42 protein-coding genes and 1 rRNA gene are annotated in these 49,298 nt (G+C 56.7%); 16 read left to right on the forward strand and 27 right to left on the reverse strand.

Annotated elements, in window-relative coordinates:
- Positions 1-88 precede the first annotated feature (88 nt).
- Entirely contained in the window at positions 89-865 is a 777-nt protein-coding gene (locus GTP46_RS22900; RefSeq protein WP_161008942.1) for a hypothetical protein, read from the reverse strand.
- A gap of 26 nt (positions 866-891) precedes the next feature.
- On the opposite strand from GTP46_RS22900, the gene GTP46_RS22905 reads away from it, so the two are divergent.
- Together GTP46_RS22905 and GTP46_RS22910 are read left to right on the forward strand one after the other, a co-directional pair.
- Positions 892-1,320, forward strand: a complete 429-nt coding sequence (locus tag GTP46_RS22905) for a helix-turn-helix domain-containing protein (RefSeq protein ID WP_229259061.1) — start codon at positions 892-894, stop codon at positions 1,318-1,320.
- An 8-nt stretch (positions 1,321-1,328) separates the two neighbouring features.
- The gene (locus GTP46_RS22910) at positions 1,329-2,201 is read left to right on the forward strand and encodes an HNH endonuclease (protein ID WP_202414402.1); all 873 of its coding nucleotides are present in this window, start codon (positions 1,329-1,331) and stop codon (positions 2,199-2,201) included.
- Between the two features lie 60 nt (positions 2,202-2,261).
- Here the strand turns inward: GTP46_RS22910 and GTP46_RS22915 are convergent, their stop codons facing one another.
- Both GTP46_RS22915 and GTP46_RS22920 read right to left on the reverse strand, forming a co-directional pair.
- Positions 2,262-3,176, reverse strand: a complete 915-nt coding sequence (locus tag GTP46_RS22915) for a hypothetical protein (protein ID WP_161008943.1) — start codon at positions 3,174-3,176, stop codon at positions 2,262-2,264.
- Positions 3,173-3,502 carry a hypothetical protein gene (locus GTP46_RS22920; protein ID WP_161008944.1) on the reverse strand — a complete coding sequence of 110 codons (330 nt, stop codon included), beginning with the start codon at positions 3,500-3,502 and terminating at the stop codon, positions 3,173-3,175. The genes GTP46_RS22915 and GTP46_RS22920 overlap by 4 nt, the downstream gene beginning before the upstream one ends.
- 381 nt (positions 3,503-3,883) lie before the next feature.
- On the opposite strand from GTP46_RS22920, the gene GTP46_RS22925 reads away from it, so the two are divergent.
- A complete protein-coding gene (locus GTP46_RS22925) occupies positions 3,884-4,432 on the forward strand; it encodes a hypothetical protein (protein WP_161008945.1) in 549 nt (182 codons plus the stop codon).
- A 71-nt stretch (positions 4,433-4,503) separates the two neighbouring features.
- Complete coding sequence (locus GTP46_RS22930) at positions 4,504-4,950, forward strand: UCP032817 domain-containing protein (protein ID WP_161008946.1); 447 nt, start codon at positions 4,504-4,506, stop codon at positions 4,948-4,950.
- A gap of 650 nt (positions 4,951-5,600) precedes the next feature.
- On the opposite strand, the gene GTP46_RS22935 is transcribed toward GTP46_RS22930, so the two are convergent.
- From GTP46_RS22935 to GTP46_RS22950, 4 genes are all read right to left on the reverse strand, one after another.
- Positions 5,601-5,945 (reverse strand): hypothetical protein, encoded by a 345-nt coding sequence (locus tag GTP46_RS22935; RefSeq protein ID WP_161008947.1) that lies wholly within the window; start codon positions 5,943-5,945, stop codon positions 5,601-5,603.
- 199 nt (positions 5,946-6,144) lie between these two features.
- The gene (locus tag GTP46_RS22940; protein ID WP_161008948.1) at positions 6,145-7,146 is read right to left on the reverse strand and encodes a hypothetical protein; all 1,002 of its coding nucleotides are present in this window, start codon (positions 7,144-7,146) and stop codon (positions 6,145-6,147) included.
- Positions 7,147-7,363: 217 nt separating this feature from the next.
- Positions 7,364-7,750 (reverse strand): nucleoside 2-deoxyribosyltransferase domain-containing protein, encoded by a 387-nt coding sequence (locus tag GTP46_RS22945; RefSeq protein ID WP_161008949.1) that lies wholly within the window; start codon positions 7,748-7,750, stop codon positions 7,364-7,366.
- On the reverse strand, positions 7,734-8,474 hold the full coding sequence (locus GTP46_RS22950) for a hypothetical protein (protein ID WP_161008950.1): 741 nt from the start codon (positions 8,472-8,474) through the stop codon (positions 7,734-7,736). Before GTP46_RS22950 ends, GTP46_RS22945 begins: the two co-directional genes overlap by 17 nt.
- Before the next feature lie 632 nt (positions 8,475-9,106).
- Between GTP46_RS22950 and GTP46_RS22955 the strand changes: the two genes are divergently transcribed.
- Genes GTP46_RS22955 through GTP46_RS22965 form a run of 3 tightly spaced genes read left to right on the forward strand, consistent with a single transcriptional unit; the run spans position 9,107 to position 17,915 of the window.
- A complete protein-coding gene (locus GTP46_RS22955; RefSeq protein WP_161008951.1) occupies positions 9,107-11,005 on the forward strand; it encodes an ATP-binding protein in 1,899 nt (632 codons plus the stop codon).
- Positions 11,002-12,519 (forward strand): hypothetical protein, encoded by a 1,518-nt coding sequence (locus tag GTP46_RS22960; RefSeq protein WP_161008952.1) that lies wholly within the window; start codon positions 11,002-11,004, stop codon positions 12,517-12,519. Before GTP46_RS22955 ends, GTP46_RS22960 begins: the two co-directional genes overlap by 4 nt.
- The gene (locus GTP46_RS22965; protein ID WP_161008953.1) at positions 12,519-17,915 is read left to right on the forward strand and encodes an FtsK/SpoIIIE domain-containing protein; all 5,397 of its coding nucleotides are present in this window, start codon (positions 12,519-12,521) and stop codon (positions 17,913-17,915) included. Before GTP46_RS22960 ends, GTP46_RS22965 begins: the two co-directional genes overlap by 1 nt.
- Positions 17,916-17,981: 66 nt before the next feature.
- Here GTP46_RS22965 and GTP46_RS22970 read toward each other — a convergent pair whose 3' ends face one another.
- The 6 genes from GTP46_RS22970 to dnaA all read right to left on the reverse strand — a co-directional run bounded on the left by GTP46_RS22970 (position 17,982) and on the right by dnaA (position 28,735).
- On the reverse strand, positions 17,982-18,821 hold the full coding sequence (locus GTP46_RS22970; protein ID WP_161008954.1) for a phosphoadenosine phosphosulfate reductase family protein: 840 nt from the start codon (positions 18,819-18,821) through the stop codon (positions 17,982-17,984).
- Entirely contained in the window at positions 18,814-22,152 is a 3,339-nt protein-coding gene (locus tag GTP46_RS22975; RefSeq protein ID WP_161008955.1) for an ATP-binding protein, read from the reverse strand. Before GTP46_RS22975 ends, GTP46_RS22970 begins: the two co-directional genes overlap by 8 nt.
- Positions 22,145-23,071, reverse strand: a complete 927-nt coding sequence (locus tag GTP46_RS22980; protein ID WP_161008956.1) for a DUF4007 family protein — start codon at positions 23,069-23,071, stop codon at positions 22,145-22,147. Before GTP46_RS22980 ends, GTP46_RS22975 begins: the two co-directional genes overlap by 8 nt.
- A gap of 512 nt (positions 23,072-23,583) precedes the next feature.
- A complete protein-coding gene (gyrB, locus tag GTP46_RS22985) occupies positions 23,584-26,076 on the reverse strand; it encodes a DNA topoisomerase (ATP-hydrolyzing) subunit B (protein ID WP_161008957.1) in 2,493 nt (830 codons plus the stop codon).
- 47 nt (positions 26,077-26,123) lie between these two features.
- Positions 26,124-27,230 (reverse strand): DNA polymerase III subunit beta, encoded by a 1,107-nt coding sequence (dnaN, locus tag GTP46_RS22990; protein WP_161008958.1) that lies wholly within the window; start codon positions 27,228-27,230, stop codon positions 26,124-26,126.
- 101 nt (positions 27,231-27,331) lie between these two features.
- Complete coding sequence (dnaA, locus tag GTP46_RS22995; RefSeq protein ID WP_161008959.1) at positions 27,332-28,735, reverse strand: chromosomal replication initiator protein DnaA; 1,404 nt, start codon at positions 28,733-28,735, stop codon at positions 27,332-27,334.
- 399 nt (positions 28,736-29,134) lie between these two features.
- On the opposite strand from dnaA, the gene rpmH reads away from it, so the two are divergent.
- From rpmH to mnmE, 5 genes are read left to right on the forward strand one after another with little or no spacing between them, the layout of a single operon-like run.
- The gene (gene rpmH, locus GTP46_RS23000; RefSeq protein ID WP_040378179.1) at positions 29,135-29,269 is read left to right on the forward strand and encodes a 50S ribosomal protein L34; all 135 of its coding nucleotides are present in this window, start codon (positions 29,135-29,137) and stop codon (positions 29,267-29,269) included.
- Positions 29,270-29,305: 36 nt separating this feature from the next.
- Positions 29,306-29,743 (forward strand): ribonuclease P protein component, encoded by a 438-nt coding sequence (gene rnpA / locus GTP46_RS23005; RefSeq protein ID WP_161008984.1) that lies wholly within the window; start codon positions 29,306-29,308, stop codon positions 29,741-29,743.
- A complete protein-coding gene (gene yidD, locus GTP46_RS23010; protein ID WP_161008960.1) occupies positions 29,740-29,994 on the forward strand; it encodes a membrane protein insertion efficiency factor YidD in 255 nt (84 codons plus the stop codon). Before rnpA ends, yidD begins: the two co-directional genes overlap by 4 nt.
- A gap of 8 nt (positions 29,995-30,002) precedes the next feature.
- Positions 30,003-31,754 carry a membrane protein insertase YidC gene (gene yidC / locus GTP46_RS23015; protein WP_161008961.1) on the forward strand — a complete coding sequence of 584 codons (1,752 nt, stop codon included), beginning with the start codon at positions 30,003-30,005 and terminating at the stop codon, positions 31,752-31,754.
- A 54-nt stretch (positions 31,755-31,808) separates the two neighbouring features.
- Positions 31,809-33,188 (forward strand): tRNA uridine-5-carboxymethylaminomethyl(34) synthesis GTPase MnmE, encoded by a 1,380-nt coding sequence (gene mnmE / locus GTP46_RS23020; protein ID WP_161008962.1) that lies wholly within the window; start codon positions 31,809-31,811, stop codon positions 33,186-33,188.
- Positions 33,189-33,265: 77 nt separating this feature from the next.
- Here mnmE and GTP46_RS23025 read toward each other — a convergent pair whose 3' ends face one another.
- Positions 33,266-34,201 (reverse strand): SMP-30/gluconolactonase/LRE family protein, encoded by a 936-nt coding sequence (locus GTP46_RS23025; protein ID WP_161008963.1) that lies wholly within the window; start codon positions 34,199-34,201, stop codon positions 33,266-33,268.
- Positions 34,198-35,169 (reverse strand): sensor domain-containing diguanylate cyclase, encoded by a 972-nt coding sequence (locus tag GTP46_RS23030; RefSeq protein WP_161008964.1) that lies wholly within the window; start codon positions 35,167-35,169, stop codon positions 34,198-34,200. The genes GTP46_RS23025 and GTP46_RS23030 overlap by 4 nt, the downstream gene beginning before the upstream one ends.
- 261 nt (positions 35,170-35,430) lie before the next feature.
- Between GTP46_RS23030 and GTP46_RS23035 the strand changes: the two genes are divergently transcribed.
- Positions 35,431-35,640: a hypothetical protein gene (locus GTP46_RS23035; RefSeq protein WP_161008965.1), complete on the forward strand. Its 210-nt coding sequence runs from the start codon at positions 35,431-35,433 to the stop codon at positions 35,638-35,640.
- On the opposite strand, the gene GTP46_RS23040 is transcribed toward GTP46_RS23035, so the two are convergent.
- Positions 35,637-36,266 carry an Hpt domain-containing protein gene (locus GTP46_RS23040; RefSeq protein WP_161008966.1) on the reverse strand — a complete coding sequence of 210 codons (630 nt, stop codon included), beginning with the start codon at positions 36,264-36,266 and terminating at the stop codon, positions 35,637-35,639. The genes GTP46_RS23035 and GTP46_RS23040 overlap by 4 nt on opposite strands.
- A 62-nt stretch (positions 36,267-36,328) precedes the next feature.
- A complete protein-coding gene (locus GTP46_RS23045) occupies positions 36,329-37,282 on the reverse strand; it encodes a CAP domain-containing protein (protein ID WP_161008967.1) in 954 nt (317 codons plus the stop codon).
- A gap of 109 nt (positions 37,283-37,391) precedes the next feature.
- Between GTP46_RS23045 and pssA the strand changes: the two genes are divergently transcribed.
- Positions 37,392-38,150, forward strand: a complete 759-nt coding sequence (gene pssA, locus GTP46_RS23050) for a CDP-diacylglycerol--serine O-phosphatidyltransferase (protein WP_161008985.1) — start codon at positions 37,392-37,394, stop codon at positions 38,148-38,150.
- Here pssA and GTP46_RS23055 read toward each other — a convergent pair.
- Positions 38,147-39,064 carry an aldo/keto reductase gene (locus GTP46_RS23055; RefSeq protein ID WP_202414404.1) on the reverse strand — a complete coding sequence of 306 codons (918 nt, stop codon included), beginning with the start codon at positions 39,062-39,064 and terminating at the stop codon, positions 38,147-38,149. The two genes, pssA and GTP46_RS23055, sit on opposite strands and share 4 nt — an antisense overlap.
- Before the next feature lie 73 nt (positions 39,065-39,137).
- On the opposite strand from GTP46_RS23055, the gene GTP46_RS23060 reads away from it, so the two are divergent.
- A complete protein-coding gene (locus GTP46_RS23060) occupies positions 39,138-40,439 on the forward strand; it encodes an EAL and HDOD domain-containing protein (protein WP_161008969.1) in 1,302 nt (433 codons plus the stop codon).
- Between the two features lie 21 nt (positions 40,440-40,460).
- On the opposite strand, the gene GTP46_RS23065 is transcribed toward GTP46_RS23060, so the two are convergent.
- The 9 genes from GTP46_RS23065 to GTP46_RS23105 all read right to left on the reverse strand — a co-directional run bounded on the left by GTP46_RS23065 (position 40,461) and on the right by GTP46_RS23105 (position 48,882).
- Positions 40,461-41,606: a D-alanyl-D-alanine carboxypeptidase family protein gene (locus GTP46_RS23065; RefSeq protein ID WP_161008970.1), complete on the reverse strand. Its 1,146-nt coding sequence runs from the start codon at positions 41,604-41,606 to the stop codon at positions 40,461-40,463.
- Positions 41,607-41,649: 43 nt separating this feature from the next.
- The gene (locus GTP46_RS23070; RefSeq protein ID WP_161008971.1) at positions 41,650-42,318 is read right to left on the reverse strand and encodes an alpha/beta hydrolase; all 669 of its coding nucleotides are present in this window, start codon (positions 42,316-42,318) and stop codon (positions 41,650-41,652) included.
- Positions 42,319-42,323: 5 nt separating this feature from the next.
- A complete protein-coding gene (locus GTP46_RS23075) occupies positions 42,324-42,641 on the reverse strand; it encodes a (2Fe-2S) ferredoxin domain-containing protein (RefSeq protein WP_161008972.1) in 318 nt (105 codons plus the stop codon).
- Between the two features lie 27 nt (positions 42,642-42,668).
- Entirely contained in the window at positions 42,669-43,844 is a 1,176-nt protein-coding gene (locus tag GTP46_RS23080) for a VanZ family protein (protein ID WP_371869730.1), read from the reverse strand.
- Entirely contained in the window at positions 43,841-44,455 is a 615-nt protein-coding gene (locus tag GTP46_RS23085) for an ABC-type transport auxiliary lipoprotein family protein (protein ID WP_308495443.1), read from the reverse strand. The genes GTP46_RS23080 and GTP46_RS23085 overlap by 4 nt, the downstream gene beginning before the upstream one ends.
- 11 nt (positions 44,456-44,466) lie before the next feature.
- A complete protein-coding gene (locus tag GTP46_RS23090) occupies positions 44,467-45,393 on the reverse strand; it encodes an MlaD family protein (protein ID WP_161008973.1) in 927 nt (308 codons plus the stop codon).
- Positions 45,393-46,217, reverse strand: a complete 825-nt coding sequence (locus tag GTP46_RS23095) for an ABC transporter ATP-binding protein (RefSeq protein ID WP_161008974.1) — start codon at positions 46,215-46,217, stop codon at positions 45,393-45,395. The genes GTP46_RS23090 and GTP46_RS23095 overlap by 1 nt, the downstream gene beginning before the upstream one ends.
- On the reverse strand, positions 46,214-47,332 hold the full coding sequence (locus GTP46_RS23100) for an MlaE family ABC transporter permease (protein ID WP_161008975.1): 1,119 nt from the start codon (positions 47,330-47,332) through the stop codon (positions 46,214-46,216). The genes GTP46_RS23095 and GTP46_RS23100 overlap by 4 nt, the downstream gene beginning before the upstream one ends.
- A 74-nt stretch (positions 47,333-47,406) precedes the next feature.
- Positions 47,407-48,882 carry a B12-binding domain-containing radical SAM protein gene (locus tag GTP46_RS23105; protein ID WP_161008976.1) on the reverse strand — a complete coding sequence of 492 codons (1,476 nt, stop codon included), beginning with the start codon at positions 48,880-48,882 and terminating at the stop codon, positions 47,407-47,409.
- A gap of 328 nt (positions 48,883-49,210) precedes the next feature.
- On the opposite strand from GTP46_RS23105, the gene GTP46_RS23110 reads away from it, so the two are divergent.
- Positions 49,211-49,298: ribosomal RNA gene (locus tag GTP46_RS23110) — 16S ribosomal RNA — on the forward strand; the annotation flags it as partial.

Genomic DNA, 49,298 nt, shown 5'->3' on the forward strand with positions numbered 1-49,298 from the left:
GAGGCGGGGGCATCTTCCTGTCTGCGTGGTCGTGACCGACTGGGAGAAAATGTGGATGTGGGTTGTTGTTTTTAGGGGAATCAGTCGATCAATTACACAGATCCCATTGCATCGGCGAAGCCCATATTGTCGTGGGGACGAAGCCGCCAGGGCGGAGGCTCGGGTTGCCCTTGAAATGCGCCTCGGCGATACGGATCTGCACTTTGTCTTCGGTGAGCTTCTCCACGTACCCGCTGTAAATAATGTCGCGGCCAGCTTCTTGGCACACGTGCGCGCCCACTTTGCGGATCATCGGCAAATCGCGTTGGCGCTGCGCGCTGACCTGTAGACCAGCGTCGGCCGCGGCGGCGAGTTCGTCGTTACGCATCGCCGACCATTCTTGTTGGCTGATGAATGCATGCTGCGCGGCCGGGTACAGTTCGCCCAGCGGAGATTTCTTGAATCGGTCCAGCATCACGATGGTTTGCGCCGGCCCGCGCAGTACGTATGCCACACCAGGCTGTGCCTCAAAAACGTACGTGTCCGGTGTGCAGTTCCGCGCACCGCCGCCATAGCACACATTCACCTCAATGGTATGTCGTCCCGGGAGGACGTTGACGCCCGGTCGGGTACGCACGCCAGGGAGGATGTTGCTGCCCTCTGCCGTCATCTGCAGCGCCATCCGGTTCGGACCGCGATCGATCTCGGTCACTGCGGCGCCATTCCCCGTGACGTCTTGCGGCACGAGCAGCGCATAGTGGTGCAGTTGTGCCTCGGGGATGGTGGTGGCGCATCCCGACAAGGCCAGCCCTACACCGATCATCACACACCGAAAGACCGCAGGGGAAGAGGGCATCGACAGCTCCAGAGGAAGGTTGATATGCAATATTTGTGGTCTTGCCACATATCGCGATGTTACCAGAATTTCTCCGTGGCACCACCATTCATGTGGTTACTCATCATGGAATGTGGAATATGGTCACGGCGCGGCAGGAGGGGCAGTTTGCGAAGAGGATTGGCAAGGCATTGGCCAAGCAGCGCATCGCGCGCAATCTGACCCAAGAACAAGTGGCCGCGCAACTGGGCGTCGAGCAGGAAACCATCTCGCGTTTTGAACGCGGCGCTACGTTGCCGCCGTTACTGCGCCTGATCGACCTGGCTGCGATTTTTAATGTGCCGCTGGACGCGCTGGTGCGTGCCGGCTCTGCCCGCTCCATTGATCAGGCCATTGATCTTGCGGGTGCCTTGGATACGCTGAGTGAAGAAGATCGCGTCTGGGTGCTCGGCTGGTTCACGGACATGTGCGCCAAACTTGCCGCGGCGGCGGACAGCAAGCGGTAAGCGGGCGCATGCCATCTCGTCTTGCGCACTCTAAACCGATTCCCCACTTTACGGTGGGCGAGGTCTACGACCGTCGACAGCATATACACGGTCCCTACGGCGGCAGCTTTCAAAGTGGCATCGCGCCATCGAGTGTGGTGGATGCGATTTTCATTTTTACCGGCGACACTGGTAGTCAATATGGCTACGCGGATGAAGAAGAAGTCGATGCGCAAGGCGTTCGCTCTTATTCATACACGGGCGAGGGCCAAGTCGGCGACATGGAACTCGTCCGCGGCAATCGCGCCATTCTGGACCACAGCAATGATGGGCGCGCGCTGCATTTGTTTCAGTCCTTAGGTAAAGGCAAAGGGCAGCGGTACGTCGGGGAGTTTGTGTATGCCGGTCACAAGTTCATGCCAGGACTAGATCGCAATGGAAATAGTCGGCGCCTCATCGTGTTTCGCTTAGTCGGTGTCGCCGACGCGCACGCGATTGAAGACGCCGTGGGGGAGGAGGAGGGTGTGCACACCGCCATCAGCATGACCTTAGTGGACGCGCGCCGCATGGCCTTAGCCGCTGCCGCCGGCGGCGCGATGCCCACCAAAGACTCGGCGGCCCGGACTTTGTATGTGCGCAGTAAAGCGGTGCGCGACTACGTGTTGATGCGGGCAGCAGGACGCTGCGAGTCCTGCGATCAGCCAGCACCCTTTATTCGCAAAAATGGCACGCCGTATCTGGAGCCGCATCACACTACACGGGTGTCCGATGGCGGTCCGGATCATCCACGCTTTGTCGGGGCGGTGTGCCCCGCGTGTCATCGCGAACTACATTTTGGGGTCGGCGGGGAGGCAAAAAACGCGGCATTACAAAAGCGCCTGCGTGATCTTGAGCGCGATTAAAGGCGGCGACGTCTCTGATTAAAGAATTTTGCAGTTTGGTCCCGCCTGCGCCCCAAATGTTTAGAACTCCAATGTAAAGTTTATTCCAAATTTAGCACCTGTATCAAATTCGATAGGAGATGCGCCGATTTCTCTTCTAAGGTCCATATAGGTGCCAGCTTTGACACCTGTAGGAATACGGATGACCAGCTCGTGTTTGGTATAATTTTTCGCCTCACTAAAATCTCTCCATTTCACAGATCGCATTTGAATTTTCCATCTTGAAATGTCCGCCAATATTAGTTCAGCTGCACTCTTAGATGACTCACCTGGGCTAAAGCCAAAACAGGAGAGGGGAAAATCAAGACGCCCCTCGGCCTTTACTCGTCTCAGCCCACCGGAATTTTCTCCCGGAGTTAATATATATTCTGGATCAGTAGATCTGTAGCGCTTACCAATCTGCGCACTAATACCAATAATAGGATTCACTCCAAGTTTCCAGCAAGTTTCATCTTGCGATATATATACTGGAACATAACCTACTTCGAGTAGAAGATCACGATTTTTAGTACTTCGATCCGTATCAGCACCGAAATGCGCAGTAATCACATGCATCTGCCCGTTGGACTTTCGAATAACAGTCCCATCTGGCAATGTTTTTGATTCAAGTCCAATAAGGTAGTGCTGAATGCCGTACCTGAAAGTCGCGCTTCCAAATTTCCCCTTCTCTGAAGCATCAATTTTTACTTCCCGAGAAAGGATATTAAAAGTTCCAGACGACGCATCTTGACTTGGGATTGTAGCCTGAAGCTGCTCGTTAATTGCAAAAGCATCTCCCATTTTTGCAAGCACGCGGACTGCAGATCCTTCAATCTCGTCCCTGATTGCGCCTACTGAAATCGTAGTAGGAGTTTTTTCTGTTTCGCTCGCCGTGCAGCATATCGATATAGAAAAAAAAACTCCTAGAGCAACGATCTTGTAAAGATAGGAAGTCATTTTTTCACCTTATCTTTCTTTTTTGAAGTTTTCTTTTTCAAAGCCGAATCGGTTTTGTTCTCACCGTCAATAATAGCTTGTGCCAGTGTTTTGCAATTTTGGCTAGACCAGTCCTTAGGCCAATCTTTTTTTGTTCCACCATTTATGAAGATGTCATAGCGTGAAACGTTCTTAAACATTAAGAGTGGAGATGCACCGGCAACCGCAATATCGCTCAGTGCGTCTGTAAATTGCGTATCGTGATCAACTTCCACGCCTGCACTTCGAAAATAACGTAAATTATCAAATAAAATGAATTCGACTACCTCAATCTTGATGGTCATCATTCTTCCTCTATTTAAAATATCTGCAGGAACGTATGGATGCGGCACTACTTCTGAATAGATACTATTGCCATAGGCAGTAAAAAATTAATTCCACATGGAAATTAATTTTGTAAAATGGCATGTTATTACTGTCAGCTTTATGGAAAAAAGCCTGACTTCCGAGCAAGTAGCGACTACTAGCATCAATGGAAACAAGTCACATTGTATTTTGACAATAACATATCAAGCTTTCAAGGCAATAAATTCTATTTATTTTTGATATAAAAGCGTTGCCATTATGATACATTTGTGACATTTGGTGAGAATTGCCTTTTCAAAAAAAGGCAAACTTAAAATTCGGAGAATTGACGGGTCTGCAAAAAATAACTAACAGGAGGGGAGGTGAATATGCTCTGGAGAACGGGCTTAATGCCTGCAATATTATTTTCAGGCATACTTATTGCGTGTGGAGATAACTTGCCCAAGAATTATCAACTGTTTGATACCAGCCTCGAAGCGCTACGTGCAGCTCCAACATCGTTAGTTTCCAGCACCGCGGGCTCTGTAGAACTCCTCGCTTCAGCCCAAGAGCTTTTGCAGACTGCACCAGATATAACGTCTGTTCACGTTGACCCTGTTTCTGGACAGCTTACAATTTCCGGGCGACCTAGCACAACTCAACGATCAGTTTTTTTGGGGGCAGCCCTTGTTAAACGCAAAATTGATGCAGGCTTTGATTTACAGAGTACGGAATGGGTTGCTCGAACTATTTGGGTTTTACAAGGTGAAACTTTTGCCTCTACAAGAGATCTTCAAGTAAAAAACGGGGTCATAGTTGCGTTGCTAGACGACCCTCCATTGAGGAAAACGCTCCCAACAATCATGATCGTTGAGTTTGTTTCAGCATCTAATAGTACCGCTCTAATTAAAGCGGACGTTGTTTGGATGTAAGCTATGCAATGTTAATTAATTTTTAAATCAAAATTTCAATCTCGAAGTTAATTAAATTTTACAGATTAATTATGAACAATTTGCCACTTCACATTTCAAGTGATTTTTACCAAAGTTTGAATGATGCGCAAAAGCAAACTCTTGTATTGATAGATGGTTGGCCAATGCAAAAAATTTTAGAAAAAATAGATATTAAAAATTTGGGCGGAGAAAAAGAATTAGATGCAGTTGTTTGGTATAAACAGTTCATATTTCTACGGTACTTAAGTAAAGTAGGAAAATTCGGAATTTACTCTAAGGCAATTGATGAGGTGTGGCATACTCACATTTTATTTACGCAAGATTATCTTAATTTTTGCATGAGTGTTTTTGGTGAATTTCTCCATCACGCCCCGTGCAATATAATGAAAAATACAAATGAGAGCTCAGATAAAAATTTTGAATGGCAAAAGGGTCTGGCAAGAAAATTCGATAAAATCACGGTTTCTCCCAGAATTCCGCCATATTGCCAAGGCTAGCTGCAGAGACGACCGATAGTCGTCTTTCTATACCACAATCGAGCATTCGTCATGTATGCGACCTAAAACGCCATATATTAATCGGCTTTCTTGAGGCCAAATAATTACTACTCGGATAGTGGTGAATCTGAGCACATGTTGATTGAAATACTAGCGAAGTAGTAAGTCGACAGACATGGATATGAAATGGCTTAACATTTGATGCGCGCGGCGTTATGGTTAGTGTCGCACGCGCGGAACAGTTAGCGGATACGCGCCGCATTGCCTTAGCCACCTGCGTTGCTGTGCTCGCAATAGAGTCGGCGGCACGGACCTTTATGTGCGCTGCAATGCAGTGCGTGATTACGTGTTGATGCGTGTGGCAGGGCGATTTGAACTGTGCGACGAACCTCGAAAGAACGGCGCGCATGTCTGAAGCCGCATCACACCACCTGGATGTCTGATGGCGGCCCGGATCATCCACGCTTTGTCGCGCGTCATCGCGAACTCCATTTTGGTGTTGGCGGCGAAGCAAAAAACGCGGCGTTGCAAGAACGCTTGCGTGCGCTTGAGCCCGATTAACGGCGGCGCCGGCGGTGGCCGGCGTTTTCGATCGCGACACGTAGTCCTGTCACCTGGCGCTCACGTGCCACTACCCACCCCACGCACGCTTAGTCCACGCCGTTGAGACGCGCACGGGCGGCTGCGGCATGGGCCGCTTTCATGGCGGCGGCCCGGTCTGGGCGTCGCTGCTGGTGTGCACTGTGCGGGGTGTATTGTGCGGCATCGACCATAAAGCGGGCGATGCCGACGCTGCGCAGATACAGCACTAGGGTGTCGAGTTTGCGGAACAGGCGGACTTGGTGGGAGCGCTGCGCTGCCAGGCCCCGTTCGGTCATGCCGTACTGCACGAGGATCGCCCATCCGGCCGGTTGGCCGATGACCTGGACCTGGCGTACCACCTCGGCCTCGGTGAGTTTGATAAACGTGGTGTGGTCGATGGTGGCGGTGGGCATGGTGATCTCCGCGATGGTGCGCTGCAGGTGATCAGGGCATGATACGCGCCCAATAAAACGGTGCAAGTGGCCGATTGATTGGGTGCGCCTTTAATTGGACATGACGCCTGTTCCACGAAACAGACTGTTTAGAACCAAGGCTTGTTCGAGAATTCTGATGCCACCATGAGTTCGGCCCTCCAGCTGACCGCGTTTGAGTTCACACCTCGGCGAGAGAATGGATGAATGAATGTTTGGAATGGTAGCCGACCTTCTGTGTCCCAAGTTTCCCAAATACACCCTCTAGACATAACTCTGCGACTACAGATGTATAGCCTCGTGCGATAAGTTTTTCCTTTACCTTACTGACGCTTTCGAAGTCTTGGTCGACTATCTTCTCGTTGTAGCCTTTTTCATCAAAAAAGTGTTTGATAAATGCTGCTTCGGTGATTAGGGCTTCAGATTCACGATCGATCGCCTTCTCCTTAAATTCCTCATACGTGATTAACGAACCAAATTCTCTCTTGGCAACTGATTTGCTTTCGATATCCATAAAATATACGACCACAACTTCATCCGCGGAAAGATCTGTGGTGATCGCCCCCCATTTATCATGTGTCCGCGTACGTTTGAGCACACCATTCTTACTCTTTCCGACGTAGATAACCTCGAGTGGACTCAGCACCTCCCAATCAAAGACATGAGCAAGCTGAATGGGCGACATGATGTTGCGAGATTCCATGTTTCCCTGTTTTATCGATTGCAAGAGTTTGCAATCGATATAAAGTAGTTCCTCAGTTGATAGTTTGAGGTCGATGCCGCTATATTGTCGATATGCTTGAGAAGGGGTAAGGGACGGAGATGCTTCGAACTTCCAGAGTGACATTACCTTAGCCGCCCACTCCTCCCAACTCTCGAACTTGTCCGTGACTCCCGAACGAGCAAAAAGATATTTAGCGACGTTAAATGCCACTTTTTCTCGCCGCTCGCCGACCATTACAGTTCCGTTGATCACAAAGTCAGAGCTAATTGAGAATGAGTCAGGGATAAACTTTATCCGCGCCATTTTTACCATCATGTATAGCATAGATTTCTTCCGATGGAACTCGTCGAAACTACTCTTGCAATCTTCGTTGTAAAGTAAATCTTTTTCGATGGGATGGTACTCACAAATGTGAGTCGAAAAGACAAGTGTATCGTTAATAGGCTGGAATTTGGTCATCGTTTCAGGCATTGGAAATGAGTAAGGCGATACTGATCGGGCCAAACGCGGAAGGTTATGTGGCGTAGGTAGTCAGAAAGGTATTTTTCAAAAATATTATTCAGTTGCTAGCGCAAGATCAATTAAAATGAATCCAATGAATCCAATGAATTCAAATCGGTTTTAAATTATGGGGGATTAAAAGTAAAACGAGATGCAATTTGGTATAAGCAGAAAACTAGGTAGCCGTCGCTATATAATTTAAAGCCGATGACATCGTACTAAATACTCGATCAGCTGCTTGTCGTATCATCTCAAAATGTCTTTTTCTTGAGGAATCGCTCAGCTGATCTACAAAGATAACTTGCTTACCAAGTGCCTTCGCATATCCAATCTCCAGAGCAAGTGCATATCCCCCCGGATTACTTTCTTCCATATTGGCTAGCAAAATATCGCATTCTCTGATGGCTCGAAGATCCCATTCGGTATATGCAGCTGGTTCTTCAATATTATGAATGCTCGGATCTAGTATGTCGAAGTTGCTGAGCTCTTGTGACGCAAAATTCTGCCATCCCGACTTAAAACCACCGGCAAGATAAATTCGCCTTCTAGGCCTTTCCATCATTTTTTTCTTTCTTCTCAGTAAAATATAAGGCTGCATAGGCAACACTAAAAGGAGTGGATAGCGCGCGTCTATAAAACTCAGCGCCCCGCATAAAACATAACCATGCTGATATTAATAACAACGTCGTTTGCAGCATCAAAGGAGGCGCGTTCTTATAGTTGGCAAGATTATCTGAAAAGAAGCTATTGCAAATTAGATAATCAAATAATAAAACAACAAGGGCTGACCCAACTCCTAGGCAAAGTAAACCGATAAACATAAATCGTCTAGCGACAGCAGAGGCTTCCATACTTATGGACATGGCTAAGCTACGAAGATCATTGAATTTCCATGTCGAAACTGACGATTCGGAAGATCCGCCTTGTAGTAATATCCGCTCGTCGATGGCGACTCTAAAAGTCTTATATGCAGCACCTTCCTCAACTGTCGCTTGAATTTCGTTTATAGTTTTCAGGCCAAGCTTTTTCGTATATTTGAAATTACTCAGCCAAGCCAATGGTTTTTCGAGACATTTGCTATGAAAGCTAAGCAATAAATGACCTGCAGCGAAAGTGAAAAGCAATGCTATTATCCAAAATGCATTAGAAATTTCCATTTTTTGTTTTTCAATTTCATTGACATGAATAATTAGCAAACCACTTAATAAAACTGCCCCTGGAATAATTGCACCAATGATATCGTTAAAAAATAACGTCAATGTTTGGAGTGCGCTTTCAGGTTTCATATGTTTTGGAGATTAGTTTTTAATTGTTGGCTTTTTATAATTTTTGTTTCTTCAATAGCAACACAGAATCTCATTAAAGCTTGTCGAAATGCGCGCTTGAAGTGTTGCGTTTCTTGAGTCACTTCTAAGGCAACTGTATAAAAACACAGTTGTCTGACTCTGTCAATGGCAGCTTAACGTTATCTTCGTCGTACCGTAGTTTGCCAAGTTGGTGAAAGTCGCGGGTCTTAAGCTTTGCCTCAAATGGTACTGCTGCCGAATGCCCATCAGTTTTAAGAAGTTGATACCTCCCGACCAAGGCGACTTGGGCTGCGTAAGGCTGACGAGTTGATTGCAGAGCTAGATACAGTGCCTTGTTCCTTCTTATGGAGGTTTTCACGAATCATGTGCTTCATGGTTGAGGCCGAGGGTATCGAACTGTGCCAGCGCTGTTAACTTTGTATTCCGAGGAGTTGAACTCTGGAGGGTTTACGTCCCGCATGTTATTCTTAGCTACAAGTTACCGTTTCGCAACATTCATTAGCCTTTTTGCTTCTAACATTTAAGTCACGCCAATCGCGCTGTTACGTTGCCATGTAAATTTGCTGGACTTATACGCAACGTGCTTTGGCGTGGCAATTTGAAAGCCACTCATGAGCGATTCCACCACCAGTGCGTCCGATTCAGGCGCATTCCCCTCCAGCGTTTGGGTTCGCTTTTTGCGCTCCTACGGGCCAACACCCAATAACCTAAACCTATTTGACGAATACATCACGACCGCGGTGAGGCGAGCGAAGATTCAGCCGTTGACGTTGACGAGTCCGCAGCTAGCTCAGATATTGGATCGTGTGCGCTCTGGTGAGCCTGGATCTGTTTTAGTCGCTGGTACAGCTGGCGACGGAAAGACCTATCATTGTCGTGGGGTATGGAGTGAATTGGGTGGTGATCCCAAAATTTGGGCAGACGACTCGACGATCAAGGAGTTGACTTTGCCGGACGGGCGCTTGGTCATTTTCGTCAAGGACCTGAGCGAGCTTAGCGACGAGCAGAGCGACGAGGTTCTGGCTGTACTGGAAAATTCCGCGCTCGGTGAAGAGCGAGAGCGGTTTGTTGTGATGGCAGCGAACCACGGCCAAATCCTGGAGCGTTTGCGCGACTTGGGGCGTCGGCAAGACCGAGAGCATCCGCTGCGTAAAGCTCTTCAAGATGTGTTCTTGATGACAGGGGAGGCGCCTGGCCGGCTGGCTGTGTTCGATCTGAGTAGAGTCGCGCGCCGGGAGTCGTTGGAAGAGGTCCTGTCCGCTGTGGCGGGGCATCCGGCCTGGGACAAGTGTGGCTCCTGTGTTTCTCGCTCGGAAGGGCGCGTCTGTCCTATTTATGAGAATCGAAGCCGCTTGCTGGATCCGGACGGTGGCAAAAAGTTGGCGCAACGGTTGGGGCATTTGGTTGAGATCGCTCGGCAAAACGGATGGCATTTACCCGTTCGCGACCTGCTTGCGTTGGCCTCCAACATGATTCTTGGACACCCCGACGTCAAAGAGAACCTCATGGTCTGCTCAGATGTCCCAAAGCTCCAGGATGATGGAAAGATCGAAGGCGCTAGCATCTATAACAATGTCTTTGGCGCGAATTTGCCGAAGCGCCGCGCGATGGAGCGGCCCGTCTTCAAGGCGCTGTTGGCGTTTGGAGTGGGGGATGAGACTTCCAATGGCGCCGACGGTCTGTTGGTGTATGGCGCGGACGACTCTAAACTAGTCGGCACGTTTGAGCGCTTGATCGGTAACGATCCTATTTATGGCGCGACTGATGGCTACCGTTCTGACCTTCATCAATACCTCGAAGGGGATGATTCTGCGCGCCAAGATCGGGGGGCGGATCACTTCGTTCAGCGTCTTGTTTCTCAACGGCGCCGCATGTTCTTTACGCTGCCGGACGAGGAGAGTGCCTATCCATTCTGGAACATGACCGCTTTCCGTTTTGGTGGTAATTACCTTGAACTGATGACGTCGTTGGCGGAGAAAAAGACCATCAACGAGTCCGTTCGGGCTCGGTTGGTTCGAGGGCTCAATCGAGTAATGACTGGCCTGCTGATTGAAAACACCGACCGTATCTTTGTCGCGAGCTCTGGCGGATTCTCTCAATCGCGAATCAGCGTGCTATGCGACACGGAGACACCGGCTAAGCGCGATCGAACTGGCGCTGGCATGATGATTAAACTAGACCAATCATCGGGGCTACCGAGTCTGGACATCGCGCTAGCGGCCGGCAAGAGCAACTCTTCTGCGTTACAGGTGACTCCAATTCGATTCGAGTTCCTTTGCCGTGTGGCCGAAGGTGCCTTGCCTGGAAGCTTTTCTAATGAATGTCTGGAGGACATGCTGGCGTTCAAAGCCAAACTATTGCGCAAAGCGGAAGTGCTAAACAAACAGCAGCCAGACGGCGAGGAAGATGAGCCGTTCGAAGAGGAGGGCGCGTTGATGCTTAAGTTTATTGACATTGAAAAAAATGGCCACGGTTTCTCGCGGTCTGTGACTGTGAGGGTTGATCTGTGAGCGGTTTGATTAAAGATGTAGATTTCGCGGTAGACGAGCGCATTTGGGGGCATCGGCTTTACGATGAGCAGCTCCCTCATTTGACGGTTTTGGAATTTTTGTGCGTGTTCGGCTCTAACCTGAAAAAACCTTTAGTCGATGGCGCAGCTGATGGCGTGACCTATCAGCCTCAGAGGCAGTTTAGATTGCGCGAGTTGCTGTTTAATAATCCGATTGTCGAAATGGTCCGAGGCCAGGCCATATCTGATGAAGATAAATGGAAGCGCTGGGCCGAAATCTTCAAGGAAGAGAGCTTTAATTCTCGCGATGAAGACATGTCTTACTTGCGTCATGTCTTCTCCACTTTCGAAGACTTTGCTCGCGCAATTGAGCTGCTTCGATCTTCTGCGTTTGAGGCGCGAAGCAACAAACGCTGGAGCTCGAAATTTGTGTTCCCGTTCGGCCCTGACGCCTTGTATGAGGACCTACGCGTGGACGCAAAAGGAGGAGCAAGTAATGATCGGCGTTTCTTTGCTCGAACTGGCGAACTCTTGTATCTCATGCTGAGTCGAGCGAAGAACGGCCCACTGTTGGGGCAGCAATTGGCAGAGCGCTTGTTTGATTCAAGCGCACCTATGAACCGCCTGGTTAGGGCGATGCAAGGAGAGCCTCAGTTCGCGTCGCAGCCTCGCATGATTCCTCATCACCACCTACCTTACTCGGAACTGGAAAGATTTGATCAGCTCTGCGATGATTGGCTGGCAATTCTCTCCTTGGACATGCCGGTCTATGACGCTTTGGAGCATTTGATAGCTATCACTGGGCTGAATCTGCTGCTTTACTTCTTGGAACGCGCCAAGGCTCAACTAGGCGACGAACGCCCAGCCGAATTAGTGTGTGAGATCGTTTCTCGCGAGCGAACTAAGGTGCGAGCTATTTCAGGGGAGTCCTATCACGCTAACCAATCACTTTCGCCCGCTGCAGTGCGCGCGGCGATCGAAAAAGTTCAGAAAGAACCGCGTTGGGTTGAGGCTGAGCAGTCGGATCACCGAAGTGAAAGGTGTGCTGAAATTCTCCATGAACTGTTCCAGTGGCCGCCACTTGGCGGTGCTAACGGCAAGCCGGGTAAAGCGTTGGTTGATGAGTTGATCGTGAGCACGTTATCGCGTCATGAACAACATTTTGGGAAAATTCACTCTACCTGGTCGCGTGCCATTGGTTTGAGCTCGCGGCGGTCGTCAAGGCGCTATCGGTATGCACCCAATGATGCGTTATTGAAATCGTTGGTCGTCACGATTGTGCCTGACCGTATGCAGTTTGATGAATTTTTGACTGAAGCCAAGCGTCGCTATGGCATAGTCATTGGGGATTTCGAGGGGAATCATTTGGTCACGAGCAAAAAAATCGATCAGGAAGCGCTTGGCGACAACCGCCAGAATCTAGAGGCGCGTCTCGTAGGGCTTGGACTCGTTCGCAGGTTGTCAGACTCCTGTTCGTTTGTTGAAAATCCGTTTGGCTCGAAGGAGATGATCTGATGACGCTGGCGGATCGTATTGTGGGACGTGTTGGCGCGACCATTTTGGCCCAGCGCCTGGAGGATTCCAAGCAGGACAATGAGTCTGCGTCGCTTTTCAGACTTGACAAACTTTCGGCGGGACAGATCGCCTCGGTTGTGAGGGATATCCTCGACAATCCTGCACTGGCTGCCAAAGTTGATTTGAAAATCCCGGCGGTCTTGGTCGCCGATGAAGGGTTGCGTGCTGACGCCTTGACCGATCTAAATGCGGGGGCGGTCCGAAATGGTGGTACCAGCAAAGAAGCTCTGTTGACCGCAAACGGCAACGAGCACAATCTGGCTGACACCTTGGGGCACGTTACGGCCTTGGGCGCCAAAGAGTTTAGGGCGAATGCCGACGCATGGGTTGATGCGACCTGCAGCGTTGCAGGCATCACGCTCACGGCCGATGATCGCTTGGTGTTTCGCGCGTCCTTGAAAGGGCTCATCGGGGCCTCTGAATTTTCCTTGGCACAGCTCGGCGATTTTTGCGAGACGATCAGCGAGGCTAATAGAGTGTCTGGCCACGCAATTCGCAATGCTATCGGCTGGGCTTTGCCTTGCGTTGGCTTACCGCGTGATACGCCCTTATTCGCCAACTCTAGGACATACGGGCAAAGTGTTACCCCTTGGCGCAAGGCATTCGAAAAATTGGTATTAAGTCGCGCTCCTTTGTTGTCAAAACTGAGAGCCAATGGGCAGCCTCTTGACACCGAGGAAATGACCGCCCGACTCAATGAGAGCGCCGAGATCAAAGAGCATGCACGGCCTGTCATCGCCGCGTTCATCAACGCGTCTCAGAACGAAGATACTGCGGCGGCAGCATTTGCTCAGCTGGAGTGGGAGCTCGATGGCGCGTATTTGATCTTTGACAAACCACGCGATCGACAGCTTGGACTGGCTGCTGCCACTCTGCAATTTTTTGACTATGAGTTTGACAAGCCAGATGCGCTCGATGTTCGTTGGAAGAAGCATTTAGAGGACATGGGCGCTCGCGAGAAGAAGACTGAAAGTGTTGAGGAAGAAGACGAGGAGTTTTATCAGCTCCATCGTCAATATCTCGAACATAACAAGGCGCTTCACTCTCGCTGGGAAAAGCTCATTTTCGGCAAACCGGTGGAATGCTCTGACTTCCTCGAAGGGTTCATGAGCGTGGCTCACCAGTTGGTTTTGTCAGCAGGTGAAGCTAAGCACGAGCGAATTCTGCGCTTCTCGGCGAATAAAGGCCGCAAGGAATGGCGCGAGAAATTTAACCACGACGTCGGCGCCTATTTCTCGTCGATGTATCGAGGCCTCAAAGAGCTGATGGGGGCCAAGGTTCAATGGACAGCTTGGAAAACGGAGAGCGCCAAAACCGCGGAACTCCCAGATCCGCTTTTCTCTTACCCAGCGTTCTTTGAGAATGAGCGAAATAGCTACAAAGGCAAAGCAGATATCAAAGAGGTGACCTCTCTTGCCCGCCCTGCTATGCAAATTCGGTTTGATGTGTCATTGATTGAGCGCTCGAAAGCAGGCGAAGAGGTGGTCGGTAAGACCCAATTGATCTGGACTTTCAAGCCGGATGCAATCGGCCTGGCGCTCGTAGATGATATGGACCGTTTGTTGAAGGCTGGCGGCATTGCGTGTACAGACGTGCCGCGTCGCCTAGTGAGCAAAAAAGGTGGTGTTCAAAGCGTATCCTTGTTAGATACCTCTACCTTGGAGGCCACTTTCAATCGCGATGCCGGCTCGCTGGTTCCATCCTCTAGTCGAATTAAGAGCTTGAAGATCAAACAGCGGATCAATGAGTTGACGAGCGAGGGGCGTATTAGTCCAGAGCACAAAAAAGAGCTTTTGGCGACGTGGGAGACGTTTGAAACCGACTACGTCAGCGCGCTAGGGGACTTTATTAAATCCGGGTTACACAGTGAATCCATCCTGCGGCAAGCGGAGTCATTTGGGCGGTTGCTCACGATGCTAACCACTCACGCACGCGGAGATGTGTGCCGCTCTAAGCTGGTTTCGGAAATTCTGTCGATCAGCACGGTGAGAGTTCTGGGTGATCAACCTAGCCTCATCATTCCTCCCTGGCATCCGGAGCGAATGAAAGCGTTAGCGGTGAAGATTCGGCGCGTCGCTGGTTTGGTGTCGCACTTCCTGACCACCGAGGTCCAATTTGGCGATCGGGGCATTTTCTTTCACGAGTTCGCGGAGGAGCTGTCGCACCCGTTCTATCCAGAGGTGGCGGTGATGAATCGCGGCTCTACGCCTGTGTTGGTGTCCGAGGCGGGAACGCTCAACGGGTATAGCTTGCTTGAGCGGCCGGTTAGAGAGGCAGATGACTCCCTGACGGACGCTGACCCGTTGGCAGCCTCTAAACAGGTGCGCGAACTGCTGGAGCGCTATATCACTTTGCAGCCTCACGAGGCAAACGATTTGAATGTACTGCTTTACAACTCTGACGCGGCGGAGTTGCCGCTGGCGGTGGTGCGAGAGCTGTCCGGTATGCAGACTGACGCGGCGTTCCAATGCGGCGTGTCGATCCGTCACCGGGACCCTGAGAAACTGCGTCAGGTTTACGCCGAACTAGTTAGCCAGTCTGGCGACGATCAGAACCTGCCTGTGGTTTCCGAGACTTCTGAGAACTTCATTTCCAAGTTGCGAGTTTCGGTATCTCCGGCCTCGTCTACACCACTCGCGGGCGAGGATGGCTTCAAGCCGTTTGATGTCGCCTTCTTGCATGACGTAGTGTCGAGGACCGCTTCGATTGAGTGGTTACCCGTGGAGTGGGCTAACGATCGGCCGACATTAGAGCATGCGCCATCGCGTTGGTCGTACCGGAGCGTGTCGGGAGAGAACGAGCTCAAGTCCACCACGTTCTTGACTTGCCCGTGTCAAACCTCGACGGGGTGGGCGTATATCAATGCAGTCGCTGCCGTGGATCGTCAGACGGACACTCCGGACGGAGCTCGGTTCCTGCCCGCGCGTCGAATTTCTTTGCAAAGTTCTGAGCTGAGTGACACGATGAATGACGCTCACGCCTTGGCCGAGTGGGTCGCTACCTATGACGAGCTGCTTGACAAGCGTCAGCTGCAGGCCAACGATATTACGGTGGTGCGCTATCGCAGGGCCTCCACGAACGGCCGGAACATGATCGTCAGCTCTACGTCCGAACTGCGGTTGTTGAGTGTGCTTGTGCGACGCCGCCTGGCTGAATTGGCCCCCGACCTTGAAAGCCCAAAGCTGGATGAAATTACGCATCGCATGAAGAAGGATGCGTTATCGATCTCTGGAGATGTAGTTCTGCGTGCTGCTAAGCGTGGCGTGTCCGCCGGAGAAATGACTGGTCTGGTGCTGAGCCGATACTTACTTGAGAATGAATTCAAGAAAATCGCCAACGTATCGAATAGCCGCAGCCTTAGCGTCTTCTTCCTATTGGATGATTATGCTGGTTGGCTCGCTCAGAAAGAAAGCAGGATCGCTGATATTCTGGGGCTTTGCGTGCAGGAGGTGGATGGAAAGGTCCACCTGCACATTGCCGTCGTCGAGTCGAAATATGTATCCTACTTGAACGCCGCTGAAGCAAAGCGCTCGTCAAAGTCGCAGCTGATGGCAACCCTATCAACATTCCGAGCTGCTCTTTTTGGCGCTCCAGGTCGTCTGGATCGTGATGTGTGGCTAGGACGATTGGCTGACCTACTGATCGACGCGGACATTCCTCCTGGTTCCTCTGGGCTGTTAGAGCGCGCTCGTGCGAGCCTGCGCGATGGCGCGGCGGGACTGTCGCTTCGCGGTTACTCGCATGTCTTTGTCCATTCGACCGATCCGGGTGGGACTCAAATAGAGTGTGAGCAAGTTGAGTTGGACGAGACCGACGGCTTCCATGCGTGGCAAGAAGTCTTTGACCGCGCGACGGTTCGGGAACTCTTGTTTGCGTATGCGTCTAAAGACGATCCTTCGCCGATCCGTGAAAAGCTTGGGTCTGAGCGCCCGTGGAATAACGTCGAGATTCGCGAGCCGGCTGAGCGTGTGGAATGGTCCGCATTGATTGAGCAATTGCCGTCACTTGCGGAGAAAGAGGATGAGCCGAGGGCGGGTGTTCTGGAAAAAAATCATGTGGCACCGCAACCGCAAATTAGTGTTTTGGATGTTGGTTCCACTGAGTTGATCCGGGAGGCATCTGTACCTCAAGTCATCGACGTGAGCGCGTCTGCTTCAGATACCGAGGGCCATCTGTCCTTGCTCATCAAGGCAAAAGCAAGCAGCGCTTCCGGTATGGTTGATGAGCGAGCGACATGGGCTGAAGACATCACGAAAAAGCTCAAGGCCGCGTTAAACGGGTATGGACTGCAAGCCGCCGTGCTTGGAACCAGACTGACGCCAAACGGCTGTTTAGTTCGTTTAGCAGGCTCGGACCGTTTGCGTGTGGAAGATGTTGAAGCGAAGCGAATGCAGTTGCTGACGACCCACGCGATTAGTCTGGTGACCGTGCAACCTAAACCTGGAGAAATCGTGGTGTCCATTGCTAGTGAGAGGCGCCAGGCAGTTTCGCTGTGGGATATCTGGGCAACGAGGGCGATTAACCGCAATTCTGCGGGCATCAATACCTCGTTTGTGTTGGGGTTGCAAGAGGTCAATGGCGCCGTGCTTTACCTCAATCTAGGAGGTGAGTTTGGAGGCCTGGGAGGTCATGATCCGCATGCCTTGGTGGCTGGCACTACCGGGAGCGGAAAATCAGTCTTGATCCAGGCGTTGATGCTGGACATCGCCGCCACCAATCCGAAGGACTTGGCTCAGATTGTGTTGATAGATCCAAAGATGGGCGTGGACTACAGCGCACTGGAAGATTTACCGCATATGCGAGAGCCGATCATCACCACCCGCGAGCGCTCGACAGAAGTCCTCAAATCACTCGTCGATGAGATGGAGGCGCGTTACAAACGGTTCGCCGAGGTCCGGGCTCGCGATCTAAAAACCTACAACATGAAGATGACTCTGGCTGACCGCCTTCCATTGGTCTTCCTTGTGCATGATGAATTTGCGGATTGGATGCTCGATGATAACTACAAAAGCGATGTCAGCGCGGCCGTTCAGCGACTTGGCGTGAAAGCCCGCGCCGCCGGAATTCACTTGATCTTTGCCGCGCAGCGGCCGGACAAGGATGTCATGCCTATGCAATTGCGCGACAATCTTGGGAGCCGCTTGATTTTGAAAGTGTCCAGCGAGGCGACCTCTAAGATTGCGCTGGATCGCCCTGGCGCTGAGCTTCTGCTGGGACGCGGGCACATGGCCGCCAAGCTCAATGGTGAGCAGGGTTTGGTGTTCGCGCAGGCGCCATTCCTAAGCGATGATGACATTGCTCTGGCGGTGGAAGCAATCCGAAAGGACAATGCGTAAAGAAAAAGCCTCGGGAGAACCCCGAGGCTTTTTTTTATGATCATACGTTGCAGGTAGGCGTAGCGCTTATTTATGACAAATGGCGCAAGACCCATTGTTCTCATCAATGCCATAGATGTCGTCGATGTCATCAACTGTTTCGACAGGACGAAGGGGGTTGACTGGACGACGCTTCAAATCCCGTGCCTTGCGCTCTTCGAAGTCTTTCACGATTTGGATGACCCTCGCAGGCTTCTCCAGATCTGTTAGTGGCTCGCCATGCGACCAAGTGAACGGAGATCCATGCTCCAGTGCGTCCTTCTCGTAAGCCTTCGCCACTTCGAACTCATCGGGATGGCGTTCTTTTAGGCGCACCCATTCGATCTTCTGCTGGAAAAAGCAGAAGGTACAACCGCTGCGGGACCGCCAATCGTAATAGGAGGGGATGCCAACGCCTGAGGACGCCAAGATATCCATCACGGCAGCTTTGTCGATGCCTCCTTCACGGAAGGGAAGCTTCACCTTCAAGTTAGGATGCTTGGAAGCGTAGCCTTCACGATATTCTTCGTCTGCGCGAATGGCGACGTAACTGGTGACACTGTCGCCAGCCGCCAACATTGGGCGTACCCACTGCTCAAACGGTGCGAGCTTCAATTGGCGCGTGCACCAGCGCGTTTGCGCGGACGGCAAAAAGTGGTTATATTCGCGCAGCCAAAAATCGAAATCACGACGAGGGTTCAAGCGCGCGATCGGTTTGCCTAGGAACCCCTCCAGCCTTCCGAGGAACTCATAGACTTCGGGGAGCTCCTTGCCGGTGTCGGTGAAAAAATACTCTACATCCAATTCCGGGTAATGTTGGCGTACATAGACCGCAAGAGCAGCGCTGTCTTTGCCGCCGGAAATCCCAAGCACATATCTTTCAGCCATTCGATTTCTCCGCTTCTTCCTGCGCAGTTAGGCGCAGTCCGGTTCGAGCGAGCACGGCCATAAGCGCGTCCACGCCTAATCCAGCGCTTTTCAGTTTTTCGACTAAATCATCTGCGACACGGTCCACGGCGGCGCTATGTCGTTCAGACAGAGCGAACTCGCGCGACAGCGTTTTGGTTTGAGCTCCGGTGCCGATTATCACAGCGAATGCTTCACTAGTCGGTGCACGCCCTTTGATCGCCACATAAGGCTCGCTTTGACGGAATTTTTGGGCGACTTTGGACATCTCCAAAATAGCGGTGTCAACGTCTCGGTCTGTCCAATCTCGCGTCGGTTTGTTTACGGCTAAGCTCAGAATGCCTTCCACGCTTTGGCGGCTACCATCGTGCTTTGCCAGGCGACCATAGAAAGCCTCCAAACGCAAGTCGCCGTCAATGCCTACCAATGCCTCGGATCGGGAGCGAAGGCGATCTAGCTGGTCAGCCGGCGCGTCAAGCGCGTTAAGCATGGCCGATTCAACGCGATTCAACATTGCGGCATAGGCTTGAGCCAGTTCAAGCACTGGCCCGCGAAGCTCTTCGATATACGTTTGTGGGCTAGAGCTATCCAAGATGGCCGCCAAGTCCACAAACAACACTTTGTGAGGGTCGCTGGCCTTGAGTAAAGTGTCGCGGATCGCTCGGGCACGCTCACTTAGTTTTTGCGTTCGCTGAGCCCATTGCGGAAGGCCAAACATAAGCGCCACAAGCCCCCTCGCAGCCTCTAGCGGATCATTTGCCGAAGCCGGCGCTCCCGCCTCACGCAGAATGTCGGCAATGCCTTCGAGGATTTGCGTCTTCTTCTCATCAATGACAATCCAGCGTAGGGAAAAGCGACGCGGGTCTTGTAGGTATTCGTCGATGTCGGCATCGGTGACACCAGGCACGAAGATCCCATCTTTGTAAACCGCGACATTGCCTTTATGTGCTAACAAGAATGCGGTCAAAAATACAGGGATCGCGCCCGCACGCACACCAAATGGAGCGGCAGCCCAGCGCTCATGGATTTCCACCGCGCTCACGCGGCGACTCACATCTGTGAATAGCGAGCGCGCGGCTTCCCAGATGCCAACGAAGGTTGGGGCGAATTCTTCGGATGGTGGCATAAACCGAAGCAATCCATCTGCGGTCTTGCGATGTAATCCCACGCTTCGCAGAAGCGTCTCATAGAGCCCGCGCTCCGCTGGATAGCCGCTGATTCCCAAATTCTCTTCGTTCTCATTGTCGAGCATGCGATAGAGTAGGTCGCGGCGAGCCTTCACGCTATTGCTCGACAAGCTTTCACGGTTAATCAGCTCGCTCCAATACTGAGGTGCCTCGCTGTAGAGCGCGTCCGCTAGTTTAGAGGCGATCCAGGAAATGCTCAGGCCTGCGCGCTCCTCTTCGCCATTAATCGCCCACTTTGCGTTTGCGACGGCGGATCGCAATTGCTCTTCTAAGTTAGCTCGCACTTCGGTAAGGCGGGCCTGTACTTCGCGTCGGGCGACCGGATCACCGCTCAGTTCGTGCCGGGACTGCACTAGTTGCAGGGCCAGCAGCTCGGCGCCTAAGGAGTCGATTTTCGCGTGATTGGAAGGCACCCCGACAGCTACAGGCCAAGGTGCTGTTTTCGAGGCCGCATGAGCGACCTTGAGCGCCTCCTTTGCATCAAGGTTCCTCTTGGGAAGGCTTAGCAGGAACAGGCCAAACTCCCCACGCTGCGGTGCGAAGTTTTCCGCGATCGAGCTCGCGTCTTCTAAGCGACAAATCTGCATGTTCATCCATCGCATGGCGCCGGTCTCGTGATAGTGGCGTTTCGCTACGACTGGATGCAGGTTCGACAGAGCGGTGAGGAGCTTATGATCGATGCCAGCCATAGACATGCGCGCTTGAGATAGCGCGGCGTCAATGTCGAAGTCACTTCCCTCAAACACCGACCAACTGGAGATATGGCGCTTGAATTGAACAACGCGCCATTTTGAAAGTTGCTCTAACGCTTCTTCGACAGTCTTCGGAGATGCGTCAAAGAACAGGGCGTTCAGCACATTCCCGTCAGCGGCTAACCCAGATCCGTTTCTGAACAGATCGATGATGGCGATATTTTTTATGAGCTCGACGTGCAGCGGATCATTGGATCGCGCCTCGGTGCGCTCGACGGCCTCGACCGCTTGTGACCAGCGATGACCGTCGGGAGACGCGAGAATCGCCGGCTCTAAATTTGAGCGGAGATAGTCCCAGTAATTGTTGGGGCGATACCAGGAGGATTTGTCGCGCGGGGTGTTCTCTAGATATGAACGGAAGCCATAAGGCTCCACCGAAGCTAGGAACCCAAATGTGCTGCGCTCGTTCTGGCCAAACTGTCGCTTGGAAATGGGACCGAGGAGGGCTGCCATCGCCGGGTGCAGCGGCCAGCACGCCTGCAGGCTTTGCGCGAAATGGCTGCCGACAGCGGGGCGCCGCTCCCGAATCGAGCTCGCGATCGCCTCGGATGCGCTCTCCATCCAGTGAGGAGCCTCCGGAACTTCAATAGCTTTGCCAATTAATTCGACCACTTCGTCGCTTGCGGCGACAAGGGGGATGTCTGCGTATCGACCTTGTACCTTGCTCCAATCCTCGCGCGTGTCAATGCCAAGTCGAGCAGCATACTGGCCAAACGATTGGTGCAGAATGCCCACGATGATAACTTTACCGTCTGCGCGTGCGGCGGCTTCGGCAAGCTCTTGGAAGAAATACACATCCTCGCCGAGGCCGAGCGCGGCCGCTTCGAGGAATTTCCCCATTTCATCGATTTCGATCAGCACACCGTCGAACTGGCCGCGCGTCGCCTCGCGGCAAATGGCCGCGATCACTTCGGCAGCGGTGGGCGTTTGCCCTTTCTTCGTCTCGACGCCTAGTCCTACGTGGGAAAGCGCTGAATTGAGCGAGGTGACGACGTTCGCGCGCTTGCCAACGATCGGCAGAGTAAGCCAGCCTTTATGCACAGGGAAGGCGTTGTCAAAGACTACAAGGCTATCAAGCGGGAGAACGCTTCGTGCCTTCGCTCGGAGCTTGCGATCGCGGGAGAGAGCGCTGGCGAACGCGATGGCGAGCGAGGACTTTCCGCCACCAAAGGGGCCGGTCCATGTAAAGGCGCGTTGATTGCTCTCCAAGATCTGCCTAGACATGCTGTTTAACACGGACGTGGCTGTACCGTGGCAGATGTAGCCTTCAAGCGCGTCATGCCGACCTAGGTCAATGTCGATGCGAATCGATCGCTGATACTGCCGCGAAATCCGAACGTAGTCGGACAGCATCTCTTCTTTTGCGTCACTCATAGGCTTTGTTGATGAGGCTCTTCTTGAATTTATCCGTGATGTCTTTCATGCGGTGGACTTGCCGCAGTCCTGCGGTGTCGGTCCACGCGAACGTGCGCTGTGTTAATGCCTCAAGGCTCAACAAGCGTTCTGCGACGGAGTCTTCGTCAAGTTTGAACACACGTCCAGGAGAACCCTCCGCGTAGGCTATCTTCTCGAACGCTAATGAGGTTAAACCTGGCGCGGCGTTTTCCCAAAAATCGGCGAGGGCATATGCGAACATGCCATCTGTCAGCGTCGCTTTGGGGCCACGTCTAAACGAGAAATGCCCTTTGTGCTCTTCACTGATCAGCCCAAGCTCGCCAAGCATTGGCTCGGCGAAATCCTCTGGACTTCCCCCAGCAGTGCGAGGCGCATAACTACGCAGACAGGTTTCGATATCGCGCGACAAAGTCGAAGCGGAGAGCCTGCGTTTTGGGTCCAATTCGCGCGCAAAAGCCGCTAACGGAAGCTCCAAATCCTCTTTGGAAAATGAGGACGCGGTCACATGATTGAATAGCCAATACCATGTCGTCGCGCGATTCGCTTTGCCAGCCAACCACCAATGGGCATACCAAGCGGTTGTCGGATGCTCTGTATAGGGATCCAAGCCATCATCCGCGAAGATGGCACGCGCCATAGGAGGAATCACATATAACGAGCTGTCGTCTGAACTTTCCCGTAAAACATCGCAGGCCAATGCCCAATGCCGGATAGCTGCAACCATATTCTTGCCGACCCCAAAGGCCGCAATGGCATCGTCAGCTGTGAAAGTAGTCTTTTTAACGTTCCCATTTTCGGCTTGGTCGTATGCCTTCTTCAACCACATTTGCCGAAGCGGGAAGGTTTCATGCCCCGAAAAGTGAGGAGTGTATCCCTTTGACAATATTTTGGCTTTCATAAAAACATTTTAACCCGGACTGGAGAATATCACCAGTGGGCACCAAGGCCTGAAGAGGCCCACGAGAATCAATGTTTTGATAACTAAGGCGCCCACACCAACCTCTCGACGAAATGTCTACAATTTACTGCTTGCACATAGGAGAAAGCATCATAGCTTCAACTCGCTCATGGTACTGTAATTATATACAGTGTCGCAATCTACATGTTTGATGGGGGAGACCTTCCCAGCGTCATTTGTTGGTAGGTTATGCCACGTCGATCACTCCAACCCCTTTGCTTGTGGAGCGGGATTGCGTCTTGAGCGTTGGGTAGACTCTGTTGCAAATCAACACCGAGAGCTCATTCGTCCCAAAAAAAAGCCAACCTTACGGTTGGCTTTTCACTATCGGTTGAAATTTGACGGGCGCATGAATTCCTACGAATAGGTCAGTCGCACTAAGTGGCGTCTTTTGGTCGCAAGTTAATGGCGCCAGTTGCAAATACTCTGGCGCCCTACGGCACTAAAAAGATTTAAACGTCAATATTCCCCGCGCGCAGCGCATTGTTCTCAATGAACGCACGGCGCGGCTCAACATCATCACCCATCAGCGTAGTGAAGATCTGGTCCGCTGCAATCGCGTCTTCGATCTGTACTTTCAGCAGGCGGCGTACGGTTGGGTCCATGGTGGTTTCCCACAGCTGTGACGGGTTCATCTCGCCCAGACCTTTGTAGCGCTGTTTCGAGACCACGCGTTCGGCTTCGTCACGCAGCCATTGCATGGCTTGGTGGAAGTCAACCACGGTCGATTCCTTGGTACGCTCGCCTTCGCCGCGGCGTACGTAGGCGCCTTCGCCGATCAGGCCTTTGAAGGTGGCGGCGGCGCTGGCCAGTACGCTGTAATCCGCGCCTTGCACGAAGTCGGCATCAATCGCGCTGACTTTCACGTTACCGTGGTGCATACGCTCGATCCACAGCAGGTGCTTCTCCGACAGATCATCCGAACGCACCGATACTTTCACGGCAATGTCGTTGATCTCGGCAGCCAGGGTGCGGGCCGAGGCTTCGGCTGCTTCCTGCGTGTCCAGGTTCAGCTGCACGCCAGTCATGATGGCGGTCAGTGCGGCGCGGTCGATCACGCGGGTCAGGCGGGTCATGATGACGTTGGCCAGGTTGAACTGGCGTACCAGCTCGCCCAGTGCTTCGCCTTGAATCGGCTCGGCGCCTTCGCGCGGGGTCAGTACGGCGCTGCTCAGCGCCACGTTCATCATGTAGCCGGCTTCTTCCGCATCATCTTTCAGATAGCGCTCGTCGCGGCCGGCTTTCACTTTGTACAGTGGCGGCTGGGCGATGTAGATGTGGCCGCGTTCCACCAGCTCAGGCATCTGGCGATAGAACAGGGTCAGCAGCAGGGTGCGGATGTGGGCGCCGTCGACGTCTGCATCGGTCATGATGATGATGCGGTGGTAGCGCAGCTTTTCGACGTTGAATTCGTCCGGGCCGATGGAGGTGCCCAGCGTGGCGATCAGGGTGGTGATCTGTTCCGACGACAGCATCTTTTCGAAGCGCGCCTTTTCCACGTTCAGCACTTTACCGCGCAGTGGCAGGATGGCCTGGAACTTACGGTCGCGGCCTTGCTTGGCCGAGCCGCCTGCGGAGTCACCCTCGACGATGTACAGTTCGCACAGCGCCGGGTCGCGTTCCTGGCAGTCCGCCAGTTTCGACGACAGGCCCAGGCCGTCCATCACGCCTTTACGACGGGTCAGGTCGCGGGCTTTACGGGCCGCTTCACGCGCGCGCGCTGCTTCAACGATTTTGCCGCAGATGATTTTGGCGTCGTTTGGTTTTTCTTGCAGATAGTCGGACAGGGTCTTGGCGACGATCTCTTCGACCGGGCCGCGCACTTCGGACGACACCAGCTTGTCTTTGGTCTGCGACGAGAATTTCGGCTCAGGCACTTTCACCGACAGCACGCAGGTCAGGCCTTCGCGCATGTCGTCGCCGGAGATTTCAACCTTGGCCTTTTTGGCGAAGTCGTTCTCGTCGATGTATTTGTTGATCACGCGGGTCATGGCCGCGCGCAGGCCGGTCAGGTGGGTGCCACCGTCGCGCTGCGGGATGTTATTGGTGAAGCACAGCACCTGTTCGTTGTAGGCGTCATTCCATTGCATGGAGACGTCGACCGAGATGGTGGTGTTCTGGTCCGACTGGCGTTCGCCGGTGGCCTGGAACACGGTCGGGTGCAGCACGGTCTTGGCTTTGTTGATGTATTCAACGAAGCCGCGGGTGCCGCCTTCAAACGCGAACAGCTCTTCCTTGCCGGTGCGCTGGTCGGTCAGTTTGATGTTGACGCCGTTATTCAGGAACGACAGTTCGCGAATCCGCTTGGCCAGGATTTCGTAGTGGAATTCAACGTGGGTGAAGATTTCTTCGTCGGCCCAGAAGTGGACGTCGGTGCCGCGTTTTTCGGTTTCGCCGATGACTTTGATCGGCGAGACCAGCACGCCGTCGCGCGTTTCCAGCTCACGGTTCTGTGCCACGCCGCGCACGAATTCCATTTGGTGCACTTTGCCGTCGCGGCGTATGGTCACGCGCAGCAGTTTGGACAGTGCATTCACGCACGATACGCCGACGCCGTGCAGGCCGCCCGAGACTTTGTACGAGTTCTGGTCGAACTTGCCGCCGGCGTGCAGTTCGGTCAGCACGATTTCGGCCGCCGAACGTTTTGGTTCGTGCTTGTCGTCCATTTTCAGGCCGACTGGAATGCCGCGGCCGTTGTCGGTGATCGAGATCGAGTTGTCCGAGTGGATGGTAACGTGGATCTCGGTGCAGTGACCGGCCAGCGATTCATCAATCGAGTTGTCCAGCACTTCAAACACCAGGTGGTGCAGGCCGGTGCCGTCCGAGGTGTCACCGATGTACATGCCGGGACGTTTGCGGACTGCTTCCAGACCCTCGAGGATCTGGATCGAGGAGGCGCCGTATTCTTCGTTCTTTGGTACTGGTGCTGCGTTCTCTTCGGACATGTGCTGCTTTCTCTAAAATCGATTACTTAAAGGCTGTGCTGGGCTGCTTAAATGCGCATCGGCATGACGACGTATTTGAAGTCGGTGTTTTCCGGGATCGAAATCAGCGCCGACGAATTGGAGTCGCCCAGTGCCACATTGACCTGGTCGCATTTCAGGTTGTTCAGCACGTCCAGCAGGTAGGTGACGTTGAAGCCGATGTCGACGCTGTCGCCGCCGTAGTCGATTTCCAGTTCTTCCACTGCCTCTTCCTGGTCGGCATTGGTGGAGCTGATTTTCATGCTGCCCGGGGTGATGATGCAGCGCACGCCCTTGAATTTATCGCTGGTCATGATGGCCGCGCGTTGGAGCGAGCGCAGCAGTTCATCACGGCCGATGGTGAATTCGTTTTTGTAGCCCTTCGGGATCACGCGGGTGTAGTCAGGGAACTTGCCTTCCACCAGTTTCGAGATCAGCTCGATGTCGGCAAAGGTCAGCTTGACCTGGTTGGCGGCGATGTCCAGTTGCACTGGCTCGTCGTTTTCTTCCAGCAGGCGCTGCAGTTCGATGATGGTCTTGCGCGGGATGATGACTTCCTGGCGCGCGAACGACTGTTCGGTCTCGACCTGGCAGAACGCCAGGCGGTGGCCGTCGGTGGCCACGGCGATCACGTTGTTACCATCCAGGACCAGCAGCAGGCCGTTCAGGTAGTAGCGGATGTCCTGCTGGGCCATCGAGAAGTGCACCATGTTGAACAGGTGCTTCAGGGTTTTCTGCGGCAGGGTGACCGAGGCGCTGTAGCTGTCGGCTTGCTGCACGGTCGGGAACTCCTCAGCCGCCAGCGTTTGCAGCGCGAAGCGCGATTTACCCGACTGTACTGCCAGGCGCTTGTTTTGCAGGGTGATGGTGACGTCGCCCGATTCCGGCAGCGCGCGCAGGATGTCCAGCAGCTTGCGGGCCGCCACGGTGGTGCCGGTGACTTCCGCACCGGAGCCGATCTCGGCGTTGGTGGTGATCTGGACTTCCGTGTCAGTCGACAGGAAGGATACGCTCTCGCCCTCTTTGCGGATGAGGATATTGGCCAGAATCGGCATAGTGTGCCGACGCTCGACAATACCGCTCACGATCTGCAGTGGCCGGAGTAGCGTATCTCGGGTGGTTTTGACCAATTGCATAGATTATCCTCAAGTAAAAATTTAATATTGTTTCAATACTTTTTGCCTTGTGAGCAGGCGGACAGGTTTGACTAAATGATAAAGCCAAAGCCTGCCTCAAGCTAGCCCTTGAGCGTTTGTTCCAGTACGTGCAGCTCGTGGTTGCATTCCGGATTTTTGGTGCGGTCCAGTGCGATCTTGCGCACGGCGTGCAGCACCGTGGTGTGGTCGCGGCCGCCGAACAGCTCGCCGATCTCCGGCAGCGACTTTTGCGTCAGTTCCTTGGCCAGGTACATGGCGATCTGGCGCGGGCGGGCGATGTTGGCCGGCCGGCGTTTCGAGTACATGTCCGCGACTTTGATGTTGAAGAAGTCGGCCACGGTTTTCTGGATGTTTTCCACACTGATCTGGCGGTTCTGCACCGACAGCAAATCCTTCAGCGCTTCTTTCACGATATCGATGGTGATGTCTTTACCGTGGAAACGCGAGTACGCCAGAATTTTGCGCAGCGCGCCTTCCAGCTCACGCACGTTGGAGCGCAGGTGCTTGGCTACGAAGAAGGCGACGTCGTCGGAGAAGGTGACCCCCTCTTGTTTCGCTTTCTTGAGCAGAATCGCCACGCGCATTTCCAGCTCCGGCGGCTCAATCGCCACCGTCAGGCCGGAGTCAAAGCGCGAGATCAGGCGGTCATCCATGCCGGTGATCTCTTTTGGATAGGTATCCGAGGTGATGATGATCTGCTTCTTGGCTGCGATCAGCGCTTCAAACGCATAGAAGAACTCTTCCTGCGTACGGCTTTTGCCGCCGAAGAATTGAATATCATCGATCAGCAGCATGTCCAGCGAGTGGTAGTAATGCTTGAAGTCGTCGAAACCCTTGCGCTGGTAGGCGGTCACCACGTCGCGCACGTACTGCTCGGCGTGGATGTAGCGGATGCGGGCGCCTGGCTGGTCGGCCATCACCTGGTTGCCAATCGCGTGGATCAAGTGAGTTTTACCCAGGCCGACGCCGCCGTAGAAGAACAGCGGGTTGTACGACACGCCCGGATTGTTGGCCACTTGGATCGCGGCGGCGCGCGCCAGCTGGTTGGCCTTACCGGTGACGAAGCTGTCGAAGGTCAGGTCGGTGTTGATCTTGCTTTGCTCGCGGCGCGGCGGGGCCGAGGCCGGCAGTTCCGGCACCGACGGCGCCGGGTCGGCCATGGCCATGCGGGCATTATTGCTTGGGGCGCCGCCATTGTGGTCCGGTACCGGCGCGGTGGTCGTGGCTTTGCGCGGCATCGCCAGGCGCGGGTCGAGGATGAACTGCACCTCGGTCGGCTGCTCCCAGTACTGGCAGGCCAGCGCCGTGATGCGGCTGGCGAACTGGGTCTTCACCCAATCCAGCTTGAAGCGGTTGGGCGCGGCCACGCGCAGCTTACCCGCCTCGTAATCGATGGGGATAAGCGGCTTGATCCAGGCGCTGAATTGTTGCGGCGTCAGCTCCAGCTCCAGCTGGGCGGAGCAGGTCTGCCAGAAATTTTCCATGAATTGCTATCTTGTTCTATTTGGTGCTTACTGCTGTATAAGGGTGTGGGCAACTTTGAAGTTTTTCACACGTAACGCGCTATTCTACTCTCGCTCGCCACAGTTATCCACAGGCGAAACAGGATTTTTTCGCAGTTTGGGGGCGCTTGGGACGCTAATCCGGGCTAGTCTGGTGTTGACAAGCGGGGGCGAAATGCTGATAATTCAGGGTTCCCCGCCCGTATTCCTTGTTTCTTCACATGGATATTAATATGGAGTAGCGAGGATTTAGCGGGCGATGAGATGGACCCAGCTTGTGCCGGATAGCGTTGGCATAGGTGCGCGAAGTGTCATTGGCACCAAAAACTGACGGGCCGTCTGACCCGATTTTGCATTTTTTTTGCTTTAAGCGAGACCAACATGAAACGTACTTACCAACCTTCCGTTGTACGCCGTAAGCGTACCCACGGCTTCCGCGCACGTATGGCTACCCGTGGTGGCCGCCAAGTGCTGAACGCACGCCGCGCCAAAGGCCGCAAGCGTCTGGCTGTATAAGCTAGTCACTTGTTAGCTGATCGCGTGGACAGCTGCATCAACAGCGGCTCGACAGGCGAAGGTTCTCACGACTTCGCGCGCGCTCGGCGTATCGTTAAAACGGATGAATTTTCATCCGTTTTTCGTTTGCGCCCTAGCCAAAAAAGCGCGCACTTCGTGCTGTACACCCGTCTGAACCAACTGCCGCATGCGCGGCTGGGCGTCGTGGTGGCCAAGCGCTTTGCGCCGCGTGCCGTCACCCGCAATACGATCAAGCGTGTCACCCGCGAACTGTTCCGCGTGACCGGCCTGCCCGCCATCGATTGCGTGGTGCGCCTGGCCAGGCCGGTCAACAGCAAGGATGGACCTGCCACCACTGCAAAGCTGAAAGCAGCCTTGCGGGTGGAACTGGCACGCCTGTTCGCGGCGCAAGCCAAATTGTCCGCCAGGCAGGCCTTGCCTTCAGCGCCGCCGCCTCCATCTGGGGCGCCATGAAAACCGTGCTCCGCTTCCTGCTGCGCTTTTATCAACTGGCTATCAGCCCGATGATGACGCCGAGCTGCCGTTTTCATCCGAGCTGCTCGAACTATGCGCTGGAAGCGCTGCAAGTGCACGGCGCCGCCAAAGGCAGCCTGCTGGCCGTCAAGCGCGTGTGCCGCTGCCATCCGTGGAATGCAGGCGGACATGATCCGGTCCCGGCCAAATCGAATTCCTCTACAACCGCTTGCGGTTGCAACCACTCCTGACTGAAATAATGGATATCAATAAACGTACCATCTTGTGGATCGTGTTTGCGGTGTCGCTGTTTGTTCTGTGGAACAACTGGCAGATCTCCAACGGCCATCCATCGATGTTTGCGCCGCAGCCGGCGCAGACGGCCAAGGGGCCTGAAGCGAAGAAATCCGACGTGCCGGCCGCCGCTGTTGCTGGCGCCGCCGCTGCCGTGCCGGGAGCTGGTGCAGCCGCTGCAGATGCCGCGCCGTTCAAGGCCGAGCGCATCACCATCACCACCGACGTGGTACGCGCCGATATCGATACCCAGGGCGGTGTGATCCGTCGCCTGGAACTGTTGAAGTACAAAGAAAACAGCCACCCAGGCTGGTTCGGCGGCTGCTTCGGCCTGTTCAAGTTCTGCCAGCCTGGCGACCAGAGCCAGAACGTGGTGCTGTTCGACGTGGATGCTGGCACCGGCAAGACCTATCTGGCCCGCACTGGCCTGATCGGTGCTGGCGCTCCGAACCACAACACCGGTTTCGTGGCCAAGCCTGGTCCGCGCATGCTGACCGACGGCAACCAGGTCCAACTGGTGCTGGAAGCGGAGTCGGGTGGCGTCAAGCTGACCAAGACCTTCACCTTCAAGCGCGGCGACTACGTGGTCGATGTGCGCCATGACGTGACCAACACCGGCACCGTGCCTGTGTCGCCGCAGCTGTACCTGCAGCTGGCGCACGACGGCAACAAGCCGGCCGGCGATTCCTTCTTCAACAGCAGCTACACCGGTCCTACCCTGTACACCGATGAAAAGCACTACGAAAAGCTGAAGTTCGAAACGCTGGAAAAAGAAGCGCAGGAAGCCGTCAAGACTGGCAAGCCGATGCTGCAAGACCACGCCACCAAAGCCGACAACGGCTGGATCGCGATTTCGCAGCACTTCTTCGTGTCCGCTTTTGTGCCGCAGCCTAAGCTGATGCATGAGATCGAAACCACCAAGATCGACACCAACGTCTACGGCATCAGCATCAAGCAGCCGCTGGGCACCATCGCGCCGGGCGCGACTGTGACCAACGACGCCAAGCTGTTCTCCGGCCCGCAAGAAAACGCGCTGCTGGAACCCGTGTCGCCAGGCTTCGTGCTGGTGCGCGACTACGGCTGGCTGGCCATGATCGCCAAGCCGATGTTCTGGGTGATCGAGCACATCCACGGCGTGCTGGGCAACTGGGGCTGGACGATTATCGCCTTCACCATCCTGATCAAGCTGCTGTTTTTCCCGCTGTCCGCTGCTGGCTACCGCAGCATGGCCAAGGTCAAGCTGGTGACGCCGAAGATGCAAGCTATCCGCGAGCGCTACAAAGGCGATCCGGCCAAGATGAACCAGGCCACGATGGAGCTGTACAAAGCCGAGAAGATCAATCCACTGGGCGGCTGCCTGCCGATCCTGGTGCAGATGCCGGTCTTCATCTCGCTGTACTACGTGTTGCAGTCGGCAGTCGAAATCCGCGGCGCGCCGTGGATGGGCTGGATTACCGACCTGGCACAGCATGACCCGTATGCCATCCTGCCGGTGCTGTACGCGATTTCGATGTTCATCACCACCAAGCTGAATCCGGCGCCGGCCGATCCGATGCAAGCGAAGATGATGTTGTTCATGCCGTTGATGTTCTCGGTCATGTTCTTCTTCTTCCCGTCCGGCCTGGTGCTGTACTGGGTAGTGAACAACGTACTGTCGATTGCGCAGCAGTACGTGATCTCCAAGAAATTTGGCGCTGTAGAGCCCGTTAAGGCCTAACGCTGAAAAGCCCGCGCTGGTCGCGGGCTTTTTTTATTGAATACAATTCGTCCTATGAATATCGACTCTTCCCCTATCGCCGCCATCGCCACCGCACCAGGACGCGGCGGCATTGGCGTGGTACGCGCCTCCGGCAAAAACCTGCAACCGCTGATCGCGTCGCTGTTCGGCGGCACCGCCTTGCAACCGCGCCACGCTACCTACATCCCGTTCAAGCAAGCGGATGGCAGCGTGATTGACCAGGGCATCGCCATCTGGTTCAAGGGCCCGCATTCGTACACCGGGGAAGACGTGCTGGAACTGCAGGGCCACGGCGGCCCTATCGTGCTGCAGATGCTGCTGGCGCGGGTGCTGGAAGCGGGCGCTGACAGTGGCTTGCGCCTGGCCGAGCCGGGCGAATTCACGCGCCGCGCCTACCTCAACGACAAGCTGGACCTGGCGCAGGCCGAGGCGGTGGCCGACTTGATCGATGCCTCGACCGAAGCGGCGGCCAAGTCGGCGTCGCAATCGCTGGCGGGCGCGTTCTCGAAAACCGTGAACACGCTGGTCGGCAACGTCACCAATCTGCGCATGCTGGTGGAAGCCACGCTGGACTTCCCGGAAGAGGAAATCGACTTCCTGGAAAAGTCCGACGCGCGCGGCCAGTTGAAGGGCATTGTCTACGCATTGGAGCAAGTCTTCAAGCAGGCGGCGCAGGGCGCCTTGCTGCGCGAAGGTTTGAACGTGGTGCTGGTGGGGCAGCCGAACGTCGGCAAGTCGTCGCTGCTGAATGCGCTGGCGGGGAATGACGTGGCCATCGTCACGCCGATCGCCGGCACCACGCGCGACAAGGTGACCGAGACCATCCAGATTGAAGGCATCCCGCTCAATATCATCGACACCGCCGGCATCCGCGCGCCGGAAGAGGCGGCCGATGTGGTGGAGCGCATCGGCATCGAGCGTACCTGGAATGAGGTGGGCAAGGCCGATGTGATCCTGCACCTGCTGGATGCGGATCACGGCCCATCGCGTTCGGACGAAGGCATCATGGAGGCTTTCCCGCAAGGCGTGCCAGTGCTGCGCATCTGGAACAAGATTGACCTGTCGGGCCACAAAGCGGCGGTGGACCAGATGGAGGATGCAACGCACATCTACCTGTCCGCACACGAGCACATCGGGATTGATTTGCTGCGCCAGGAACTGCTGCGTATCGCCGGCTGGCAGCAGACCGGCGAGTCGCTCTACCTCGCGCGCGAACGCCACCTGATCGCCCTGAAAAACGCCGGCGCACACCTGGTGCGCGCCGGCGAACACGCCGCCCAAAACGATCAGTCGCTGGACCTGTTTGCCGAAGAACTGCGGCTGGCGCAGGTGCAGCTGTCGAGCATCACCGGCGCCTTCTCTTCAGACGACCTGCTGGGTGTCATCTTCAGCCGCTTCTGTATCGGCAAGTAATCGTTGTGAAACTTCGGGGTCAGTTCTGCCAATCGTACACGAGCTCATGTACCAGTGGCAGAACTGACCCCGAATTTTTAGTACGGCGAGCCGGTAACTTCTAGCTTGAGTTGCCACAGCGCGCCGGCGCCGGTGATGTAGAGCGTCTTGCCGTCGGCGCCGCCGAATGCGGCGTTGGTGACGTTGGCATCCACCTTGATCGTGGCGATCTGCTTGCCCGCCGGCGTGAATACGCGCAGGCGACGGTCGGTGTGCTCGGTCACGTAGATGTTGCCATGGCAGTCGACCGCCATGCCGTCCGGGATGCCCAGCTTGTTTACCAGATCTTTACCCTGCTGCGGCACGCCTTTCACGATCGGGTACGCGCGCAGCACGCCGTACTCGCCCACCATGCCGTTCACGTACAGCACGTCACCTTTCGGCGACAACGAGACGCCGTTGGGATTTTGCAGCGTGTCATCCACCACCGTTACCTTGCCGTCGGTCGCCACGCGGTACACGCGGGTCTTGTCTTGTCCGCCTGGCGCAGCATCGCGCTGGAAGTCGGGATCGGTGAAGTACAAGGTACCATCCGCCGCCAGCGCCATGTCGTTCGGCGAGTTGAAGACGTTGCCGTTGAACTGGCCGACGATGTCGCTGCGCTTGCCGTCCAGCGTGTAGCGCGAGACCGATTTGTATTTGTGCGTCGCTGCGATCAGGTTGCCTTTGCCATCCGTCGCCAGGCCGTTGCTGCCGCTATCTTCAATCGCGGTGCTGACCTTGCCGCTGGCGTCCAGCTTGAGAATGCGCGATGGGAAGCCCGGCCCGAATGTGAAGTCGGAGAAGTACAGCGCATCTTTGATCCACACCGGGCCTTCGTACAAGCCTGGCTCGCTGCGGGTGCTGTTGGCGGCGGCGATGCGCGTCGCCGTCAGTTCGCCGGATGGCGCTTTGCCGTTGCAGACACCGGTTGCGGATTGGGCCAGCGGCGCGGCCAGCATGGCCGCAAGGATCAAGGTACTGCGTAACTTCATGCTGCATTCTCCTGTTGGTGACGATAGACGATGACGCAATCGCGTCCGGCTTTCTTGGCGGCGTACAGGCAGCTGTCGGCGGCGGCCAGCATGGCGGCGCCTTCGTTCAGCTGGTCCTTGTCGAAGGTCGCCACGCCGATGCTCATGGTAACGTGCGGCCGCGTCGCCGCCGGCGCGTGGGTGATGTTCAGTGAAGCGATCTTGGCGCGGATGGCTTCCGCGTGCTGTGCTGCCTGCTCGCAGCTGGTGTCGGGCAGCACGGCTGCAAATTCTTCACCGCCGTAGCGCGCCGCCAGGTCGGCCGGGCGCTGCAGCATGGAAGCGAAGGCTTCCGCCACCAAGGTCAGGCAGGCGTCGCCCTGCTGGTGGCCGAAGTGGTCGTTGTAGGCTTTGAAGGAATCGATGTCCATCAGCAGCAACGATAGCTGGCCATCGTTACGCTGGGCGCGCCGCAGTTCGCGGTCCAGCGCCACATCGAAGTGGCGGCGGTTGGCGATGCCGGTCAGGCCGTCCACATACGATTGCGCGCGCAGTGCTTCGGCCTGGCTGCGCAACTGGCGCTCGCGGCCGACGATGGCGCTGATGTCGCTGACTTCGATCAGGCAAAAGCGCTCCTTGCCTTCGTTGAACGGCGTCACCGACACCGCTTGTTCAACGCGCTCGCCGCCCCAGCTACCAGCCGGGTACAGCGGGAACGGTGACGGGTTCAGCGCCGGCGATAAGGTCTGCGGCAGATTGCTCTGCATCGCACTCAGCACCGCCTGCTCCAGCCGCTGTCCGCGCAGCTCGCCGTACAGGTCGAACAGATCCTGCCCCAGTACCCGGTGCGACGACTTGCCGGAGCGGCTGGCCATCCACTGGTTCCACATGACGATGTGCATATCGGCATCGATGACGATCAAGCCCAGCTGGGCCAGTCCGAGCACGCGCGCGGGCAGTTGGTGCGGTACAGGTGCGGATTCAGTCATGCGTGCTTTCCTGAAGGGAATTGAAAACGTGTCCAGATTATAAAGGCAGCCACGCGCCTTGCTGCACTATCGTTTCCCGCTTTTTCATTGAAAAATATTTCCTCATCTTTTGCCGCAGCGAGCGTCACGTTTATCCTGCTATTATTGTTCGTCGCAAACGGATGTGCCGTTTCAGGCAACCGTTGAGAAATCTCATACTTGCGGCAATTCCGCTGAAGTAACCTTGCAACTGAGCAGTGCTTGGCCTGAGAGGAGGAGATCGTGGAACCGATACAAGAGAGTGTCCCGGACGACGGCGGCGGCATGCCACCGCCTGCCGCTGCGACGCCCGTGCCGCAGGTACGGACGCGCCAGATGCTGCCGCCCAAAGGGGCCTGCTGGTATTGTGAAAAGCCGCTCGATAATGTGCGCCGTTTCTGCGACAAAGAATGCGCCGACGCGTTTGACGAAGAGAAGGAATATACCCGCTAGTCCGCCCGGGCCATCGCTGCCTGCAAGGTCGCCAGCGCCGCTTCAAAATCAAACTGGTGCGCCGCTTCCGTCACTTCCTGAAATACTTCCACTCCCAGGCTTGCCGCCAGCACGGTAGCTGATTGCTCCAGCACGTCGATCGCCGCGCCATCGCCTTCGTCCAGCAAGCGCGTCAGCAACAGCAACAGCATGCGGGTTTCCGGCAAATGCGCCGCTGCGCCGTCGCTATCGGCATGGGCCGCCAGCATGTGTTGCGGATCGCCATCGAGCAGTTCATCGATGGTCGTGATCAGGCTGCGCAGCGACTGTTCCAGCTGCGCCAGCGGCGCCGACCAATCCTGCGCGGGTCCCAGGCACAGCGGCTCCAGCTGCGTCGCCAGCAAATACACTTGCTGCGCACCGATCATGCCGGCTGCGCCCTTGAGGGTGTGGATGATGCGCTGGCCTTGCACGGCATCGCCGCCAGCCAGTGCGCTGCGCGCATCACAGCCGCTGTCCGGATAACGCTGGCGGAAGCGGCGCAGGATTTGCAGGTAGAGGTCGCGATCGCCCATCAGCTGCTGCAAGCCGGTTTCCACTTGCAGGATATGGCCTTCGCCGAGGGCAGAGGGGCTGGATGTCATCATAGCCACTACGATAGCAGACCCGGCTTCAAGTCACAGTTAAATTCGTACAACACCTACGGCTTTTATTTGGTGCTGAACGACCAGTTGCGCGTGACGTCCACGCCACCTATCGTGCCGCTGAAGCTGACGTCGTAGGTGGTGGCGCCCAGCAGTGGCGCCAGCGGCACGATGGCGGCTGCGCTGCTGGTCTCGCTGGTGCCGCTGGCTGCGCTCAGCAAGCGCGTGCTGAGCGCCATGCCGCCGCGCGGCGCCACCGTAAAACTTTTCACCACCACGGTATTGCCGTGGTCGGCGTGCACGCTGACTGGGTAGCCGACCTCGTTCTGGTTGGGCACGGGATCGGGCGACTCGCTATCACTGAAGAAGTTGGTCGGCACATTGCTTTGGTTGTTGATGGGGTAGACGACGAAGCGTCCCGCACCCAATCCGCTGAGGCTATTCACCGCCGCAAAGTCGGCCGTGAAGTAGGTATAGCTGCCAGTGATGGTGGCCGCGCCGGTGCCGATGTCCTTGAACACCGGTTCGAAGATCACGAAGCGATGGTAGATCGCCGCGATCAGTTCCTCGGCCTGATAGAAGCCGGAAGTATTGGTGGTGGCGGAGATCACTTCGCCAGCCGAGTAGGAGCCGGTCAGCGCATAGCCGGCAGCTGCCAGGCGGTTGGTCAGCGCCACGCCGGTAAAGCCGGGTTGCCCCGGTGTCTGTTCATGGGTGATGACGCGGTTCAGGCGCTGGTAGTCGGAGTGGCCCTGCGCCGCCGCATCCAGCTGGCTGTTGCGGGTAAGCGTGGCCAGCCCGGCCTGTGCGCGCCGGTAGTTGATCCAGTTGTAGCCATCGGTGGCGGTGTTGCCGGTGAGCGCAGGCGCGCCCGGCTCCTGCGTAATGGGCGTGGACGTTGTGGGGCCGGTGACGGCCGTGGAGCTGCTGCCACCGCCGCAAGCGGCTAGTGTTGCAGCTAAGGTCGCAGCTAAGACGACGGCCAGCAGCGCCGCCAAGAAGATTCGCCATTTTTCCATGATGAATAAATTCTAAGCCCGATTTCAAAACCGCCGCACGCGTTACACATGTTAAGCTTGCCGTTTATTTTTGGATGCACCCGTTTTGAAGCCTTTACACCACCCGCGCATGCAGCGCGCCAAGTTTGCCCTGCCCAGCATGGTCACCCTGATGTCGATTGCCTGCGGCTTCGGCAGCATCGTCATCTCGGTCGACAACGCGCTGATCGGCTCAGCGCACGACTATCGCCTGGCGGCTGTGCTACTGGTGCTGGCCGGCGTGTTCGACGCGTTGGATGGCATGGTGGCGCGCGCCACCAACACCCAGTCCGACTTCGGCATGCAACTGGATTCGATTGCGGACGTGATGAACTTTGGCTGCGCGCCGGGCTTGCTGCTGTATTGCTGGGGCTTCCAGCAACTGGGCCTCGATCATCCGACTCTGCTGCGCCTGGGCGGCATGGCCAGCTTCTTTTTCGTCGCGTGCGGTGCGCTGCGGCTGGCGCGCTTCAATGTGAATGTGGGCCGCACCGATCCGCGCTACTTTGTCGGCATGCCGATCACGGCAGGTGCAGCGTGCGTGGCGGCGGTGGTGGTGGCGTGGCCGGACCCGGCGGCGTCGGTGCTGCAGGGCATCCTGATCGTGCTGCTGCTGTTCGTGGTCGGTACGCTGATGGTGTCGACCGTGCGCTTCCCGAGTTCCAAGCAAAAGAAAAGCTGGGCCGCGCTGGTGGTTTTGCTGATTAATCTCGGCTTGCTAGTGTGGCTGCAGGCCGCGTACTTCGTGCTGTTCTTTGCGTTCTACATCGCGCTCACGCTGGCGCTGAATGCGGCATGGAAGACCGGCTGGACGGGTGTCGCCCCGCCGGTCATCTACACTGACGATTAAGCTACTTCGTGGCCGCGGGCCGCGCGCAGGATCTCAAACCACTGGCTGCGGCTCAGGCTGAACTGAGTCGCTTCCACTGCTTCCTTCACCGCTGCAATGCGGCCTGAACCGGTCAACGGCACCGGACGGCTCGGCAGCTGCATAATCCACGCAAACACCACCGCGCCGAACGGGCGCTGCAGCTCATCGGCCACTTTCTGGATCGCCGCACGCACGCGCACGCCGGTGGCGTCGTCGCTGCTGAACAGGCGGCCGCCGCCCAGTGGCGACCAGATCATCGGCGCCACAACCAGGTCTTGCAGGCCGTCGAAGGTTTCGTCGAACATCGGCGCCACGTACAGCGGCGAGAATTCCACCTGGTTGGTCGCCAGCGGAATGCGGCGGTTCAGGCTTTCAAATTGATGGCGGGTGAAGTTGGACACGCCGAAGTGCTTGACCTTGCCATCCTTCTTCAACTGCTGGAAGGCGCCAGCGATTTCATCAAAATTCATCAGCGGATCCGGACGGTGGATCAGCAGCAGGTCGAGGTGGTCGGTGCCCAGCTGGCGCAGCGAATTCTCGGCCGAGGCGATGATGTGGCTGGCGCTGGTGTCGTAGTGCTGGATGGTGTGTTCCGGACGCGCCCCGTTCACCAGCTTGATGCCGCACTTGCTGATGAGCTGCATTTTGTCGCGCAGCGAAGGCTGCAACGCCAGCGCCTCGCCGAAGGTGGCTTCGACGCCGTAGCCGCCGTAGATATCGGCGTGGTCGAAGCTGGTCACGCCCATGGCCAGCGCCTGCTCGATCCACTCGACGCGCTGCTGTGGCGTCAGGTTCCATTCATTCATGCGCCACATCCCGGCCACGATGCGTGACAGCGTCAGGCCGCCTTGGTAGGTCACGAGGGAAGGGCAGGTGAGGTCGGTCATGGGCATACTTTCCAAGTTAAGTGAGAGGCAAGAATTATAGTATGATCGAAGCGTACGACAGACCGAACAGGGGGATGAAGTGGGATTTTTATCGTTTCTGAAATCGAAGCCGGAACCAGCCGTCACGCCAGCCAGCGCGCCGGCTGCCGCATCGCCTCCTCCGCCTGCGCCGGCCCCCGACGCTGCCGCCATCGTCACCCGCGCCGAGATCGTCGACGAACGCCATCGCCTGTGCGGCTACCGTTTCAATGCACCGCTGCCGGAGCAGGCCATGCTCGAAGCGCTGGTGGCGGCCCATGTGCCGGACTTTGCACAAAGGCGCGTGGCGCTGGTGCCGGTCACGATGGATGCGGTGGTGTTCAACCGCCATCTGCCGCTGGTTGCTCCCAACACCGTATTCCTGCTGGACCGCAAGGTCGCCAACCTGCCAGTCGACCAGATTGCCGGCCGCATCTCGGCGCTGCGCGCATCTGGCTCCAAGGTGGCGCTGCGCGGCGTATCGCTGGAGGCGGACGACGCCCAGCTGCTGGCCGTGTGTGACGTGGTGCTGCTGCACCTGCAAGAACACACGCTGGCGGAATTCCAGACCCTGTCCAAGCAGCTGCGCCTGCGCTATCCCGACCTGAAACTGGTGGTGGACGGCGTCGAGTCGTGGGATGAGCAGCGCATGTGCCTGTCATGGGGCGCGAATTACTTCATGGGCCATTTCCTGACCACCAGCGACAAGGTGGATCCGGACGCCAAGATCGACCAGAGCCGCATGACTTCGATCGAGCTGCTCAACCTGCTGCGCACCGATGCCGAACTGCCGGCCATGATCGAAGTGGCCAAGCGCGATCCGGGCATGACCTACCAGGTGCTGCAATGGGCTAACGCGCCAAGCAATGGCCAGGCCACCAAGGTCACCAGCTTGCAGCAAGCCTTCATGGTGTTGGGCCGCAACCAGCTGTATCGCGGCCTGACGGTGTCGATGTTCCGCCTCGGCGGCGGCGCCACCAAGGAGCGCGACGAATCACTGCTGGAAGTGGCGCTGACGCGCGCACGCTTCCTGGAAACCTGCAGCACGCTGCCGCAGTCCAAGCGCGATGAATTGTTCCTGGTCGGCTTGCTGTCGCTGTTCGATGTACTGCTGGGGGTGCCGATGGCCAAGCTGGTGGACAAAATGCATCTGTCGGACGACATCCGCAATGTGCTGCTGGGCAGCGAGGGCGTTTACAGCCCGTACTTGATGATGGTGTTACTGTTGGAGCGGGACAAGGTCGACCGCGCGCTGGCCATTGCTGAAACGCTGGAGGTGGATATCGACGGCCTGCCGCAAGTGGGACAGGCCGCCTTCCACTGGGCGCAGGAATCGATGCAGCAGACCGGCGCCGATTCGTAATGCCCCCACTGGGGGCATTACTTACTTCAGCCAGAGACGGATAGAGTCCCAGGCGCGGCCGAAGATCGAGGCTTGTTCCACGGTCTCCAGCGCCACCACTGGCAGTTCCAGCATAGGCTTGCCGTCCACCACCATCTTCAGGGTGCCGACGCGGCTGTTCTCGGCCAGCGGTGCGACCAGCGGGTCCTTGCGTTCCAGCGCTGGTTTCATCTTGGCAGCCACACCCTTCGGCACGGTCACCATCACGTCTTGCGCGAAGCCGATCTTGACGGCGCTCTTCGAGCCTTTCCAGATTTCCGGCGTGGCGATCGGCTGGCCTTTCGAGTACAGCTTGACCGTGTCGAAGTTCTGGAAGCCCCAGTTCAGCAGCTTCTGGCTTTCCTGCGTACGTACCTGATCCGACGAGGTGCCCAGCACCACCGAGATCAGGCGGCGCTCGCCGCTGCCGTTGGGACGCTTGGCCGAGGCGATCATGCAGAAGCCGGCTGCTTCGGTGTGGCCGGTTTTCATGCCATCCACGGTCGGGTCCAGCCACAGCAGGCGGTTGCGGTTCGGCTGGGTGATCTTGTTGTAGGTGAAGGTCTTCACCGAATCAATCTTGTAGAACTCCGGGAAGTCCTTGATCACGTGCTGCGCCAGTTGCGAGAGGTCTTGCGCGGTCGAATAGTTTTCCGGCGACGGCAGGCCGTGCGGATTGGCGAAGTGGGTCGAGGTCAGGCCCAGGCGCTGGGCTTCCTTGTTCATCAGCACCACGAAGGCGGAGTCGTCGCCGGCAACGGCTTCGGCCAGCGCGACAGCGGCATCGTTACCCGACTGGACCATCAGGCCGTACAGCAGATCGTTGATGCTGACCGGGGTGGCTGGGTCGATGAACATCTTCGAGCTGCTCGAATCGACTTTCCATGCCTTGGTCGAGACGTTGACCATCTGGTTCAGCTGGATCTTCTTGTCGCGCAGGGCGCCGAAGGTCACATACGCCGTCATGATCTTGGTCAGCGAGGCTGGCTCGATGCGGGCGTTCGGATCCTGCGAGGCGATGATCTGGCCGCTGGTGGCGTCCAGCAGCAGCCAGGATTTGGCGGCGATGTTCGGCGCTGGCAGCGTTTGCGCCACGGCCGAGGTCATCAACATCACACTGGTGGCCAGTGCCGCGATAATTTTCTTCATGAGATCTGGGGGTAAAAGTTAAAAGCCCGATGATTATAGTTGCTTAGTCGGCATTTGCGGTGTCCGTTTCAGCCTCGGTTAAGCCGCCACGGCCCCACAGCTGCGTGACCCAGCTCTTGATGTGGCCGAGCTTGCGGTGGAAGAAGTGGTCGGCGCCGGGGATGACGATCACTGGAATATCTTGTGGGCGCAGCCAGTCCAGTACGTCGATCAGCGGAATGGTTTCGTCGTGCTCGCCGTGGATCAGGATGGTGTCCGCCGGGATGTCGGCCATCTGCCATTTCTTGGCGGCGGCGCCGACCAGCACCAGGCGCTCGGCCGGTTTGCCGGCGGCAGCAATGCGCTGCGCCAGATGGGTCTGTACATAGGTGCCGAAGGAGAAGCCCGACAGCGCCACCGGCAAGTCTGGGAATTTCTCGGTCATCCATGCATGCAGGATGGCCATGTCGTCGGTTTCGCCCTGGCCGTGGTCGTGCACGCCCTCGGATTTGCCGACGCCGCGGAAGTTAATCCGTGCCACGACGTAGCCAAGGTTGACGAAGGTGCGCATCAGGGTGACGGCCACCTTGTTGTCCATGGTGCCGCCGTACAGCGGATGCGGGTGCGCTACCAGTGCCACGCCGCGCGGAGCAGCATCGTCCGCTGGGAAATCGAGTACGCCTTCCATCAGGCCGGCGCCGCCGGCCAGGGTAAATTTTTCGCTCTTGTTCATAGGCCTTAGATTTTCAGACGTTCCACAACTTTGCCGCCAACCAGATGGGTGTCGATGATTTCATCGATGTCGCTGGTGTCGACGTAGGTGTACCAGGTGCCTTCCGGGTAGACCACCATCACCGGGCCTTCTTCGCAACGGTCGAGGCAGCCGGCCTGGTTGATGCGGACCTTGCCCGCGCCATTCAGGTTGAGTTCCTTGCAACGCTTTTTGGCGTGCTTTTGGGCGGTTTCCGCGCCGTGGTCGCCGCAGCTGTTGCGGCCGTCGTCACGCTTGTTCATGCAGAAGAAGACGTGGTGTTTGAAGTATTGGGGATCGCTCATGGCCGTGCCTCTTTATAGTCGTAGCCGCTATGATACCTTGGCGGCGTTTAGCTTGTGGGACGGCAGCCAGAGGAACCAGACCGCAAAGAATGGCCACATCAGCGACAGGAACTGGGCGGCGCCGTTGAAATTCAGAAATTTTCCCTGTACCCATGTTTGCAAAGTAGCCACGAAATACGGGTTGGCTGGGGTGGTGTTGATGATGACCAGTCCCAGTAGCAGGGTGGTGACGGCCAGCCGCCGCTGCGCCACGTGTGGCGCGTAGGCCAGGCCGGCCAGCATGATGGCGCCGATCAGGAAGCCGCCCTGCGCCCCCGGCGTGATCCAGACGAAGGCATTCTCCGGTGCAAACAGCAGGGCCGAGGCCAGTGCTTTCACCAAGATCGAGGCGGCGATCATGGCCGCCACCAGCAGGCCGCGCGGCGATGGCTTGCGCAGCAGGCACAGCAAGGTCAGGCCAGCGCCGACCATGCCGCAGGCGGTGATGATGGTTTCGGACAGCCAGTACTGCTCGACGGTCAGGTCCACGTCCGCGCGGATCAGGCTGGCGAGGTCGATGTCCATGTCCAGCAGCTGCGACAGCCAGTCCGACAAAATCGGCAGCAGCTGGCCGAGGCCGTACAGGAAGTTTTGCGGATAGATTTGTGCCAGCGGCCACAGGGCCAGTAGCACCAGCCCCTGGCTGGCGTGTGGTGCGAACCATTCCTGGCGCAGGCGCTGCAGCTCGCTCTGGTCGAGCAGGCGGCGCACTGTCAGCACGCCGATCAGGCCACCAATCGCGCAGCCGACGGCATTGGTATAGAAGTCGAGATTGGACGAGACGCGGCTCGGTAAATAGGTTTGCACCGCCTCCATGGTGCCGGACACCAGCAGACCGGCGGCAGCGGCAATCAGCAGCGCCCAGATGCCTTTGATGCGCGGGTACAGCGCGTACACAATCAGGGTGCCGAGCGGGATGTAGCCGATGACGTTGATGATGGCGTCGAACTTGGTCCAGTAGCGCGGCATGCTGGTCGTCTCAAGGAAGATCAGCGGCGACAGGCCCTGGTTGTGCCAGCCGGAGAAGGGGAACCAGCTGGCGTAGATAATCAGGAACAGGTAAGCCAGCAGCGCCGCCCGCGTCAGCGGCGAGGTTTTGCTGACTGGTGCGAGTGCCGGCCGGGCGGGCGCCGGTTCCACCTGCTGCGACATGTTTTCCGTCATTTGGACGGCGGCAGTGCCGCCAGCCAGTTCAGCATCTCGGCGGCGACGGCGTCGCTGGCTTCGGCCAGTGCGCGCGCGCCGCCGGCGGCATCGGCGCTCGGCGCCGCGATGCTGCTGCTGAAGGTTTTCTGATCCACCAGCTGGTGGTTGCGGAACACCGATGCGCGCAAACTCAATACGCCCTGGCTGCTGGTGGCCGTATCAAAATTCTGCGCGAAATCCTCTACCTCCATGCGCAGCACCGTGGTGCTGGCGGCAGCATCGGTGGTCGACAGCACTTTCATGCCAGCCTGCGCGAAGCGCGCACGCATGCGCTGCGTGAGCAGCTGCGCCGGCGTGCTGGCCCACTGGTTGTAAGCGTAAGGCCGCTGCTGGCGCGCATCCGCATACAGCAAGCGATAATGCATGCGCTCCGTATCCAGCGCCGCCGGGCCACTGACATCGGCCACGATAATTGCGCCGATCTTGCTGGCGCTGGATGGCGCCGTGGCGGTTGCCGGCAGCGGGCCGAAATCGTAGTTGGCAGTAGTCTGGCCCTTGCTGGCGCAGGCGCCGAGTGCCAGCGCCATCGCAGCGATGCTCATGGTGTTGCGGATGGTGGTCATCATCATCTCGTCATTCCTTATTTAAAGCCTTCTTCACCAGGGCCGGGTGGCGTGCCGGGCGCACCGAAGATCAGGCTTTGCGGACGGTCGTTAATCTTGTTCATGGTCTTGCGCAGCGCGCGCATGGAAGCACGCGTGTCGTCGGACAGCGAATTCACTTGCGGCAGCGTGTCCAGCTCAATACCGCCGGCCACCGCATCCACCGAACCGCCGATGCGCTCCACCGTGTTGGTGATGCGGTCAATCGGGCCACCCTTGGCTTGCAGATTGGTGGTCAGCTTGTTCACATCGTTGGCCAGCGCGGTGACGGAGTTCAGTGTCTTCTGCGTCTGGTCGGCCAATGCCGGCAGCTTGTCGATGGTTGGCTGCAGTTTTTCCGGCAGTTCGCGGTACTTCTGCGCGGTCTCGCTGACATCGGAAAACGCGCCGAGGATGACTTTCTGGTTCTCTGGATTGAGCAGCGTGTTGAGGCGGCGCGTGACTTCCTCGGTCTGCGTCAGGATCTCTTTGCCGCGCTTTTCAATCTGGTCGAACAAGCCGGAACGCAGCGGAATGCGCGCCGGCCGGTCGCTATTCGACGGCAGCAGCGGCGAGCCAACCTTGTCGTCATCCAGCGCGATGAAGGCGATGCCGGTCACACCTTGATAACCGAGGCCCGCAAAGGTGGTGGTGGTAATCGGCGCATCAGTGTTGATGTTGAGCGTGACGAGAATCTGCCCGGCCACCTTGGGATCGAAAGCGATGCCGCCTACGCGGCCCACTTCCAGCCCGCGATAGCGGATCGGCGCTTGCGGATTCAGGCCGGGGACTGCTTGCGCAGTGGCGATCACGTAGGGCACACGCTCGACGCGGTCGCGGTTGAACCAAAGGCCGTACAGGATCGCCGCTATCAGCAGCGTGATCGTGAAGAAGCCAGTAGTAAGGGCATGGGATCGGTTTTCCATCAGTGCTCCGTTGATGTTTTTTCTTCCAGCGCTTCCAATGCGCGGCGGCCACGGTCACCGAGGAAGAACTCCTTGATGAACGGATGATCGACAGTCAGCAGATCGCACAGCGGCCCCAGTGCGATCACGTGTTTTTCCGCCAGCACGGCGATGCGGGTGGACAGCGCGAACAAGGTATCCAGGTCGTGCGTGACCATCACCACCGTTAAACCAAGTTCACGGTGCAGTGATTTAATCAGCGCCACAAAAGCTTCCGACAAATCGGGATCGAGACCGGCGGTGGGTTCGTCGAGGAACAGCAGCTTGGGCTCCAGCGCCAACGCGCGCGCCAGCGCCACGCGCTTGACCATGCCACCCGACAGGTCGGACGGCATCTTGTTGGCATGCTCAGGACCTAGGCCGACCATATTCATCTTCAGCAGCACGGCGTCGTGCACCAGTTCTTCCGGCAGCACGTGCAGTTCGCGCATCGGCTGGGCGATGTTCTCGAACACCGTCAGCGCCGAATATAGCGCACCTTGCTGGAACAGCATGCCCCAGTGATTGCGCAGTTGCTGTAATTGGTCGGAATCGATCTCGCTGATGTCTTCACCGAACACGCGCACGCAGCCGCGCGCCGGACGCTCAAGTCCCAGCATCTGCCGCAGTAGCGTGGTCTTGCCGGTGCCGGAGCCGCCGACGATGGACATGATTTCGCCCTGTTCGATGTCGAGATTCAAATCCTGATGCACCACGGTGCGGCCGTACTTGGTCCACAGGCCGGTGATCTCCACCACCGGCACGCTGCCATCGAGCCGCAATTCGCCGTTATCGTATTCGCTCATAAGGAGAACCCCACGCCGCTAAACACAATCGCGAACACCGCATCGGCCAGGATCACGGCCGTAATCGCCGTCACCACCGAGGTGGTGGTGCCGCGTCCGAGGCTCTCGGTATTCGGCTTGATGCGCAGGCCGAAGTGGCAGGACACCAGCGCAATCAGCATGCCGAACACCACGCCTTTGCCCAGGCCAATCATGTAGTTCGCCAGCGGTACGGCTTCCGGTAGCTTGAGCAGGAAGTACTGCGGCGACAAATTCAATTCCACTTTGGCCGAGACCATGCCGCCCATCAGCGCGATGGTGTCGGTCCAGATCACCAGCAACGGCATGGCGATGGCCAGTGCCAGCACCTTCGGCATAATCAGCCGGAAGCCGTGGGAGATGCCCATCACCAGCATGGCATCCAGTTCCTCGGTCACGCGCATCACGCCCAGCTGCGCGGTGATGGAAGAGCCGGAGCGGCCGGCCACCAGAATCGCCGCCAACAGCGGCCCCAGTTCGCGGATGATGCTCATGCCGAGCAGGTTGACTAAAAAGATATCGCCGCCGAAGTTGCGCAGCTGTTGTGCCGACAAATAGGAGAACACCACGCCGATCAGGAAGCCCACCAGCGCGGTGATGCCCAGCGCCTGGAAGCCAGCATGGTAAATATTGGCGGAGATTTCCTTCCACGGCCCGCGCAGCGGATGGCGCGCGAACCGCCAGCTATCCTGCACCACTTGGCCGATCAATCGCAGCAGGCCAGCCAGGTGTTCGAAGAACAGCATCATGGCAAAGCCCAGCTTCATCACCAGCGTCAGGCGGTTCTGGCGTGAGCGCGGCAGCTCCAGCGTGCCGGTGGTTTCGAGTCGGTTGAAGAATTCTTCCTGCTCCGGCGCCAGTTGAAGATTGGCCGGACGGGCCTTGCCCCACGCGTTCCAGAATAATTGGGCGCCGATGTGGTCCATGCTGTCGATGGCCGACAGGTCCCATTTCAGCTGGTCGCCCTTGAGCGACTTGAGAAAGGTGGTGATGGTGGTCATCGCCTTGCCCTGCGCCAGCGCGTGCACTTGCCATGTGCCGGTAGCAGCGACGGCGCCGGCATTGAGGGTGAGGGTAGGCTCTTGGGCGGTAGGCATGCCTCAAGTTTAAGGGAGTTTGGCCCCGGCCGCTACCAGAGCGTACACCGGGACTCCTTTAGGCAGATCTATGGTCAGGCAGCGAGGCGGCGCGCCTGGCGTTTCGGCGCCGGTGTCTCGGCCGGCTTGGGCTTGGCGCCGCCGCTGTAATCGCTGGCCAGCAGGGCCTCGGCGTCATCCTTGGCCATGCCTTGTGTTTGCAGGTAGCGCGATACCATCGCCACCAGGCGTTCCAGCGCGATGCGGTGGGTGGCGTCGGTGTTCGCGTACAGCCAGTCGGCGAAGGCCATGAAGCGCTGGAATGGCGCGTCGCCCAGCAGCACCGGTAGCGTGTGGCCAAAGCGGCCGGAGTTGGCCACCAGGTCCCAGTAGCGGGCAAAGCGCACCAGCCGCTGCATGGTCGGGAAGTCGATATCCTTGTTGGCCAGGATGGTGTACGGCGCGTACGGGTCGTACACCATGCCGAATTCCTGCGTGTGGCGGATAATCGGCGTGCCGCGCAGGCGCTTCAGGATGCCGAGCTGGATCTCGTGCGGCTCCAGCGCCCACAGTTTGTTGAAGCCTTCGGCAAAGCTCTCCACCGTTTCACCCGGCAGGCCGGCGATCAGGTCGACGTGCATGTGCGCGTGCGATTGCTTGGTCAGCCAGCGGATATTGTCGGCGGCCTTCTGGTTGTCCTGCTTGCGGCTGACCAGCGTTTGCACTTCGGGATTGAAGCTCTGGATGCCAATCTCGAATTGCAGCGCGCCCGGTGGGAACTTGGCGATGCCTTCTTTTAGTGCATCCGGCAGGTGGTCGGGCACCAGCTCGAAGTGGGCGTAGATTGGATCGTCCGGGTTGGCCTCGATTTTATCGAGGAAGAACTGCATGATCTTCAGGCTAGTCTTGATATTCAGGTTGAAGGTGCGGTCGACAAACTTGAACAGGCGCGCGCCGCGCTGGTACAGCGACTCCATCTCCGCCAGGAAGGTATCGAGCGCGAACGGCCACGCCGTCTTGTCCAGCGCCGACAGGCAGAATTCGCACTTGAACGGGCAGCCGCGCGAGGCCTCTACATAGAGAGTGCGGTTCTTGATGTCGTCATCGCTATATAAGGAGTAGGGCAGCTTGATCTCGGCCATCGGCGGCTGGACGCCGGCGTGCACCTTCATCAGCGGCTTCGGACCGTTCAGAATCTCGCCGCACAGCTTAGGGAAGGTCACATCGCCCCAGCCGGTAATTACATAGTCGGCCAGCTTGACGATCTCCTGCTCATTGGTCTCGTGCGAAACTTCCGGGCCGCCCAGCACCACCACCACTTGCGGCGCCACGCGCTTGAGCATGGCCACCACCTTGGCGGTTTCCTCGACGTTCCATATATAGATGCCGAAGCCGACGATCTTCGGCGAGTACGACAGGATGCGTTCAACGATCTCGGTCGCCTTGGCGCCGATAACAAATTCCTGCAGGCGCGTTTGCTCCTGCAGCTCGCCCATATTGGCTAGCAAATAGCGCAGACCCAGGGAGGCGTGCGTATAGCGGGCGTTAAGCGTGGTAAGTAAGATAGACATCCGCATATTTTACCCTTGTCAGCAGGGCGGGCCACTGCTATAGTTCTGTCCCTCGCACAACAACGCATGCAAATGCAGAGTGAAACGAGAAAAAGAAGAGCTTGACGAGATGTACGAAACGCCTCATAATCTTGCCTCTTCGCTGATGAACAAAACGCTTCTTCAGCTGCAACACAGAATGATCTTTAAAAAATTACAGTCGATAAATGTGGGCGTTTGATGCTGCAACAAAAAGCATTAAATGCTCTACAAGAAATAATACAGTAGTAATACTGTCAGTATTTTGAGTGAGCGAACCAGTGACCAGCAGTGGTCACAAACAGAGATTAAACTAAAGAGTTTGATCCTGGCTCAGATTGAACGCTGGCGGCATGCCTTACACATGCAAGTCGAACGGCAGCACGGAGCTTGCTCTG

The organism is Duganella flavida (genome assembly GCF_009857445.1).
Classification (GTDB): Bacteria; Pseudomonadota; Gammaproteobacteria; order Burkholderiales; family Burkholderiaceae_D; genus Rugamonas; species Rugamonas flavida.

Coding starts and splice junctions, on each gene's coding strand:
- GTP46_RS22905 (WP_229259061.1), top strand. CDS start 892: ATGTTACCAGAATTTCTCCGTGGCACCACCATTCATGTGGTTACTCAT.
- GTP46_RS22910 (WP_202414402.1), top strand. CDS start 1,329: ATGCCATCTCGTCTTGCGCACTCTAAACCGATTCCCCACTTTACGGTG.
- pssA (WP_161008985.1), top strand. CDS start 37,392: ATGCAGCGCGCCAAGTTTGCCCTGCCCAGCATGGTCACCCTGATGTCG.
- GTP46_RS23065 (WP_161008970.1), bottom strand. CDS start 41,606: ATGAAGAAAATTATCGCGGCACTGGCCACCAGTGTGATGTTGATGACC.
- dnaA (WP_161008959.1), bottom strand. CDS start 28,735: ATGGAAAATTTCTGGCAGACCTGCTCCGCCCAGCTGGAGCTGGAGCTG.
- GTP46_RS23055 (WP_202414404.1), bottom strand. CDS start 39,064: ATGCCCATGACCGACCTCACCTGCCCTTCCCTCGTGACCTACCAAGGC.
- GTP46_RS23080 (WP_371869730.1), bottom strand. CDS start 43,844: ATGACGGAAAACATGTCGCAGCAGGTGGAACCGGCGCCCGCCCGGCCG.
- GTP46_RS23040 (WP_161008966.1), bottom strand. CDS start 36,266: ATGATGACATCCAGCCCCTCTGCCCTCGGCGAAGGCCATATCCTGCAA.
- GTP46_RS22935 (WP_161008947.1), bottom strand. CDS start 5,945: ATGCCCACCGCCACCATCGACCACACCACGTTTATCAAACTCACCGAG.
- GTP46_RS23075 (WP_161008972.1), bottom strand. CDS start 42,641: ATGAGCGATCCCCAATACTTCAAACACCACGTCTTCTTCTGCATGAAC.
- gyrB (WP_161008957.1), bottom strand. CDS start 26,076: ATGTCCGAAGAGAACGCAGCACCAGTACCAAAGAACGAAGAATACGGC.
- GTP46_RS23105 (WP_161008976.1), bottom strand. CDS start 48,882: ATGTCTATCTTACTTACCACGCTTAACGCCCGCTATACGCACGCCTCC.
- GTP46_RS23085 (WP_308495443.1), bottom strand. CDS start 44,455: ATGATGATGACCACCATCCGCAACACCATGAGCATCGCTGCGATGGCG.
- GTP46_RS22950 (WP_161008950.1), bottom strand. CDS start 8,474: ATGAAACCTGAAAGCGCACTCCAAACATTGACGTTATTTTTTAACGAT.
- yidC (WP_161008961.1), top strand. CDS start 30,003: ATGGATATCAATAAACGTACCATCTTGTGGATCGTGTTTGCGGTGTCG.
- GTP46_RS22965 (WP_161008953.1), top strand. CDS start 12,519: ATGACGCTGGCGGATCGTATTGTGGGACGTGTTGGCGCGACCATTTTG.
- mnmE (WP_161008962.1), top strand. CDS start 31,809: ATGAATATCGACTCTTCCCCTATCGCCGCCATCGCCACCGCACCAGGA.
- GTP46_RS22975 (WP_161008955.1), bottom strand. CDS start 22,152: ATGAGTGACGCAAAAGAAGAGATGCTGTCCGACTACGTTCGGATTTCG.
- GTP46_RS22920 (WP_161008944.1), bottom strand. CDS start 3,502: ATGATGACCATCAAGATTGAGGTAGTCGAATTCATTTTATTTGATAAT.
- GTP46_RS22940 (WP_161008948.1), bottom strand. CDS start 7,146: ATGACCAAATTCCAGCCTATTAACGATACACTTGTCTTTTCGACTCAC.
- GTP46_RS22970 (WP_161008954.1), bottom strand. CDS start 18,821: ATGGCTGAAAGATATGTGCTTGGGATTTCCGGCGGCAAAGACAGCGCT.
- dnaN (WP_161008958.1), bottom strand. CDS start 27,230: ATGCAATTGGTCAAAACCACCCGAGATACGCTACTCCGGCCACTGCAG.
- GTP46_RS23090 (WP_161008973.1), bottom strand. CDS start 45,393: ATGGAAAACCGATCCCATGCCCTTACTACTGGCTTCTTCACGATCACG.
- yidD (WP_161008960.1), top strand. CDS start 29,740: ATGAAAACCGTGCTCCGCTTCCTGCTGCGCTTTTATCAACTGGCTATC.
- GTP46_RS23025 (WP_161008963.1), bottom strand. CDS start 34,201: ATGAAGTTACGCAGTACCTTGATCCTTGCGGCCATGCTGGCCGCGCCG.
- GTP46_RS23100 (WP_161008975.1), bottom strand. CDS start 47,332: ATGCCTACCGCCCAAGAGCCTACCCTCACCCTCAATGCCGGCGCCGTC.
- GTP46_RS22945 (WP_161008949.1), bottom strand. CDS start 7,750: ATGATGGAAAGGCCTAGAAGGCGAATTTATCTTGCCGGTGGTTTTAAG.
- GTP46_RS22955 (WP_161008951.1), top strand. CDS start 9,107: ATGAGCGATTCCACCACCAGTGCGTCCGATTCAGGCGCATTCCCCTCC.
- GTP46_RS23030 (WP_161008964.1), bottom strand. CDS start 35,169: ATGACTGAATCCGCACCTGTACCGCACCAACTGCCCGCGCGCGTGCTC.
- rpmH (WP_040378179.1), top strand. CDS start 29,135: ATGAAACGTACTTACCAACCTTCCGTTGTACGCCGTAAGCGTACCCAC.
- GTP46_RS22915 (WP_161008943.1), bottom strand. CDS start 3,176: ATGACTTCCTATCTTTACAAGATCGTTGCTCTAGGAGTTTTTTTTTCT.
- GTP46_RS23095 (WP_161008974.1), bottom strand. CDS start 46,217: ATGAGCGAATACGATAACGGCGAATTGCGGCTCGATGGCAGCGTGCCG.
- GTP46_RS23045 (WP_161008967.1), bottom strand. CDS start 37,282: ATGGAAAAATGGCGAATCTTCTTGGCGGCGCTGCTGGCCGTCGTCTTA.
- GTP46_RS22980 (WP_161008956.1), bottom strand. CDS start 23,071: ATGAAAGCCAAAATATTGTCAAAGGGATACACTCCTCACTTTTCGGGG.
- GTP46_RS22930 (WP_161008946.1), top strand. CDS start 4,504: ATGAACAATTTGCCACTTCACATTTCAAGTGATTTTTACCAAAGTTTG.
- GTP46_RS23070 (WP_161008971.1), bottom strand. CDS start 42,318: ATGAACAAGAGCGAAAAATTTACCCTGGCCGGCGGCGCCGGCCTGATG.